This is a genomic window from Marinobacter sediminicola (genome assembly GCF_031157525.1).
GTDB lineage: Bacteria > Pseudomonadota > Gammaproteobacteria > Pseudomonadales > Oleiphilaceae > Marinobacter > Marinobacter sediminicola.
In genome coordinates this window covers 287,322-344,992 of record NZ_JAVIXR010000004.1, presented here as the reverse complement: position 1 = coordinate 344,992, position 57,671 = coordinate 287,322, and the positions used below count along the sequence as shown (strand labels likewise).

At 52.8% G+C, this 57,671-nt stretch carries 50 protein-coding genes (2 of these 50 cut by a window edge); 16 read left to right on the top strand and 34 right to left on the bottom strand.

Features of this window, described 5'->3' with window-relative positions; genetic code table 11:
• The 3 genes from RG807_RS08425 to RG807_RS08415 form a co-directional block, all read left to right on the top strand.
• Positions 1 to 1,447 carry the 3' portion of a TonB-dependent receptor plug domain-containing protein gene (locus RG807_RS08425; RefSeq protein ID WP_309044494.1) on the top strand. Its footprint begins 671 nt before the window's first position, so only the last 1,447 of its 2,118 coding nucleotides appear in the window; the start codon falls outside the window, past its left edge; it ends in the stop codon at positions 1,445 to 1,447.
• A gap of 71 nt (positions 1,448 to 1,518) precedes the next feature.
• Positions 1,519 to 2,469, top strand: coding sequence for an ABC transporter substrate-binding protein (locus RG807_RS08420; RefSeq protein ID WP_309044493.1), 951 nt, complete (start codon positions 1,519 to 1,521; stop codon positions 2,467 to 2,469).
• Positions 2,462 to 4,405: an ATP-binding protein gene (locus RG807_RS08415; protein WP_309044492.1), complete on the top strand. Its 1,944-nt coding sequence runs from the start codon at positions 2,462 to 2,464 to the stop codon at positions 4,403 to 4,405. The genes RG807_RS08420 and RG807_RS08415 overlap by 8 nt, the downstream gene beginning before the upstream one ends.
• 54 nt (positions 4,406 to 4,459) lie before the next feature.
• Here the strand turns inward: RG807_RS08415 and gorA are convergent, their stop codons facing one another.
• Genes gorA through gspE form a run of 11 tightly spaced genes read right to left on the bottom strand, consistent with a single transcriptional unit; the run spans position 4,460 to position 14,306 of the window.
• The gene (gorA, locus tag RG807_RS08410; RefSeq protein WP_309044491.1) at positions 4,460 to 5,821 is read right to left on the bottom strand and encodes a glutathione-disulfide reductase; all 1,362 of its coding nucleotides are present in this window, start codon (positions 5,819 to 5,821) and stop codon (positions 4,460 to 4,462) included.
• 26 nt (positions 5,822 to 5,847) lie between these two features.
• Positions 5,848 to 6,510, bottom strand: coding sequence for a GNAT family N-acetyltransferase (locus RG807_RS08405; protein ID WP_309044490.1), 663 nt, complete (start codon positions 6,508 to 6,510; stop codon positions 5,848 to 5,850).
• Positions 6,511 to 6,565: 55 nt separating this feature from the next.
• A complete protein-coding gene (locus tag RG807_RS08400; protein WP_309044489.1) occupies positions 6,566 to 7,096 on the bottom strand; it encodes a type II secretion system protein M in 531 nt (176 codons plus the stop codon).
• Positions 7,097 to 7,100: 4 nt separating this feature from the next.
• Complete coding sequence (gene gspL / locus RG807_RS08395; RefSeq protein WP_309044488.1) at positions 7,101 to 8,405, bottom strand: type II secretion system protein GspL; 1,305 nt, start codon at positions 8,403 to 8,405, stop codon at positions 7,101 to 7,103.
• Between the two features lie 2 nt (positions 8,406 to 8,407).
• On the bottom strand, positions 8,408 to 9,418 hold the full coding sequence (gspK, locus tag RG807_RS08390) for a type II secretion system minor pseudopilin GspK (RefSeq protein WP_309044487.1): 1,011 nt from the start codon (positions 9,416 to 9,418) through the stop codon (positions 8,408 to 8,410).
• Between the two features lie 6 nt (positions 9,419 to 9,424).
• Positions 9,425 to 10,150 carry a type II secretion system minor pseudopilin GspJ gene (gene gspJ, locus RG807_RS08385; protein ID WP_309044486.1) on the bottom strand — a complete coding sequence of 242 codons (726 nt, stop codon included), beginning with the start codon at positions 10,148 to 10,150 and terminating at the stop codon, positions 9,425 to 9,427.
• The gene (gspI, locus tag RG807_RS08380; protein WP_309044485.1) at positions 10,147 to 10,548 is read right to left on the bottom strand and encodes a type II secretion system minor pseudopilin GspI; all 402 of its coding nucleotides are present in this window, start codon (positions 10,546 to 10,548) and stop codon (positions 10,147 to 10,149) included. The genes gspJ and gspI overlap by 4 nt, the downstream gene beginning before the upstream one ends.
• Positions 10,548 to 11,084, bottom strand: coding sequence for a type II secretion system minor pseudopilin GspH (gspH, locus tag RG807_RS08375; RefSeq protein ID WP_309044484.1), 537 nt, complete (start codon positions 11,082 to 11,084; stop codon positions 10,548 to 10,550). Before gspH ends, gspI begins: the two co-directional genes overlap by 1 nt.
• A gap of 3 nt (positions 11,085 to 11,087) precedes the next feature.
• Positions 11,088 to 11,534, bottom strand: a complete 447-nt coding sequence (gene gspG / locus RG807_RS08370) for a type II secretion system major pseudopilin GspG (protein WP_298447057.1) — start codon at positions 11,532 to 11,534, stop codon at positions 11,088 to 11,090.
• A 48-nt stretch (positions 11,535 to 11,582) separates the two neighbouring features.
• Entirely contained in the window at positions 11,583 to 12,794 is a 1,212-nt protein-coding gene (gene gspF / locus RG807_RS08365; protein WP_309044483.1) for a type II secretion system inner membrane protein GspF, read from the bottom strand.
• 3 nt (positions 12,795 to 12,797) lie between these two features.
• Positions 12,798 to 14,306 carry a type II secretion system ATPase GspE gene (gene gspE / locus RG807_RS08360; RefSeq protein ID WP_309044482.1) on the bottom strand — a complete coding sequence of 503 codons (1,509 nt, stop codon included), beginning with the start codon at positions 14,304 to 14,306 and terminating at the stop codon, positions 12,798 to 12,800.
• Positions 14,307 to 14,562: 256 nt separating this feature from the next.
• Between gspE and RG807_RS08355 the strand changes: the two genes are divergently transcribed.
• The 4 genes from RG807_RS08355 (at position 14,563) to RG807_RS08340 (ending at position 20,146) form a co-directional block, all read left to right on the top strand.
• Positions 14,563 to 15,216 carry a type II secretion system protein N gene (locus RG807_RS08355; protein ID WP_309044481.1) on the top strand — a complete coding sequence of 218 codons (654 nt, stop codon included), beginning with the start codon at positions 14,563 to 14,565 and terminating at the stop codon, positions 15,214 to 15,216.
• Positions 15,217 to 15,328: 112 nt separating this feature from the next.
• The gene (locus RG807_RS08350) at positions 15,329 to 16,945 is read left to right on the top strand and encodes an FAD-binding oxidoreductase (protein ID WP_309044480.1); all 1,617 of its coding nucleotides are present in this window, start codon (positions 15,329 to 15,331) and stop codon (positions 16,943 to 16,945) included.
• Between the two features lie 14 nt (positions 16,946 to 16,959).
• Entirely contained in the window at positions 16,960 to 18,597 is a 1,638-nt protein-coding gene (locus tag RG807_RS08345; RefSeq protein ID WP_309044479.1) for a glycerol-3-phosphate dehydrogenase/oxidase, read from the top strand.
• Complete coding sequence (locus RG807_RS08340; protein ID WP_309044478.1) at positions 18,587 to 20,146, top strand: FGGY-family carbohydrate kinase; 1,560 nt, start codon at positions 18,587 to 18,589, stop codon at positions 20,144 to 20,146. The genes RG807_RS08345 and RG807_RS08340 overlap by 11 nt, the downstream gene beginning before the upstream one ends.
• Before the next feature lie 53 nt (positions 20,147 to 20,199).
• Here RG807_RS08340 and RG807_RS08335 read toward each other — a convergent pair whose 3' ends face one another.
• Positions 20,200 to 21,759, bottom strand: a complete 1,560-nt coding sequence (locus RG807_RS08335) for a DUF4139 domain-containing protein (RefSeq protein WP_309044477.1) — start codon at positions 21,757 to 21,759, stop codon at positions 20,200 to 20,202.
• A 282-nt stretch (positions 21,760 to 22,041) separates the two neighbouring features.
• On the opposite strand from RG807_RS08335, the gene RG807_RS08330 reads away from it, so the two are divergent.
• Positions 22,042 to 23,664, top strand: coding sequence for a M28 family metallopeptidase (locus tag RG807_RS08330; protein ID WP_309044476.1), 1,623 nt, complete (start codon positions 22,042 to 22,044; stop codon positions 23,662 to 23,664).
• A 236-nt stretch (positions 23,665 to 23,900) separates the two neighbouring features.
• On the opposite strand, the gene RG807_RS08325 is transcribed toward RG807_RS08330, so the two are convergent.
• The 16 genes from RG807_RS08325 to pedF all read right to left on the bottom strand — a co-directional run bounded on the left by RG807_RS08325 (position 23,901) and on the right by pedF (position 40,049).
• Positions 23,901 to 24,713: a thioesterase family protein gene (locus RG807_RS08325; RefSeq protein WP_309044475.1), complete on the bottom strand. Its 813-nt coding sequence runs from the start codon at positions 24,711 to 24,713 to the stop codon at positions 23,901 to 23,903.
• 45 nt (positions 24,714 to 24,758) lie between these two features.
• A complete protein-coding gene (locus RG807_RS08320) occupies positions 24,759 to 25,652 on the bottom strand; it encodes a DMT family transporter (protein ID WP_309044474.1) in 894 nt (297 codons plus the stop codon).
• A 59-nt stretch (positions 25,653 to 25,711) separates the two neighbouring features.
• Positions 25,712 to 26,314 carry an outer membrane beta-barrel protein gene (locus RG807_RS08315; protein WP_309044473.1) on the bottom strand — a complete coding sequence of 201 codons (603 nt, stop codon included), beginning with the start codon at positions 26,312 to 26,314 and terminating at the stop codon, positions 25,712 to 25,714.
• 274 nt (positions 26,315 to 26,588) lie between these two features.
• Positions 26,589 to 27,485 carry a hypothetical protein gene (locus tag RG807_RS08310; RefSeq protein WP_309044472.1) on the bottom strand — a complete coding sequence of 299 codons (897 nt, stop codon included), beginning with the start codon at positions 27,483 to 27,485 and terminating at the stop codon, positions 26,589 to 26,591.
• Positions 27,486 to 27,824: 339 nt separating this feature from the next.
• A complete protein-coding gene (locus tag RG807_RS08305) occupies positions 27,825 to 29,582 on the bottom strand; it encodes a PAS domain-containing hybrid sensor histidine kinase/response regulator (RefSeq protein ID WP_309044471.1) in 1,758 nt (585 codons plus the stop codon).
• The gene (gene ercA / locus RG807_RS08300) at positions 29,566 to 30,729 is read right to left on the bottom strand and encodes an alcohol dehydrogenase-like regulatory protein ErcA (protein WP_309044470.1); all 1,164 of its coding nucleotides are present in this window, start codon (positions 30,727 to 30,729) and stop codon (positions 29,566 to 29,568) included. The genes RG807_RS08305 and ercA overlap by 17 nt, the downstream gene beginning before the upstream one ends.
• 52 nt (positions 30,730 to 30,781) lie before the next feature.
• A complete protein-coding gene (locus RG807_RS08295) occupies positions 30,782 to 32,524 on the bottom strand; it encodes an alpha/beta hydrolase family protein (protein WP_309044469.1) in 1,743 nt (580 codons plus the stop codon).
• A gap of 144 nt (positions 32,525 to 32,668) precedes the next feature.
• A complete protein-coding gene (gene pqqE / locus RG807_RS08290; RefSeq protein WP_435404662.1) occupies positions 32,669 to 33,823 on the bottom strand; it encodes a pyrroloquinoline quinone biosynthesis protein PqqE in 1,155 nt (384 codons plus the stop codon).
• Entirely contained in the window at positions 33,823 to 34,098 is a 276-nt protein-coding gene (gene pqqD, locus RG807_RS08285; RefSeq protein WP_309044467.1) for a pyrroloquinoline quinone biosynthesis peptide chaperone PqqD, read from the bottom strand. The genes pqqE and pqqD overlap by 1 nt, the downstream gene beginning before the upstream one ends.
• Complete coding sequence (gene pqqC, locus RG807_RS08280) at positions 34,098 to 34,829, bottom strand: pyrroloquinoline-quinone synthase PqqC (protein ID WP_309044466.1); 732 nt, start codon at positions 34,827 to 34,829, stop codon at positions 34,098 to 34,100. Before pqqC ends, pqqD begins: the two co-directional genes overlap by 1 nt.
• On the bottom strand, positions 34,826 to 35,755 hold the full coding sequence (gene pqqB, locus RG807_RS08275) for a pyrroloquinoline quinone biosynthesis protein PqqB (protein WP_309044465.1): 930 nt from the start codon (positions 35,753 to 35,755) through the stop codon (positions 34,826 to 34,828). The genes pqqC and pqqB overlap by 4 nt, the downstream gene beginning before the upstream one ends.
• A 56-nt stretch (positions 35,756 to 35,811) precedes the next feature.
• Positions 35,812 to 35,883: a pyrroloquinoline quinone precursor peptide PqqA gene (gene pqqA / locus RG807_RS08270; RefSeq protein ID WP_007153157.1), complete on the bottom strand. Its 72-nt coding sequence runs from the start codon at positions 35,881 to 35,883 to the stop codon at positions 35,812 to 35,814.
• 323 nt (positions 35,884 to 36,206) lie between these two features.
• Positions 36,207 to 37,727 (bottom strand): acetaldehyde dehydrogenase ExaC, encoded by a 1,521-nt coding sequence (gene exaC / locus RG807_RS08265; protein ID WP_309044464.1) that lies wholly within the window; start codon positions 37,725 to 37,727, stop codon positions 36,207 to 36,209.
• Between the two features lie 122 nt (positions 37,728 to 37,849).
• Positions 37,850 to 38,812 (bottom strand): quinoprotein relay system zinc metallohydrolase 1, encoded by a 963-nt coding sequence (locus RG807_RS08260; protein WP_309044463.1) that lies wholly within the window; start codon positions 38,810 to 38,812, stop codon positions 37,850 to 37,852.
• Positions 38,809 to 39,579, bottom strand: coding sequence for a quinoprotein dehydrogenase-associated SoxYZ-like carrier (locus RG807_RS08255; protein ID WP_309044462.1), 771 nt, complete (start codon positions 39,577 to 39,579; stop codon positions 38,809 to 38,811). Before RG807_RS08255 ends, RG807_RS08260 begins: the two co-directional genes overlap by 4 nt.
• Positions 39,580 to 39,623: 44 nt before the next feature.
• Positions 39,624 to 40,049 (bottom strand): cytochrome c-550 PedF, encoded by a 426-nt coding sequence (pedF, locus tag RG807_RS08250; protein ID WP_216008052.1) that lies wholly within the window; start codon positions 40,047 to 40,049, stop codon positions 39,624 to 39,626.
• A gap of 369 nt (positions 40,050 to 40,418) precedes the next feature.
• Here pedF and RG807_RS08245 point away from each other — a divergent pair, with 369 nt between their 5' ends.
• Positions 40,419 to 42,269, top strand: a complete 1,851-nt coding sequence (locus RG807_RS08245; protein WP_309044461.1) for a methanol/ethanol family PQQ-dependent dehydrogenase — start codon at positions 40,419 to 40,421, stop codon at positions 42,267 to 42,269.
• Between the two features lie 72 nt (positions 42,270 to 42,341).
• A complete protein-coding gene (locus RG807_RS08240) occupies positions 42,342 to 42,992 on the top strand; it encodes a pentapeptide repeat-containing protein (protein WP_309044460.1) in 651 nt (216 codons plus the stop codon).
• Positions 42,993 to 43,038: 46 nt separating this feature from the next.
• On the opposite strand, the gene RG807_RS08235 is transcribed toward RG807_RS08240, so the two are convergent.
• The gene (locus tag RG807_RS08235; RefSeq protein WP_309044459.1) at positions 43,039 to 43,722 is read right to left on the bottom strand and encodes a response regulator transcription factor; all 684 of its coding nucleotides are present in this window, start codon (positions 43,720 to 43,722) and stop codon (positions 43,039 to 43,041) included.
• A 204-nt stretch (positions 43,723 to 43,926) separates the two neighbouring features.
• On the opposite strand from RG807_RS08235, the gene RG807_RS08230 reads away from it, so the two are divergent.
• Positions 43,927 to 44,457: a rhodanese-like domain-containing protein gene (locus tag RG807_RS08230; RefSeq protein ID WP_309044458.1), complete on the top strand. Its 531-nt coding sequence runs from the start codon at positions 43,927 to 43,929 to the stop codon at positions 44,455 to 44,457.
• A 223-nt stretch (positions 44,458 to 44,680) separates the two neighbouring features.
• Positions 44,681 to 45,361, top strand: coding sequence for a response regulator (locus tag RG807_RS08225; RefSeq protein ID WP_309044580.1), 681 nt, complete (start codon positions 44,681 to 44,683; stop codon positions 45,359 to 45,361).
• A gap of 16 nt (positions 45,362 to 45,377) precedes the next feature.
• Here the strand turns inward: RG807_RS08225 and RG807_RS08220 are convergent, their stop codons facing one another.
• The 3 genes from RG807_RS08220 to RG807_RS08210 all read right to left on the bottom strand — a co-directional run bounded on the left by RG807_RS08220 (position 45,378) and on the right by RG807_RS08210 (position 50,126).
• Entirely contained in the window at positions 45,378 to 47,573 is a 2,196-nt protein-coding gene (locus RG807_RS08220) for a PAS domain-containing hybrid sensor histidine kinase/response regulator (protein WP_309044579.1), read from the bottom strand.
• Between the two features lie 43 nt (positions 47,574 to 47,616).
• The gene (gene nosP / locus RG807_RS08215; protein WP_309044457.1) at positions 47,617 to 48,771 is read right to left on the bottom strand and encodes a nitric oxide-sensing protein NosP; all 1,155 of its coding nucleotides are present in this window, start codon (positions 48,769 to 48,771) and stop codon (positions 47,617 to 47,619) included.
• A 254-nt stretch (positions 48,772 to 49,025) separates the two neighbouring features.
• Positions 49,026 to 50,126, bottom strand: a complete 1,101-nt coding sequence (locus tag RG807_RS08210) for a porin (protein WP_309044456.1) — start codon at positions 50,124 to 50,126, stop codon at positions 49,026 to 49,028.
• A gap of 297 nt (positions 50,127 to 50,423) precedes the next feature.
• Here RG807_RS08210 and RG807_RS08205 point away from each other — a divergent pair, with 297 nt between their 5' ends.
• On the top strand, positions 50,424 to 52,466 hold the full coding sequence (locus RG807_RS08205) for a TonB-dependent receptor family protein (RefSeq protein WP_309044455.1): 2,043 nt from the start codon (positions 50,424 to 50,426) through the stop codon (positions 52,464 to 52,466).
• Between the two features lie 28 nt (positions 52,467 to 52,494).
• Here the strand turns inward: RG807_RS08205 and RG807_RS08200 are convergent, their stop codons facing one another.
• Positions 52,495 to 53,445 carry an ROK family protein gene (locus RG807_RS08200; RefSeq protein WP_309044454.1) on the bottom strand — a complete coding sequence of 317 codons (951 nt, stop codon included), beginning with the start codon at positions 53,443 to 53,445 and terminating at the stop codon, positions 52,495 to 52,497.
• Positions 53,446 to 53,478: 33 nt separating this feature from the next.
• On the bottom strand, positions 53,479 to 54,702 hold the full coding sequence (sstT, locus tag RG807_RS08195) for a serine/threonine transporter SstT (protein ID WP_309044578.1): 1,224 nt from the start codon (positions 54,700 to 54,702) through the stop codon (positions 53,479 to 53,481).
• Between the two features lie 164 nt (positions 54,703 to 54,866).
• On the opposite strand from sstT, the gene RG807_RS08190 reads away from it, so the two are divergent.
• The 3 genes from RG807_RS08190 to RG807_RS08180 all read left to right on the top strand — a co-directional run.
• A complete protein-coding gene (locus RG807_RS08190) occupies positions 54,867 to 55,754 on the top strand; it encodes a LysR family transcriptional regulator (RefSeq protein ID WP_309044453.1) in 888 nt (295 codons plus the stop codon).
• Positions 55,755 to 55,874: 120 nt separating this feature from the next.
• Positions 55,875 to 57,104 (top strand): CaiB/BaiF CoA transferase family protein, encoded by a 1,230-nt coding sequence (locus RG807_RS08185; protein WP_309044452.1) that lies wholly within the window; start codon positions 55,875 to 55,877, stop codon positions 57,102 to 57,104.
• 11 nt (positions 57,105 to 57,115) lie between these two features.
• Positions 57,116 to 57,671, top strand: the 5' portion of a protein-coding gene (locus RG807_RS08180) for a hydroxymethylglutaryl-CoA lyase (RefSeq protein WP_309044577.1). It continues 392 nt past the right edge of the window; 556 of the gene's 948 nt are visible here — the first part of the coding sequence; it begins with the start codon at positions 57,116 to 57,118; its stop codon lies beyond the right edge, outside the window.

The window sequence follows — 57,671 nt, the reverse complement described above, 5'->3', positions numbered from 1 at the left end:
TAATATCAATTCATTCGATTATTCCTCCCGCCTGAAGGTTAACTCCGGGTTCAACGCCGATATCCGAATGGGTGTTGTGGACGGTATAAACCAACAAGACAAAGATAGAAGCGGAGAGCTGGAAGCCGTTGGTCACCCAGACATCGATCTCAGGGATTATTACCTGCAAACCCAGCTAAATTTCATCCCTTCAGAACAACACTTCTTCCACATTCAAGTGAGTTTTGAAAACTTTGATCGCAGGCAAAGATGGCCTATTGAGATACCAGAAGCAGCAGTGAATTGCCTGGCAAATGGAACACTGCTTCATTTGAACAAAAGCGTGTGTTTTGCCGGTGGAGGAACTCCGCTGACCGCTGATGTTAACGCAGATTCGGAAGACTCCAGGCTTGAGTTAGAGCTTCAGGATACGATTTTGTTCAATGACGATCTGAAGCTGGTCACAGGCGTTGGCTTCCGCGAAGACACCTATCGCTCAGAAACCTATTTCAACGGTAGAGGTAACAATCACCAATCCCGTGTGTTCGGGAACCTTGAGTACACGCCTATTTCCTGGCTCACTTTGAATGGTGGTGGCAACTGGGAACGCACAACAACAACAGATGAGGGCTATTTTTCACCCCGTGTTGCGGCGAACTTTACTCTGGGGAATAACCATGCGCTCCGGTTTGTGTACTCGAAGGCCGTCCGCACCCCTGATGGATTTGAGCAAAATCCGGATTATGGATATACACTGAAGAATGTTGAGCCTGCACAGTATGCCGGCTATGAAGGGTATCGGATTGAGAGTCCTGCTGTTTGGAGGCACTTATCTTATGTAACTCTTGGGGAAACGCTCAAGGAAGAAACCATTACCTCAAGGGAAATCAGTTACTTCGGTCTGTTTCCTATGGATACAGGTCAACTGTCTCTGGAGGTTCGATTATTCAAGGATGAGCTTCGGGACATGATCAGCGGCGTTATTCAGTTCAAGGACTGGACCATAGATAACAACGTTGCGCTCGACCAGGAGGGCCTTGAGATTGAGGCCTCCGTTGAGTTCCCGGGGACCACGTTCAGAGCTAGCTATGGCTATCTGGAACAGCATGGTCGGTACACTGGGTCACCCATACTTGATGAAAATGGTAACTCTGACCCCGGCCGGGAGGAGTACACGGTTGATTTGCTTGGTCGCATGTCGACACGACATTCAGGTAGCCTGGCACTCATCCAGGACCTTCCATTTGGCATCAGGGGTTCTACGGCATACTACTGGGCAGACAAATTTCGGAACTCACGGTTTGAGCGCATCGACTTCCGTCTCGCAAAACGAATCTTTCAGCCACGCTATTCAGCTGAACTTGCGCTCACCATGCAGCACTACATAAACGATGAGCCGGATATGAGCCGGTCAAATATTATTGCAGATCAAAATCAACTCTTCGTAGAAGCGGGCATCCGTTTCTGATCGTAAATCAGGGATTGTTTCAGGCCTGGGATGGTATGAAAAACAAGGGGTGCTTGATAAGGCGAGAAGCGATGCAGGCGGTAAAATCCCTGGCTGCAGCCGCATTGCTTCGAACTTTGTTGGCGTTCGCTATTCTGGCTGTATCCCCTGCTTCCCTGGCGCAGGACACCAACTATCCACCTGTGTATCTGGCCGGCTCCGGAAATCTCGCTCTGGATCACCATATTCAAAGTCTCCTTGAGCGCGCACTCGAAGGACAGAATAATCTCGTTCTTATCTCCGACGTACAAGCAGTCCAGGCGAATGACGGCCCCATCGTCACTCTGGGCCCGGGTGCGTTTTCACGGATAAGGCAAATCAATCGGGAAGCACCGGTACTAGCGCTACTGGTAGAGCCGGATTTCCTTGAGGGTTTCGCCAGCCGGTCATCAGGGCATATTTCGGGTATCTACCACGGTGCCACACTTCTCAGGCAAGCCTTGATTGGAAAGGCCATCCTTCCGCAAGCAACACGAATCGCCTTGATGGCCACCTCAGGCACTGCAGAAGTCTACGATGAGCTTATTGACCAACTTCAAGCCTACCAGCTCGAAGCCCAGCTTTTTGTAGTGGACGGTGACAAACAGCTCATCCCGACACTCAACAGAGCACTGAGCTACGGCGACTTCTTACTGGCCGCACCAGATAACACCATTTACAACCCCAGAACCATTAAACACGTTCTTCTCACGGCTTATCGCAGAAACAGAATTGTGATAGGCCCTAGCCAGGCTTATGTAAAAGCAGGCTCCCTTGCTTCGGGCTACGCCCCCTTTCCCGCCATGGTTGAGATGGCACAGGACTACCTGCAGTCGTTCTTTGAAAGTGGCGAGTTTCCGCACCCGGGTTATCCGCCCCAGTTCCGAGTTGAAATCAACGAACAGGTTGCTCGTTCATTGAATATACCGTTGGCGACTCCGGAGCAGATCATCCGAAACGTCGAGCTGCGCCTAAAAGAACATGGAGGACAAGTCGATGAATGAGCAGTCCACCAACACGCCTTTGGCTCGCAAGCTATTACTGCTCGGTGCGCTCCCTTCAGTCGTGATGTTCATTACGCTCATGGGGTTCTTTACCTCTGCGCGCCTGGATGATGCCAGGCGCGACCTCGCCGACAACAACCAGCTACTGGCTGACACCTTGGCTCCTTCTTTGGAGTACGCCGTTGTATCCGGCAACACTCTGGCGCTGCAGGAAATACTTTCCCAGTCCATTCGGCACAGCAGAGCAGACTGGATTCGTGTAGAGGACGTTACCGGCGAAGAGATTGGTGCGGCCTACGCTAGCGATAGCCTCGTCACAGAAGCGGAGGCTGAATTTGCGATTTTTCAGGCAGAGATACTGCAGAAGCCCCTGGAGTTTGAAACAGATCGCCAAAGCCTGTGGTTCGAGCCTGAGTTTGGTCTCAGTTCCGGAGCGCTGAGGGTCGGTACCGTTATGGTCGGTGTGAGTGACAAGGCGCTCACTGAACGGCGAAACGATATTCTCTGGTCCTCTTTAACCATAGGGCTATCGTTACTGCTATTCACCATTTTGATTATCAAGCACTCGTTGAATACGATTCTCTCCCCGATTACTGAGCTTTCAGGGCGCATCAACCGCCTTATCGAGGGCGATTATCGGGTGAGCAAAGTGAACAAACGTAAAAACTCCCGGGAATTGGTTGCGATTGAACAGCAATTGAACCAACTGGCTGACCACCTTGAGTCACTTAAAGCTTCGAGAGATCAGACACTGGCTATTTCCGAGCATGCGCGGGAAAAGGCCGAAATGGCAAGCCACGCCAAATCAGAATTTTTGGCAACCATGAGCCACGAACTTCGTACTCCGCTAAATGGAGTCCTCGGTATGATTGATCTGGTCCAGGAAGAGAATTTGAGTCCGAGGCAGCGCGATTATTTAAAGACCGCACGCCAGTCAACGGACGACCTCTTGACCGTTATCAGCGATATTCTGGATTACTCCTACATGGACAGCGGCAGTATCATGTTGGACCATCAGCCTTTCAATTTGCACTCGCTTATTACGAACTGCGTTGCGTCGTATCGCCATATGGCAGAGGAACAGGGGCTAGCTCTGACCCTTAACTTTTACGGTGATTGGCCCACAACGCCAATGGTAAAAGGGGATGCGCCCCGGATCCGCCAGATTCTCGCCTGCCTGCTTGATAACGCGATCAAATTCACTAATGACGGGTTTGTTAACGTACAGGTTGGATGCTTTGGGGTAGAAGACGGCTGCATCATTATTAACTGCTCCGTCAGCGATTCTGGCAGCGGCATCCCCCCCCACCGGGTGACCGATATATTCAGCACCTTTCAACAAATCGAGGGTGGCGATGCCCGAAGCTTCGGCGGTGCCGGTATCGGGCTGTCTCTGGTTCAAAGACTGGTGGAGCTTCTCGGAGGCCATATTCAGGTGGATTCACTACATGGAGAAGGTTCATCGTTCCGCTTTGAATTACCCCTGGAGCTCGCCTCCACTGCTATCTTGCCTGATGAATCTGAATCCTCTCTCCTTGTTGAGGTGCCTCTCTCCAAACGTGCACTGGTCATTGAGGACAATTTGGTAAACCAGAGGGTTGCAGTGGCACTGCTAAACCGCCTTGGATTTCACACTGAAGCTGTCACTAATGGGCAGGAAGCTTTGGAAAAAGTTCGTGCCAGTCATCAAGGCTTTGATGTCATCCTCATGGATTGCCAGATGCCCGTAATGGATGGCTACGAAACAACACGTTATATCCGGGAGTGGGAAACAGCCAATGGTGTGGATAGAACCCCCGTGATTGCACTGACCGCAGATGTATTGCCCGGTACGGAGCAAAACTGTCATGAAAGTGGCATGGACGACTACCTGTCCAAACCTGTGCGAAAGGAAAATCTTCGGGAAGTCCTGGAGCGTTGGGTAACACTCTCGTGAGTAGAGCGAGAAGATGTTCTGGATTTGAGCCCGTCCCTGGACTCGGGGTATTTTTCAGGCCACAGGCTCCCGCATGGTGACGAATTCTTCTGCTGAGGTTGGGTGTATGCCAATTGTCGCATCAAACTGCGCTTTGGTTGCTCCGGCTTTGATGGCTACGGCAAGCCCCTGAGTGATTTCACCAGCATCTGCCCCCACCATGTGGGCACCCAGAACCCGATCTGTAGCGTCATCAACTACGAGCTTCATCAGGCAGCGTTCATCGCGACCACTGAGTGTGTATTTCATGGGCCTGAACTCAGAGCGGTAGATTCTCAGGGTATGCCCTGCTTCGCGCGCCTCTTCCTCTGTTAAGCCCACCGTGCCAATATTTGGCTGGCAGAAAACTGCGGTAGGAATCGCGGTGTAGTCCATTTCACCTTCGCCATCCCCAAACATCCTTCGCGACAGCACCATAGCCTGTGCAAGCGCTACCGGCGTTAACTGTGGCGTGCCGATCACATCCCCCAGGGCGGTTATTGAGGGCACTGAGGTTTGAAAATAATCGTCTACCACCACATGCCCTGAGGCATTGAGTTCGATGCCGAGCTCGGTCAAGCCCAAACCATCAACCAGCGCCCTTCTGCCCGTTGCGGCCATCACAAGCCCTGTCTCCATGATCTCGCCATTACTGAGTTTAACCCGGTAATGGGAGTTTTCGGGTTCAACAGTCTCAATAGTTACGCCAAACTCGAGCCGAATACCTTTTTTGCGCATTTCTTGCTCGGTAAATTTGCGCACATCGCTGTCGAAGCCGCGAAGGAACAAATCTCCCCGATACAGCAGCGTTGTTTCCACACCAAGACCCGCAAGAATACCTGCGAATTCAACGGCAATGTAACCGCCGCCCCAAACAACAGCCTGTTTGGGTAATTGCGGCAAATAGAACATGTCATTCGATGTAAGAATACTTTCCTTGCCAGGAATATCGGGCACAATTGGCCAGCTGCCCGTCGCAACGGTTATGTGCCTGGTTGTATATTCCTTTTCACCTACCACAATCGTATTCGGATCCTTAATGGATGCCGTGCCTTCAATAATGGTAACGCCAGCGTTCTCAAGCAGGCGGCCATAAATACCGTTAAGCCTTTCTATTTCAGCATTCTTGTTGGCAACAAGTGTCGGCCAGTCAAAACTGACACCGTCCATGGGTATGTCCCAGCCATAACCTGCTGCGTCTTCCAGCTCGTCGTGAACGTGAGCCCCGTAAACAAACAGCTTTTTAGGTACACAACCGACGTTAACGCAGGTGCCTCCAAGATAGCGGGATTCAACTACGGCAACCCGCGCGCCACGCCCGGCAGACATACGCGCAAGACGCACGCCGCCGGAACCGGCACCAATCACAATCAGATCATAATCCAAGCTGTCAGACACGGTGTCTCCTGTTGCTTGTTACAGCGTTAATTTTGGTTGGCGGCCGCCTTGGCTTCCGGGTGAATCTCGCGGAACAGTATGTGATCCTCAAAACCACCAACACGAATTTTCCCAAGGCTGCGAAAGCCTTCAGATTCATAAAATGGCAGGTAACGGCTATTTCCCGTGTCGAGGACCAGGCCTGTCACACGAGGGTTCTCTGCGCAAAGCCGTTGAACAGCTTGTAGCAAAAGCCGCCCGTAACCACGATTCTGGTACTTTGGATTTACACCCATTAATGGCAACTGATGCGCCAGTGGCTGTGGCAAAATCGCACGTATCCGTTCGTGATAGTGCAGGTATCGGCGAGTGGAGGCAAAACCTGCTGTCAGCACCATGCGAATTCTCCAGCTGAACTGATTCGCAAGGTTCAACCGCAAATCCGGGTCGCCAATAAACGCCACGGCCACCAGCGTATCATTAACCATCACGCCTACGGATTCCTGATTGAGATCAAAATACAAATCAACCAACTCCCGTACGGTTGCCCGAACCCGTTGCTTATAACCCGGTTTGCGATGGTTAAACAGGTACTGAAATGTGGGCTCGTCCCGGTAGGCATCATACAAAATCGATCTGGCTTCATTCAAAGCACTGACATCCAACCGAACAATAACCGGATCCGACTCGTTTTTATTATCGTTACTCATGTTTTCGCTCCTGTCTCTGTCCGGCGAGACCGCCCCGGAACCCTGTTGGTCAGAATCAGATTGCCAATGTCAGGCGAACAGACACCCTGCCTGGTTCGTCACCACGATCCAACGCAGCCTGGTCAATCACAACTCCATGCTTACCATTCAGCATTTCAAGCCATGCTGCAACGTCTGAATAACGAGCGGATTCCAGCCAAACACGGATGGCACTGTCACCGCTAGGTTCGAAGCGTTGCAACGTGAGGCCGGAGTCCCTTGCGGAACGGGTAACCAAACCCATCAGCGCCCGTCCATCGGCTGGGCGATCTGCTGATGTAGTTGCTGGCCCACTACCTCTGCTGCCCATGCGGCGGATGACAGGCTCATTTGCCTGTATCCAGGCTACCAACTCTGACGCATTTTCTTTACTGGCTTCAGCCTTATCATGAAAACCCGTGATCGGGCTCCAAACTGCAAAATAGAGAATACCCAAAAACACTGCTATCGCCAGAACCACAAGTGCCTGCTGATCGCGCTTGGGAAGCTGGTCATATTGCGCAATTAACTTCCCGACTGCAGGCTGTTCTTTCAGCTTCGTCAGCATAGCCTTAACCTCCAGATACTGTCAGGCGGCCACGGGCGCCGCTGGATTCGTTAACCACTGAGCCGATTTTGGCATCAAGTCCCTGATCAGCAAGGCCGTTTCGTAGAGCGCTAAGACGGTCGTAGCTATCTGCCCGAACATCCACCACCAATTCCCCGCGAGACTGGCTGTAATTAATGGAATTAAACGTTACTGTGCCGGTGCCTGCAACATTCGAATATTGCTGTCCCGTGTATTTCATCAGGGTTACAAAATCTGCATCAGGGCCATCTGAACCCGCCATGCGAAGCTGTCCTTCAATGACCCGCTTTACATTGCCTGCATGGGTTCTTCGATCCTGAGGAAATGCACTCCGATAGACCGACATAGCCTGCTGTCGCATATCCTCCGCTTGTTTCTGATAATAGAAGCCCATTCCGGCTTCCAACGCCAACTGCACAACAAACCATACCGCCGCGACCGCGATCAGCGGTTTCCAGGGCTTCAACGGGCTTGCCTTACCACCTTTTACCGAGAAGTCTCGTTGGCATAGATTGATGGGGCGGCACAAGTGATGGTGGTGAGCGTGGGCCAACAACTCCAGTGGCATCAGTTCCAGTGATTCCCGGCGCACAGTCAGTCGTCCAGGGGCCATTAGCTCGCCAAGCACAGCCTGCTGTTCGTCAAACTCGGTTTCCGTGCCGTAGATGACCACTGGGACTTCAGCAACCACATCCTCGGAGGGTGGCAGCGCCAGGGTGTGTGCAAACATCCCAAGGTTGGCGGACTGCATGCTCAACCACTCGCCCCGGAAGCTGGCCATCATCGCAGACTCACCATCAAGGCAAATAGACCACCCTTCTTCAGTAACCGGGAGTAATGCGGCATCCGGGTAGATGGCGTCAAGCCTGGTATGCAGCCAGCCTCGGTACAGTTCCAGCCATTGTGCCATTCTATCCCGATCAATCGCCGCAACCCTGTACCCTTCGTGCGTGTGCAAGCCAAGAGCCAGATGGACACTGTCGATATCCTGGGCTATCTGTTCTTCAACCGCATAAGGTAGCGCCTGGTTGATGAACCGGCTTTGCTTGGCAGGAATGTCAGCTACGCAGAACAGGGCTTCATCACCTGGAATAAGACCGATAAGCAAGACATCATCAAGCCCGTTCTGACTCAGTGTTTGTTCGATGGTATTACGAACATCACCGCTACCCTGTGCTTGGGCATCGCCACCGGCATCGTAAAGCACCCAGTTGAAGAGCCGCTCGTCCGGGTTTTGGCTGGAATCCTCAAAGGGCGTCAGTGGTCGCACGTAAAGGCGGTAAGACATGGTTATCCTTCCGAGATGGTAAAGGGTTCTTTAGTAATTCGATTTTTTTGTCCGGTATCCCTGTGAACCGCCCGAACGTCACCTTCCTGATTACGGAAAACTGTACTTACCATATTTACAACACGGTTATCGTAGGTAATCCGTGAAACAACTTCAAAAAAGCGGGTTTGCAACCCCAGGCCTACGGGCTTCAGGCCAGATGCAGCAAGCTCAGGGAGTGCCAGAAAATCCTGAAGATTTTCGAACCGCTTTTCCTCTCGCTTTTCAACAATAGACGCAGCTTGCGCCGACGACAATTCATCATACAGCGACATCAATACTTCAGCCGTTGCTGTGTTCACATTGATACCCAACCCGCTCACCGGCAAGGCGGTAACGTGGGGGCGCAATGCGACATAAATTTCTTCAGTCATACCTTCTATCAGCCGGAGTTCAGACACGCTCACAAAAGGCTGATTCGCAGCCCGGTAACCAGGTTCTGCCATAAGGTACTGGCCGTCTTCTGCGCCGTAGGCGCTGATTGTCTGATCGTCTGAATCTACCCAATCAACCAAGGTATCAACCGAGATTCCTGTAATGCCGAGAGCAACCAACAAACGGGTAAGGCGATCTTTTGTTATCGGATCCACCTGTCCTTTGCCAATGACCAGATCGTTCAGGTTGATGCGCCCGCCCAAATCGTCTATCTGTACTTCAGCAACTCCGTTGTTGTCCAAGGGCAGAATGGCGGCGTTTTTAGCCCAGAACTCATCCAGGCTGTCGACCATCAGATTGTCTTCTTTATCCTGCTCAAAATCCCTTACCAGAATCTGGCTGGCAAAGGCTTCTGTGCCCAAGGCAATACTCTGGCCTTGTTGCTGAGCTAAATAATGGCCCGCTTTGAATACCCGTACGTTTTGTTGTTGGCTCATACCGGAAGCGAGCATGACCACCAGAGCCATGGCGAGCAAAACCATAATCAGCGCGACACCCTGCTGCTTATTCGGGCCATGATCATGGGAGTGTAGAGTCATGTCATCTTACCCCCCCTGCCCCGATGCACCAGAGCCTTCCTCTTCAGCCGCTTTGTTGCTTGCTTGCTTCAGCTGGTCTAGCAGGCCTTGAGCACCTTCGAGATCAAAGTCGGGTAGTACAAAGGTTCGTACGATTTCACCAAAGCGTTCATGCTCGAGCGTAATTTCTATCGCCAGAGGAAAGGCTATTTCAGGACGTGTACCGGGGCTCAACGAAGCCATGGCTTGTTCCGGCGGCCATTCCGGTTGCCAACTGTTCTGATCGTTCATAAACCGCAAATCAAAGGCGGTAACACCATCCAGAAGCATGAGGTCCTGGCTGTTGTCCTCCTGACCCTGGTCCACAGTTGGCCAGTAACGCCGCCGCAGTTCACTACCTGTATATTCCCAGCCAACCCGCTGCAAACTACTGCGCCTTATCCCGAGGGGATTGCGCCAGCCTTGCCGGGTTAACATTAGAGAAAAATCATCTTCACGGCTCGTTAATGCCGGCTTGAAATCACCATAGATGTCCCGTGCGGATCGATTAACAATCTGCGTGATATCCCGTTCCATAAGAAGCATCGCCCGCTGCAGCCCATCAAAGCTTTCGGCAAGCTCATCAACCCGGTCTCTGGAGGCGATCACATTATTTAAAACTTGCCAAACGCCGATACCGATAACCGCAGTGATACTTATGGCGACCATCACTTCAAGAAGCGTAAATCCCCGCTGGCCCTTAATCTCCCTCATTTTTGACCTACGAAGGCAGAGAGCGTGTGTACTGGGTAAGATTTTGAGCTGCCGTCCCGGTAGCGAGCTACTTCAACTTCTACACGGCGCATTTTAGGTTCGGCGGTCGCAATGACTTTCGTAGTCACTTGCCAACGGTGAGGGCCGTAATCTTTGTCTTTAGAGTTCTCGGATATGCCTGGCAGGTTTTTATCCAACCGAATTTCATTCATACGATTGTCAGCAAGCCATCCCGCAAAGGTTTTGTCCCGGATACGTTCATAACTGGAGATGTACTGACTGGCCACCTCTGCTGAGGCGGTTGCGATAAGGCCAAACACCAACAACGCTATCATCACTTCAATAAGTGTGAAGCCTTTTCCGGATTTAGCGAATCTTGCCGGATTCTTGGGCCTCATCAGCCGCCTGCCTCATCGCCGGGTTTGCGCCAATTAATGGGCGAGATGCCATCAGATGCCAAAATATGGGTGTAATCTGTCTGGCTGCCAATCGTGAACTCAAGCTCAAAAGGTGTGGTTTCGCCACTGGAGAAAAACACCAGATCAGGCCTTAATTTATCTTCAACGGACGCAAGCCTCGGCGTGTCACTCTCAATGAACTGGGTCGCAACCAACCAGTCCGGGAAATCCCTGGCCCTGAATATACGTTCTCCGGTGGCTTTCCAGTCCCCGGAATCATCCTGAAACGCAACAAACTGATACCCGTTCTCTTCAAAGAGCAAGCCCAGCTCCAGATTATTCAGCACAGCCTGCTCTGATGCAGTCTGCATTAGCAGATACAGTTCCCGCACTTCATTCTTAAGCTCGCGCTGCTGGGAGTTACCACCCATGGTAAAGACAGCGAGAGCCGCAAGCAGGCCCACCAGAACCAGGACAACAAGTATTTCAATCAGCGTAAACCCGTTGCTGTTGTGTACTGGCTCTGCGCGCCTCATCAATTAATTGCCGATATTCGATACGCTGATGTCTGCAGCATCGCCGTCACCGCCATCCTGCCCATCAGAGCCCTTGGAATAGAGGTCGTAGGCGCCATCCCGGCCAGGGCTTACGTACTGAAATTCGTTGCCCCAAGGGTCGCTGGGAACACTTTTCATATAGCCATCAGGGTTCCAGTTTTTGGGTTCGGGGCTGCCGCTCGGGCGAGATACCAATGCATCCAGGCCCTGCTGTGTAGAGGGATAATGGCTGTTGTCCAACCGGTACATGTCCAACGCTCCGGCAAGGTTCTTCAGCTGGGTTTCCGCAATGGTTACTTTCGCCTGATCACTCCGGCCCATAATGTTCGGCGCCACAACGGCCACCAACAGGCCAAGAATAACCATGACGACCATGATCTCGATAAGGGTGAAGCCCCGGCTGGATTTCAGTTTATTCAGTTGTTTCATTGTATTTACATCACTCTTTGTTGGCTTTAAAAGTTGGCTTATATGGCGTTAACCCACCAGATTGCTCATGTTCAGTATGGGCAGCATGATAGCCATCACAATAATCAGAACAACCACCCCCATAATCAACAGCATCATGGGCTCAAAAAGCCCAACGATGGCGGCAATTTTAGATTGCAGTGCGTTTTCCTGCATATTGGCGGTGCGCTCCAACATGCTGTCTAACTCACCGCTTGCTTCCCCGCTTGCAATCATGTGCAGCATCATCGGCGGGAAATAGCCTGACTGATCCAGAGCCCGGTGCAAGGAGCCGCCCTCACTCACTTTACGCGCAGCCTCTTTAAGTTGTTGGCGCAAGTAGTCATTCGAAAGCACCTCGCCCGCAATTCTCATGGCATCTACCAGAGGCACACCGCTGGTTGTTAATATGCTAAGCGTGCTGGCATACCGGGCAGTATTTACGCCCCGCACCATTCCGGAAAACAACGGCAAGTGCAGCAGGCGCTTATGAAAGCGCATCCGGAACGCCGGTTTTGTCAGTGCAAAGCGGAATGCCATAAAGGCGATCACCAACAGAATAAAGACATAGACACCGTAACTGGTTAGAAATTCCGACATGGCCAACATCGCCTGAGTGAGTGCAGGCAGTTCTTGGCCCTGTTTGAGGAACACGTCGATGATATCCGGCACTACATACGTCAACAGGAACACCACAATGGCAATTGCAACGAAACTAAGAATAATTGGGTAGATGGCAGCCAACTGGATTTTCTGGCGTGCTTCCTGTCGGTTTTCGGTGTAATCCGCCAACCGGTTAAGAACCAGATCCAGGTGCCCTGCATGCTCTCCCGCGGCTACGGTAGAGCGATAGAGCCGCGGAAAGGCTTTCGGGAATTCTCCAAGGCTATCCGCCAGCGTGTAGCCTTCCATAACCTTGGCACGAATAGCGATGAGCATGCTGCGGATACGTGGTTTTGCCGTTTGCTGAGCCGTTGCAGACAGCGCCTGCTCAATAGGAATGCCGGACTGGATTAACGTTGCCAATTGGCGTGTGATCAATGCAAGATCGGCAGCCGCTAACGAGCCTCCAGCACTTAATGGGTTGCTGGGGGTGCGTTTCTGAACGGCTGGTTCAACGGCGAGTGGGGTTAGGCCTTTTTCTCTGAGTTTCTGACGCACGGCGCGAGGTGCATCCGCTTCGATAACACCTTGCTTCTGTTTTCCCCGAGTATCGAGGGCTTTGTATTCGTAGGCGGGCATGGCTTACTGGCCCCGGTGCGTTACACGGAGCACCTCTTCCACCGTGGTCACTCCCTCAAGTATCTTCCGGACACCATCTGAGTGGATACTCGGCCCTTTAATGCGGGCTACACGCTCCAGATCCAACTCACCTGCACGCTTGTGAATCAAAGCGCTGATCTCCTCGGTTACTTCTACCACTTCATATATACCAATCCGCCCGCGGTAACCCAAGTGGTTACACTCGTCACATCCCTTCGCCCGGTATATGGTTGGCGGCTTCAAAAAATCCTGCTGCAGAAAGGCACAATGTTCTTCGGTTGGTGTGTAAGCTTCGCGACACTCTTTACACAAGACTCTTACCAGGCGCTGAGCGACAATTCCAACCAGGCTCGATGAAATCAGGAACGGCTCAATGCCCATATCCATCAGGCGGGTAATGGCGCCCACCGCAGTATTCGTGTGCAGAGTAGACAATACAAGGTGGCCTGTGAGACTGGCCTGAACGGCAATTTCAGCGGTTTCAAGATCCCGTATTTCACCAATCATCACCACGTCAGGATCCTGACGCAGGATTGCACGCAAGCCCCGCGCAAAGGTCATCTCAACCTTCGGGTTGACCTGGGTTTGGCCTATGCCTGGAAGGTTGTACTCAATGGGGTCTTCGACCGTCAGGATATTGCGGCTACGGTCGTTTATTTCCTGCAATGAGGCATACAGGGTTGTCGATTTACCGGAGCCCGTCGGCCCTGTAACAAGCAATATGCCATATGGCCGGTGAATCAGCTTACGCAGGATTTTCAAATCGTCCGGGGCCATGCCCAGGGACTCAAGGTGTATGGCGCCTGCCTGCTTATCCAGCAGTCGCAACACAACCCGCTCACCACTGGATGAGGGCATCGTGGATACCCGAATATCCACTTCACGGCCCGCTACCCTTAGAGCAATTCGACCGTCTTGAGGTACACGCTTTTCCGCGATATCCAGCTTTGCCATAACTTTGATCCGGGAGACCAGCAAGGGTGCCAGCGCCCGTTTTGGTTGGACAACCTCCCGCAATACGCCATCTACACGAAACCGCACAACCAGGCGTTTTTCATAGGTTTCAATGTGCACATCCGAGGCGCTGGTTTTTACGGCTTCCGTCAGAATGGCGTTAATCAGACGAATGATCGGTGCGTCGTCTTCTTGCTCCAGAAGGTCTTCCGTTTCTGGAACCGAATCAGCAAGTGACGCCAAATCCATATCATCGCCAATCCCCTCTACCATTTGCATGGCTTCGGCAGAGTCGTTCTGATAGGCGGCGTTCAATGCATGATCAAAATGATTCGGATCGATAGTAGTGAACCGGGCGCGCCCGCCGCTGATGCGGTTTGCTTCTGCCAATGCTGAGTGAGGAGCACCAGGCCTGACCAGAATAACCGGGTTACCCTCTTCTGAACGAGTCAGAATCACGCCGTTGCGCTTGGCAAAGGTGAAAGGCAGACGACCCAGCGGAGCATCCTGCGGCTGAAGTTCGGTTTCTGTGGTCAAGGTTGTCCTCGTTGCTATCAGGCATTCAGGGTTTTGTGAGCATGCGCACACTCTGAAACCCTTTCTGTTTTATAGGATTAGAGAAGGCTACCACAGGATATAGGCCTGCTGAATAACCCTGTACACTATACTCCCAATAAAAGACGGTATTCTGATAACCTGTGGTACTTTCGTTATTTTCACAGCAGTGTTTATTAGCCAGTCTTTTCATGATCAACGATTTTGGCAGCTTGCGAACGTGCCTTCAGGACAATCAATGCTCTCTATAGATCCAAAGGTTCCCATCGCTCTGGCTATCGTCGCAGGATTGGCCATGTTCGGCGCTACTGCATGGCAGGGGTATGGTTTCTGGCAAACGCAAAGCCACCAACCCTCTCAGGACACGTCTGCTGCATCACAACCACTGCCAGAGAAGCGCGAGACGCCCAAGCTGCCGCTTGCCTCTTTGGAAATTTTTGGTACAGCCCAGGTCGGCGAAGCCTCAATTGAGGAAAACACAGAGGATTTACCAGAAACCAACCTCAGGATTTTTCTCCGCGGCGTACTGGCAGCCGACGGCGAGTTCCCCGGTAGCGCACTGATAGAAGACGACAAAAGCAAAACAGAGGTCTTTCTGGTAGGCGATGAACTGCCCGGCAATGCCAAGCTTCGCTCTGTACATCCGAACCGTGTGGTTCTTGATCGCGGCGGAAAGCTGGAAAACCTGTATTTTCCGGAACCGGATGATCGTTCAGGCATAACCTTCTCTGCCGGCGTAGATGACCTCGAGCAATCTGAGCCACCAAGCCGAACACCGAACATCACCAGTCAGCCTACTTCTGCAACACCCCCGGGAAATGACCAGCCTCGCCGTGAAGAAATCCGCAAACGCCTTGAGCAGCTACGGGAGCGCCTCCGCACTAACGGCTAGTATTAGCACTCATGTCGGCAAATGACACAACCAATGTCGCTATGGGACAGTGTGCGCGTTGGATAAATCGATAGAATGAACGTCATTCAATTGATAACCGGAGTGTATGTTGATGCGACGTTGGAACGGTTGGGGCGATGAGCAATTCAATCTGGAGCTTCCCGCACAGGGTCAGGGCTTTCTTTCGGAGCGCATAGGGGCGAGCAAACCTCTTAGCGAAGCCACCCTGGAATCTGTCTGCGCTAAGGTTCCGGGCTCACGCCTGCCGGCTGACACCACCGTTGATTCTCTGATCGACACTACCCCTGAAACCCGAGTGCGCTATTCCCGCGGCCAAAGCCTTGATGACTGGCTAGCCATGCGCAGTGGCGATTTCAAGGTTTTCCCCGATGGCGTTGCCCGCCCTGAAAGCAGTCTCGACGTACAGAAGCTGCTCGACTATGCACAAGCCAACAAAGTCGACGTTATCCCCTACGGTGGTGGTACGAGCGTTGCCGGACACATCAACCCGTTGGCTGGCGACAAGCCTGTACTCACGGTAGACATGGGCGGCATGAACCGCCTCATGGATCTTGATCGCGAAAGCCAGGTTGCAACCTTTGGCGCTGGCACTCCGGGCCCCCTGGTCGAATCCCAACTGCGTGCTCACGGCTACACTCTTGGTCACTTTCCTCAGTCGTTTGAACTTTCAACTGTAGGCGGTTGGGTGGCCACCCGCTCAAGCGGCCAGCAATCTCTCCGTTACGGCCGAATCGAACAACTATTTGCTGGTGCCAGAGTTGAAACGCTAAAAGGCACACTGGACATCCCCACCATACCGGCCTCGAGCGCTGGTCCTGACATTCGCGAGATGATTCTTGGCTCTGAGGGCCGGATTGGGCTGATCACCGAAGTGAAGGTTCGTGTGAGCCGTCTGGCGGAGAAGGAAAGCTTTCACGTTGTGTTCTTTCCAGATTGGGATAAAGCGCGCACCGCGTGCCGAAAACTGGTTCAAAATCGCATTCAGCTGTCCATGCTCCGCCTTAGCAACGCCATAGAAACCGAAACCCAACTGGCATTGGCCGGGCACCCACACCTTATTGGCATGTTAGAAAAGGTACTTTCCCTAAAGGGCTCCGCTGAAGGCAAATGCATGATGACCTTCGGGCTGACCGGCAGCAAACATCAGTGCGCCAGCGCCAAGCAGGAAGCAAAGCGCATCTGCTCCGAGTACAAAGGTGTTTACACCGGCACCCGGCTTGGTAAGAAATGGGCCGAAAAGCGCTTCACGATGCCCTACCTCCGCGAGGCCCTATGGCAGCTTGGCTATGCCGTAGACACCCTTGAAACCGCCACCGACTGGGATAATGTAGACAACCTGCTCGGCCTGATGGAAAACAACCTTCGCACCAGTTTGCAGACCCGCGAAGAAAGCAAAAACGAACAGGCTCATGTATTCACTCACCTGTCGCACTTTTATGGTCAAGGATGCAGCATTTACACAACCTATGTGTTCCGGGTTGCAGACAGCTACGATGAAACTCTGGCCCGTTGGAAACATCTGAAAAACACCACGTCTGATTTGATCGTGCGCAATCGCGGCACCATCAGCCATCAACACGGGGTTGGCAAAGACCACGCGCCCTTCCTGCCGATTGAAAAAGGCGAGCTTGGAATGCTGGCAATTCGGTCACTGTGCAACACCTTCGACCCCGAAGGTATGCTCAACCCGAAAACCTTGATCGAATGAGCGGAGCGCCCCCGATGAACCGTCGAGACGCCTTGCTAAGCAAACTTAAGAGTAGCCCCCAAGCCTTTGATGTTGTTGTGATTGGGGGCGGTATAACAGGCGCGGGCATAGCACGGGAAGCTGCCGGCAGTGGGCTGAAAACCCTGTTGGTTGAGCAAAAAGATTTTGCCTGGGGGACCTCCAGCCGATCCTCGAAAATGGTTCACGGTGGCCTGCGGTATCTTGGCAGCGGCCAATACGGCCTGACTCGCGATGCGGTAACCGAGCGCCAGCGGTTGATGACAGAAGCGCCGGGATTGATAGACCCGCTGCGCTTTATCATGCCCCACTTTCAGCGCCAGTTTCCCGGGCCCCGGCTGTTTCAGATTCTGCTCCGCGTTTACGATTGGATAGCCCGCTCCAAATCCCGTCAGTTGCTGACACCGGGCGAAACCATGCAATGGGTACCCGGCCTGAATATGCAAAAGCTGACCGGCGCCAGCGGCTTTACCGACGCAGTCACAGACGACGCCAGGCTTGTACAGCGAGTGATTTCAGAAGCCCGCCAGGACGGCGCCTGGTGCCTCAACTACGTTAAGGCCGTGCGGGTACTTCGCGCCGATGGAAAAGTCAGCGGGCTCGAACTGCAAGCAGAAGACGATGCAAATACCTTCACTGTTGATACGTCTTTAGTTATTAATGCCACCGGTGTTTGGGCTGATCGACTGCAGCAACCGGACAACGGCGAACAGCCGATGACGATTCGGCCCCTTCGCGGCAGCCATTTAGTACTCCCCTGGAGCACCCTACCCGTTTCCTGCACTGTTTCCCTGCTCCATCCGGATGACAAACGCCCTGTTTTTGTCTTCCCGTGGGCGGGCACTACCGTGCTCGGAACCACAGATCTCGACCACAAACAAAGCTTGGATAACGAACCGCGCATTGCAGCGAACGAAGTCGACTATCTGTTACGCATTTCAAACAGGCTTTTCCCGGGTGCGGCTGTCTCCGCAAATGACGTGCTCTCCACTTGGGCAGGCGTTAGGCCCGTGGTTACAGACACGCCTAAGGTGGCTGGCGCAAATGGGCCATCGAAAGCCCCTTCCAAAGAAAGTCGCGAGCACGAGTTCCGCGAAGATAAAGGCTTAATCAGTATCGCCGGCGGCAAGCTCACTACCTTTCGCCTCATAGCAAGAGAAGCTCTTACCCGGGGCTTGGGCAGCGACGAACCATTGCGCGCAGAGAAAGACCCGGTATTCAGGCCAACACTTGCACCGCCAAAGCCAGACAGCATTAGCCATCAGAATTGGCAGCGCCTTACCGGCTTTTACGGCGCGGATCTGGCCTCTGTGCTTCAGTGCGGCCCGCTTACGCCTGTTGGCAACAATAGTGGTTCTGCCTCAGTCCCAGGTGATCTGCTCTGGGCCGAGGTTACATGGGCGTGTTCGCAGGAAGACGTAAAACACCTGGATGATCTTATGCTGCGCCGCACCCGGCTTGGGCTGATCGTTCCCGAAGGTGGCAAGGCACTGCTACCCGCCCTGAAGCTACATTGCCAAAGCGCTCTTAACTGGGATGACGACCAGTGGCATGCCGAAGAAGCGAGATATCTTGCGCTTTGGGGTGAAGCCCACTCCCTTCCAGAGTGCTCGGAGCAAAAGCATGCAGTCTGACCCGTTAATTCTGGCCATTGATAACGGCACTCAAAGCGTTCGCGCACTGCTCTTCGACACCAAGGGCAATCTGATTGCCAAGGGCCGGCAAGAGATAGAGCCATACTTCTCCGAACAGCCTGGTTGGGCAGAGCAGCACCCTGAGTATTTCTGGCAAAGCCTGGGCAAAGCCTGCGTTGAGCTTTGGTCATCCACCGACGTATCCCCAGACAGAATTGTTGGGATTTCTGTCACCACACAGCGTGGCACGGTGATTAACCTGGATGAGCATGGCAAACCGCTACGCCCGGCGATTATCTGGTTGGATCAGCGCCATGCCAGGGTTGATGGCCCGATTAAAGGCCTCTGGGGATGGGTCTTTAAACTGGCGCGACTTGAAGACACAGTCAAACGCTTCCGCGAAAACACGCAGGCTAACTGGATATCCCAGAATCAACCGGAAGTCTGGAAAAAAACCCGGCACTTTCTTCTGTTGTCCGGTTACTTGAATTACCGCTTAACCGGCGAGTTTCGGGATTCTACTGGCAGCCAAGTGGGCTACCTGCCATTTGATTATAAAAAACACCAATGGGCTTCCAAGCGGGACTTTAAGTGGGGCACCATGCCCGTTAAAAGATCCATGCTACCAGACCTCGTAAGTCCCGGCGCTACCCTGGGCCATCTCACGTCAGAGGCAGCCGTCCATCTGGGTCTCCGGCAAGGCTTACCGGTGATTGCTGCAGCTTCCGATAAGGCCTGTGAGATTCTTGGCTCCGGTGGCCTGACTCCGGATATTGGCTGCATGAGCTACGGCACAACGGCCACCATCAATGCGACAAATAAGAGGTATGTGGAGCCGGTTAAACTGATGCCGCCCTATCCTTCTGCACGGCCTGGCCACTACTCCACAGAAGTCATGATATATCGTGGCTTCTGGATGGTGAGCTGGTTCAAACGGGAATTCGGTTTGCGGGAAAGGGAAATTGCTGAAAAGCGCGGCATAGAGCCTGAAGAACTGTTTGATGAGCTGGTTCAATCCGTACCTGCGGGTTCCATGGGATTGATGTTGCAGCCCTATTGGTCGCCTGGCGTCCGCCAGCCTGGGCCAGAAGCCAAAGGCTCTATTATCGGTTTTGGTGACGTACACACCCGCTCTCATATCTACAGGGCAATTCTGGAAGGCTTGGCATACGCGCTGAGGGAAGGCAAAGAGAAAATCGAAAAGCGCAGTGGCATCAAGATAACCAAGCTTCGAGTAGCGGGCGGCGGCTCCCAGAGCGACGCCGCCATGCAGCTTACGGCAGACGTATTCGGCCTACCCGCCGAGCGCCCTCACACCTATGAAACCTCAGGGTTGGGAGCGGCCATAGATGCAGCCGTTGGGCTTGGTTTACACCCGGATTTTGAAACTGCAGTTGCTGCCATGACCCGAGTTGGGGATGTGTTTCACCCCAACCCTGAAGCACGCGATCTCTACGAAAGGCTATATTCCGAGGTGTACCTGCGCATGTACCCGCAATTGCAGCCGTTGTATCAGAAGATTCGGGATATTACCGGTTACCCGAAGTAGATTTGATCCAGTATTCCAAGGGCGCGCTTGCACGCACCCTTGGAATTCAGAGTTTAGATCCGTGGCAGTTCGGTTCCCTCAGGTACACGAATCTCAAATCCGGATTTTACATTGACTGTCCCACCCGCTGGCACCTCACGATCCCATGCCAAAACACCTTTTTTATCCTCAACATCCCGCTGCACCGGCTCGCTTATTTCAAGGGGCTTAACGGTCAGAATGTCTTTTTGGGATACGGGCATCCGATCAAAAACACGGACTTTTACTGCCTTCGAGTGATGATTGGTAATCTCAAAACGATTTTGCCGACGCTGAACGTTTTCGCTCTTCCACACACCCTCTTCACCTGTGCGCTCAAGCTCATTCACCACCGCCACACGAATACCTTCATCCACACCGAACCCCAGGGTTAGTTCCTCGCCGTCAGTCAGTTCAGGTAGATGGCCTTCTCCTACGCTCTGACCATCCCGGTATAGAGTGACTCGCCCAGCCGGTATGGGAGCCTCGGACGTGAATATGCCGGTAGCGTGCAGGTAACCGGTTGGGTTCATAACCGGTGCAGTCCAGGTAGCAACGTCTGCAGGAATACGGTGTTCGGCGACCGTCAGGCGCTGACCAGAATTGCCACTGGGAATAGCTACCGGCTGGGGCAGGCGATAACTCTGGGTGAAGGTACTTTGGCGTTCCACAATAGCCGGGCTACCCATTACCATCTCAGCCTGCATATCAGCTGAGCGCGCTAAGGACTTCGTACTATATACCTCCGGTGGCTCTGGGCTGACAACCCAGGAATACAGTGGCGGCATCGCAGTTCCCCTGCGGGCATTGGCCGTGGCAAGGTTCAGCTCTACTCCTTCCCAATCGATGCCTGTTGATTGCTGCACTACTGCAAGATGTTCAAGGGCTACTTCGCCCCCCGCCTTCCCTTCCAGCTCGGATGTCAGGCGTGCACTGTATTCGCTGCGCCAGCTGGCCTCCGACGTTTGAAACTTCAGCTTTACCTGGAGCTCGCCAACCACGGGTGCCTGATAGTGCACACGCACCTTCTTGGTGGCCTTGGCGCCTTGTTTAATTTGTGCAAGATCCCGCATCAAACGATCTCTCAAAGCAATATCGCCGGTCATTTCCGACCGGATAGTCCGGATCTCTGTCAGTGCTTTCTGGGTTGTATCCTTCAGCGCAGCGGCCATGTCGTTCAATTCTGAAGCCTTCAACTCATGGGGCAGTTCTGCGGCTTTGCTGGCAAGGGTTACCTGTTGGTTCCAGGCTTTAATCAAATCCTCCTGGGCTTGAATTCGCGCGCTCACAACAGCCAGCTCATCCTGAAGCCTGCGGGTTTCTCCGGCCACAAACTCTGCCTGCTCCACCCTGCTGATCTGCACCTGCTGGATCTGCGCTCCAGTAATCCCTTCAAGCACTACCTGAAGGCTCTGATCCTGCAAACTGACCGGTAAGCCACCGACTTCAACAATGCCCACGCCAGCATTTACCTGATCGCTCTCCAGCCAGGTAAGTTCGGCGTGGGATGGATACAAAGTGGCCGCCGTGATGTCTGCCTGTGCACTTAGCGGCGTAAACGCAATGGCGAATGCAAGTAAGCTATGTTTTTTCATTAGAAGCCCTTCGAGGTAGCGTCTGGTCTATGTGGAAACCTTAACTGTGCTCACTAACGCACAGGATAAACACTCTTTTATCAGCGACATGTCTATCAAACAACGATGTTTTTTGTAATGTTTCTCATCTGGCGAGACACAATAGTCCGAACTAGGCTTATGGCTGGCATCGAAGGAAGCAGTAATGCCCAGGAGCCTGTTTGTTCACAACTCAGGCGCCCTGTCCTGATAGCCCGGTACCACCGGGCCAAACAAAAAACCTCCCGGGATTGGAGAACTCAAATGAACATCTACACTGTTAGCCGCACCCTGGCGATAGGATCTGTTTTATTTGCGACAACTGCTTTAGCCGGCCCAAGCAACAAATCCAACGCCGACCTATATAATGCTTTTTGGAGCCCAGGCCACCTGAGTCCCTTCGAGTGCCGATTTGGCATTCTCAACAGTACGCCACTCGGCCTGCCTCGTTGTATGCAAGCCAACAACATTCAGTATCATCTGGATATGCTCTATGGCATCGCTCAAGCCAACGATGGTAACCGCGCCGCCGGGCTGCCCGGATACAAGGCGTCGGTTGATTACATCAAAACCACACTGGAGAGCGCTGGGTACGAAGTCGAAATCCAACCCTTCCCATTCAACGCATACTACTCCGCCGGGGATGGAGTTTTACAAGCCACTGCACCCACTCCGGTGAATTATGTGTGGGACGAAGATTTCACCTACCTATCACAAACTGAACCCGGTGATGTATCAGGCACTGCGGTTCCTGTCGATGTTCAGCTCGGCCCCGACAACACATCAACAAGCGGCTGCGAAGCGGAGGATTTTACCGACTTTCCGGCGGGCTCGATTGCTGTTATCCAGCGTGGCGCCTGTGCTTTTGGACAGAAAGCCACTAATGCCGCCAATGCCGGTGCCCTTGGCGTGGTTATTTTTAACCAGGGCAATACCGACGACCGCAAAGGCTTGCTGAATGCCACTCTCGGCGACGATTACGCTGGAGGCATTCCCGTTGTATTTACAACCTACGATATAGGCGCAAGCTGGGCGGACCAACCAGGTTTGGCGTTACGAGTCGTCGCTAACGTAGTCAGAGAGCTAACAGAGACCTTCAACGTAATAACCCAAATTCGCCGCGGCAGTGCGGACAACGTAATAATGACCGGCGCGCACCTCGACTCCGTGTTTGAAGGCGCCGGTATAAACGACAACGGATCTGGCAGTGCGGCTTTACTCGAGCTGGCCCTGCAAATGAAGCGAGCTCACCCCCGCAACCAGGTTCGCTTCGCCTGGTGGGGCGCTGAAGAGGCCGGCCTCGTGGGGTCAACGTTTTACGTAAACAACCTGACTCAGGAAGAGCAGGATAAAATCAAGGTGTATCTGAACTACGACATGATTGGTTCGCCCAACTTCGGGAATTTTATCTACGATGGCGATGGCTCTGATTTCGAGCTTGCCGGTCCTGCAGGATCCGCTGCCACTGAGGCGCTTTTTGAAAAGTACTTCAATCTGCGGGGCATAGCATCAGAGGGTACTGAGATCAGCTTTCGTTCCGATTACGCTCAGTTCTTTGAGGTCGGCATAGCCTTTGGAGGACTGTTTACGGGTGCTGAGGGAATAAAAACCGAGGAACAGGCAGCCAAGTTTGGCGGCGAAGCAGGCATCTCATACGATCCTTGCTACCACGCAGCCTGTGACGACATCACCAACGTTGACGAATTGGCACTGGAAATCCATGGTGACGCAGCAGCGTTCGTTACCAGCTGGCTGTCACTTTCAACACGGGTGATTGACAGGGAAATTGCGCAAGCCGAAAACGCGCAACCTGCAGCAAACGCACGCTCACTGCAGGTGGAACAAAAGCACGACATTACCCATTGGGGTGATAAGTGGATCAAGTAGTGATTCCAGTATAAAAACCCAAAGGGAGGGCCGCTTGCAAGATTGGCCCTTCCTATTACACCCATTCGTAATTCAGTCTAGGGTACATCCTGCTTGCTGGCGTTTTCGTTTCGAGCAAGTTCCTGCGCCCGACTATCACCAACTCCGCATCCCGCTCCTCGATGAGAAAGCACACTTCAGACTCATGCAGGGGTAATCTGGAAAACACGTGCATGCCATACAAGTTGGCTAGCCCACTAGCCCTCAGCCCCTGGCATTCTCATGGGAAGGATAGTCTGCATGACTTTGCCCACCGGTCCCTGGCGATCGAACAACGTCGTTTCAACCAAGCCGACTGCTGTTTCTTGCATACGGCTGCGAGCATCCAGACCCAACCACTCACCCACAGGCATACGATGAAGATAAAGGGTTGCGTCGGCATTGATGCATCCCACACCACCACCCAAGCTCAGTTGGCCTACACCGTTACCAAAATCGCAAAGCGTTGCGGCCATAACACCAGGGCTGGTTTCGACACCCTCCACAACGGGTAACGGCAGTTTCATCCATGCAATACCCTGCCCCTTAGCGTGAACACCATCAATGAGCACGGCTTTTGCTTTGCTGTGCAGCCCCACTGGGCTGTATTGATTTGTCCAACCTGCTGCCTCCGAAATGTTTACGTCAACAGGCCCTGTGGGAGGTTCGTACTCTGCAGGCGAAAAGCGACCGTATTCCGGAACGACGGCCTCACTGTGCGCCATAAAAAGCGCACTTGCGCGCGCGACCTTTATATCGCCAGCCAGTAACGATGCCTCAAGTATTTGAAGTCGCGAGCCGCCGCGCACCAATCGAGTGGTCACCGCCAGGGGCGCATCCGGCGCAGGCCTTAACAGATCCACTGTAAGCCTCGCCAGGTTCAAACTGGCATTATCCGACGCATGTTCCATGGCATGCGCCATCAAACCCACCACAGGCCCACCATGCAGGTGCTGCGGGCTCCATGGGCCTCGGCTCGAAGGCGTTGGGATATATAAATCTCCTTCACGCCGAAACAGCGCCTCAATCATGATAGGTCCTTGTTGTTGTCAAAATAAGATGAGCGATAATACCTTTCAGCGCGTCTCCACCCTCAACTCAGATAGAGAGAAGCGAGAGGCTCTTTGCGACACGACTGCCTGTGCCACGCCCGAGACGATAATTAACGCGCAGCCAGACATCTGCAGCGGGTTCAGGCTCTGGCCAAACAGCACCCACCCGAGTGCAACAACAGTAATTGGCTCCAGATAGGCCAAGGTGCCATAAGTCGCCGTTGGGAGTGCTCGCAAGGCAACAACCGCTAACATAATGGCCAGGAACCCCGGAACAACACCTGCTGTAACCAACCACCCCCACTGCGCGCCAACAATACTGTCACCTTGCTGCAGCATAAAAGGCAGTATGCACAGAGCTCCGACCAGCATTTGGTAGCCGCTGCGTGTCAGTACATGCACCCGCTCGGGAATCAGCCGGTTTGTCACAATAAACGCGGCATAACAAAGCATGGCACACAGTGCGTAAAACAGGCCAACCGCCTCTTCCTTTCGCCCCGAGAGACTGAAGTTAAACTCCATCATCATCGCGAAGCCAAACAATGCCACCCCAATCAATGCTGTGCTGGAACCGGTTAGCCGCTCGCCCATAAAAAAGTGCGCAGTAATAGACGCGGTTACAGGTGCCAGGTAGAGCAACATCACAGCGTTGGCCATGCTCGTATAGCCCAGCGCCACAATATAAAAAACCACAAACCCTGCCAGAAACCCGCCCGTCACCAGAACCTGAATGCCGGGCCAACTAAGCATTTTATCTTTCTGGCCAGTAACCAGAAGAAAGCCACCCATCAAGACTGCACCGATAAACAGACGGTAAAATGTAACCGTTTCGGCACTGACATCGGCGTAGATGGAAATCGCCCCGATGGTGCCCATAGAAACGGCAGCCAGAATGGCTGCCAATATGTGTGAGTTCATTTGCTCAGGATCCCGCATTCATAATTTCAATCTTTTGTGGGAGCCAGTTGCCCCAACCATCAGAACCGGAATTCGGGTCCGATGCTGAAGACATTGATATCGGTCTGCCCTAGTTCATCTTCATCGCCGACATTAACCAGGTAGTCCCAGTCAGCCCGCAAACGAAGAGTGTCAGAGACCTCGTAGCTAACTCCCAACCCGGTTCTGAAGGCGACGCCGCTATCACTGTCGCTCTCTGACACCGTCATGAACCCATTACTGGCTGCTGCCTCATAGTTAAGGCGCCAGAACAGCAATCCGGCCTTTGTGAACAGTTTGAACGGGCCTTTTTCTGGCAAGCCAACCTGCAAAGTGGTATCCACAAAATGGCCGCTCACAGCTACCGCAACGCCCACTCCACCAAACACACCCGACGCCTCAACATCATCTGCATAGCGGTAGCCAAATTCAAGGTTCGCAAATCCATTTAGCTCTGTGCCTCCATAAATTCGAAGTGTAGGCGCACTGTCATCACATTTGGTTTCAGACCCATCACAAAAATCCTCTACGGTGGCCTGTCCCAGAGAGATACCTATATAGGCCGGACGAGCATCGGCGGCGAGTGCTGATGTATGTGCCGTAATAGCTAGTGCCAGCACCAATGCTGGTTTAACTAATTTCATTGAGGTGTTCCTTTAAGTAATAAATTTCCATAGCCGGCTTGGCGGCCAATCAGACAAGGATAATTGTTACAGGCTAACAGGTAGGCAGCTTCAATTGCTTAAAGAAACAATATTGCTTGATTCAACTCGATAATCCAAGGGTTTAGTCGGCATCATCACACTTTCGATTTTACCGCGCTGATTTTCGGGGATCAGGTACAGTTCTGGCAGAACCACGGAATTAAATACCTGCGCACACAACGGTTTAACCCGTGCGAACCTGCCTTCGACTAATTCATGCTCGCTCTCCAGCGCCCCGACAGAGCACTGAACAGAAACGGCCCTGTCCTTGTAAAAAAAAAGCGTATTGCCGCATCTGCTGAAACATCACCACACCCGCTCGTTCCGCAAGCAGGCCAAAATCTACAAAGTAGCCGGGCAAATCCTCTATGGACACCATTCCGTAGTCATAGAGAACGCCATCTTCCGGAACCAGCGCATCAACCTCACCTGGTTGCAGCATTCCAGCAACATCAGACCGGCTAATATGCGCACCACCCATTTCACGAACATGAAGGATGACCAGCTCCATGCCAGTCCCTGCCTCACTCTGCCATTTGCGAACAATGTGCGGGCGATTAGCTTTCTTTTCCTGCCATGATTTTGGCAGCTCAATGCGAAGGACTACACCACGAGACTTGCCGGTGCCGTCAGTTTGGTAGGTTTGCCGAAAACCGTTTGCATATTCACTTACAGGATTCTCTGAAAACCGGACTGCAAGAAGATATTCAAGAGTCGGGCTATAGATATCACCCTTTGCCCTGTTGCGTACTTCCTCCAGAAAGTTCTCGGCAAGAATCCGGTTAATCTCCTCACCCTGGGCCATATCCATTAACTGATTTTCGAGTTTGGCCCTGAATACTTTAAACACATCTTCGCCTAAAAACTCGACCAGTTTCGGCTCCAGATTTACGTGAATATCACCAAACGCTCTCTGAAACTTAAGTTTGGCCAGCAAAGCCTCTCGGGCAAGGTCAGGATAATCATCGGCAATTCGTTGCAACGTGAGGTTTTGCCCAAACACAAACCCATAGGCTTCACCAAGGCCTGAGGCGTTCCTGGAGCTTGGCTCGATAGCCTGGATCGGGGATGCACAAATCATCAACCCTATCAGCAGGAAAAAACCTCTCACAGGAAACCCTCTACAAATGCACAAACACTCACTCAGTAGCGAATCGTATGCAACAACACTGCTGACTTCCCTAAAACGTCCTGTCAAAAAACCGGTACACCCTCACAGAGCCCCTAAGACCGGTGATTTGCTATGCGTTCTAGCCCGGTTGTTAATGTAGCTCTAATTTCTTCTCGCAACCATGGCGGTTCCAGAATATCGCAATGAATGGCCCGTACTGCCAACTCAGTTGTTGTAATCGATTTTGGGATACCGGGGCACCATTCCGAGCATCGCGAGATAGCGCACGGCTGTACTGGACACTATAGAACTCTTTGTCTGACGGGGAAGGCTGTTGTATCAAACCGATGCGATCAAACTCGAGATTAATGCTCGCAACCGATTAGGCTTCACGGGCTTATTCAGAATAGGCAGGTTTTGGGAACGCATTTGCTGGCGTGTTTCAACGCTGTGATCGGCGGTTATTAAAGCTGCGGGTATCTGGTGCCCCAGCATCTTTCGAATAGCATGGATTGCATCGGAGCCTACGAGGTCATAGTCCAGATGATAGTCAGCCAAAATCGCCACGGGTTGCTCATTTGTCTGTTCAAGATATGCAATTGCAGCCTCGCCGCTGGGTGCGGTGATAACAGAACAATCCCAGCGCTCGAGTAGAAGTTTCATACTCTCGAGCACCGAAAGGTCATTATCGATAACCAGTATTTTTGCTCCCGCAAACCCTTTGGCGAAGATCTGTGCTGTATTAATTCCCGGTTTCGGCACTGTCGGCTCACTGCTCTTCTCCATAGGAAGTGTTAGCGCAAATCGAGAACCTCGCCCCGGGCGAGACACCACATCCATTTTGCATTGGAGCACTCGAACCATCCGATCCACTATGGCCAGCCCAAGCCCTGCGCCCTGCCGGCCACCGGTACCCTGCGGCAAAAGCTGATGAAATTCAGTGAAAATTTCTTCGAGCTTACTTTCGTCAATCCCCACTCCGGTATCCCAAACCTCAATCCGCAGGGCATTCGGTCTCGATCTCAGTGCGAGTAAGATCCGGCCTTGCGGGGTATACCGAAAGGCGTTGCTGAGCAGGTTTCTTATGACTCTGGTCAGCATTCTCTGATCGGTTTTAACCATGGCTGGTATCGAACGAATGCGGAAATCCAGCTCAGCATTCGCTGCAATTGCTTCGAACTCTTCCCCCAACCCTTCAACCAGGGCTGCTACATCCGTCATAACCCAGTCAGGCACCATGGCTTGCTGATCGAGTTTTGATATGTCCAGCAGGTCTGCCAGCAAGTCTTCCGCGCCTTCTAAGGCGCGGTGAACCTGTTGGACCATTCGACTTTCTTCGGAAGGCAACTGGCTTTCCTGTAGCGCTGAGATCATAAGGCGGGCAGCATTCAACGGCTGTAGCAAATCATGACTGGCCGCGGCCAGATACTTGTCTTTGCTACGGTTCGCATCCTGGGCAGCCTTTACCGCAACCACCAGTCCGCGCTCCGCCTTTTCCCGCTCCTCAATTTGATAGTGCAAGCCATCATTGGCCTGCTGCAGGGCTGCCGTGCGCTCATCCACTCTGCGTTCAAGGTCTGCATTCAACTGCACAAGTTTTTCGCGGGACTGTACTCGCTCACTGATGTCGGCAACAAAGGCTTCAACTACTTCCGGCCCCAAGTCAGGCCGCCTAAGCAAGGTAATTGCCACATGCACCGGGGTTGAATCTGCTCGCCGTAACCGGGTTTCCCGCGCACTCAGGCTGCCGTGGTCAAGCAACTCCTGCCGGAGGGTGTCGAACTCACTGGCGCTGCAGAAAAGCTGTTCCCTGAGGCGTATTACTCGCTGCTGCAGATCCTCCGGGTTTTCGTAACCACAAATCTTTGCCATCGCCGGATTACAGGCCAGGAACCCTGCCCGCAAGTTGCCTTGAAACACACCGTGCAAGGCGTTTTCAAATAACCACTTATACCGGTTTCGCTCCTGTTCAAGTTCTTCAATGCGATCCTGAAGCGCGGGGTAATAGTTCTTTCTGACGGATTGGCTGCCAAACCCCAGCAACTCCCCAATACCGTATCCGCCAGCTTGCGGTTGCTCGTCAGAGGGCTTCTTCATAAACAACCTGAACATCTCTCAACGATGACTTGCGGGGGTTGGTTAGTATGCAAGGGTCCTGTAGAGCAAATCCGGAAAGCTGTGGTATGTCAGATACGCTGACACCGAAATCAGCCAGGCTTTCATGCAGACCAACTTTGCGTTTGAGCTGGATAATGCGATTCATCAGCTGTTTCTGGATTTCCGGTTTGCCCATTCCTCGTGTATCAATATCCATGGCCTCGGCGACACGTTTGAATCTGTCTTCCGCAGATCGATAGTTGTAGGCCACCACGTGTTCAAGCAGCAGCGCATTGCAAAGACCGTGGGGCAAATCGAGAAAGCCGCCCAGGCTGTGAGACATGGCATGAACGGCGCCGAGTATCGCGTTGGAAAAAGCCAACCCTGCCTGCATAGATGCCAGCATAATCTGCTCACGCAGGAACGGATCTGCTGTGTTCTCAACCAAGGGCTCAAGGTTGCGGTTAATCAACCGGATAGCTTCCAATGCATGGGAGTCTGTAAGAGGGCCGCTACCCGTTGAGACAAATGCTTCAATCGCATGAACCAGTGCGTCCACACCTGTGCAGGCTGTCAGGTAGCCGTTCATGGTCTCAGTGACTTCCGGGTCAATCAATGACACGTCCGGCACCACGGCTTTGCTGATTATCGAAAATTTGAAGCGGCGGTTAGGGTCAGAAATGATGGCAAACTGAGATACATCAGCAGATGTGCCGGCAGTCGTCGGAATAAGGATTAGCGGCGGAGGCGGGTTAGAAATGGTGTCTACGCCCTCAAAATCGAGAATATGCCCACCGTTGCTGGCAATAATCCCGATTCCCTTGGCGCAATCCATAGGGCTGCCGCCGCCGATGGCAACGATGACATCACAGTCAGAAGATTTATAAAGCTCGGCACCGGCCATCACCTCGTCTACTCGAGGGTTGGCAGACACCCCGGTGAATACCGTTGTTCGCAAGCCTGCATCCGTTAATAAGGTGACAATTTCACCCACCCAGCCAACGCCCGCGACACCAGGATCTGAAACAAGAAATACGTGCTTTGCCCCAAGATTGCTCGCAAAGTTCGCAACAGACTTGCGTGCCCCTGCGCCGAACACAATTTCAGGCGAAACGAATTTTCTCAGAACAGATATGTCGTGACTCATAGGGCTCGCTCAACATTATGTTTTTTCTTATTGAAGTGAACGATAGTCTAACTCATGTTAACCAAGGGTTCACCGGATCCTGGCTATGCTTGAGGTAAAACGTATGCAGAGCCTCAAGCATTCTTACCTGGCTCTTTTCCTGAATAAATCCGTGGCCTTCTGTCTCAAACCAGTGCAACTCTGGTGACTGCCCATTTCCTCTCATGGCTTCAACCATGTTTCTGGTCTGCTCGGGGACAACCACCTTGTCCAAGCCTCCCTGAAAAAAGATAACCGGTGTGTTTATTGCTGTCGCCCGTAATCTTGGCGTTCGGTCTTTCCAGCGCTGCCCATGCCGGCCAGGATCGCCCAATAACCAGTCCAAGTACCCCGACTCGAATCGATGGGTCGCTTGCCGAAGCTGTAGCGGGTCGGTAACGCCATAAAGGCTAGCCCCTGCGGCGTAACGGTCGCTTTCTGAAAGGGCCATGAGCGCCGTATAGCCTCCTGAACTGCGCCCCTGGATAAACACTTTGTCTTTGTCGGCCATGCCAGCGGCAACGAGCCTCGCAGCCGCGCGGGACATATCATCGACATCGGCTTCTCCCCAGCAACCCGCCAACGAAAGCCTGAAATCTCGACCGAACCCCGTGCTACCCCGATAATTCACTTCCGCAACGGCAAAGCCGCGATGGCACCAAAACTGAATCTGCGGGTTGAAAACCGGGTAAGCCGCCGATGTTGGGCCTCCATGTGCTATCAAAATAAGTGGAGGCGCTTTGGCTGTATCACTTGTCGGTGGGTAGTAAAAACCCTGAGGAAACTGGGCGCTCCCATTAAGACCTGAAACCTCAAAGCTGCGTGGCAGGGAAACCTCATAGCCAGGAAGCGCCTTCTCGCCTCCGGCCAGAACCGAAACACACCCGGTAACCGGGTCTATTCTCAGTACTGCATCAAGATGCGAGGCAGATTTTGCAATGGCATACAAATAGCCTTGTGCGGTGCACAGTGAGCGGAAATCGCTGTAGGCCTCCGCTACCCTGATACACCCATGGTTACTACCTGAGAGCCAGAGTTCGCCTGTACCATTTCGATAGCACACACGAGCCCAGTGTGCGCCCGGCAGTGCACAGTGGTGAGACTCACTCAATTGCCATGGCGCGTTTGCATGATCCAGTTGCGGTGTTTCGCCCGCGGATGACCAACCTCCCCCACCCTGAGAGTAATCAACCTGCCAGGGTTGCCACCAGCCCTCGTGGTCAGATATCACCCAAAGGGACTGCCCCATAAAAACAGGCTGTTGGATAGAAGCCTCATGGGGGGCATCGTGGACCTGGCAATTGTCCAGGCGCCCGTCGCTTCCGATATCCGCAGTCCACAGTCTGGTTCTTACCCAAGGCATATCAGGTAACTGCCAACTGACCCAGGCAATGTTGCGGCCATCATCCGAGAGCGCTGGCGCACTGTAAAAATCTTCGCCACAGTGCAGAATCTCACGCTCACCGGTTAGTGTTACTGCAACCAGCGCTTGTTGGCTGGTGCTCACCCCAGAGTCAATATCTTTCCATTCCCGGACAGCAAGAACCCGGTTTCCTTTCCGATCAACGGTAAGTCCTCCATAAGCCGCCCTATCATCGGTCAGTGTGTAACACTGTCCGTCGCTGGTACGGATAAAATGGAGGGTCTGGTCTTCACTCACCACAAAAACGCCTGCAGATGAAGCCGCAATGGCACCTCCACCATAGCCGTTCACCCGGCTGCGGATGCCGAGGTCGCCATTATAAAGTTGAGCCGTGGCATTGCTCTGATGGCTCATATGCCATAACCGATTGATGCCTGTGTGAGGCTCATTCTGCAGCCAGAAGATCCCGGTTTCACAAACCACGAGATTGCTACGGTGCGTGAGACTTCTACACACCTCACTAGCGGCTGGAGGGGGCGCATCGTTAGCCACTTTTCGTCAGCTCTTAAAAAACAGTCTTGAATTGTCTGAGTTGCGGTAAACCAAATCCGCTATGCCAATTGCAGAATGGTCGGCGGATTTGCGCGCTGCCAGAATACGGTCATGGTAAGAAGACTTACTGCAAACCGGGTCGGCGTTATCTGCGCTGCCCGTTAGCAGGTAGGCCTGGCAGCGACAGCCGCCAAAATCTTTTCCCTTTTCATCGCAGGATCGGCAAGGCTCCGGCATCCATGCATCACCACGGTAGTGATTGAAACCGGGGCTGTCATACCAGACCGATTTCAGGGCTGTGTCCTTTACGTTCGGAAAATCAATCGGTAATAGTCGTGCACTGTGGCAGGGTAACGCCGTGCCATCCGGGGCCACTGTCAGAAAAAGGCTTCCCCAGCCATTCATGCAGGCCTTCGGGCGTTCCTCGTAGTAATCCGGCGTTACGAAAATCAACTTCATGGCAGAACCCGATGCTTCAAGCTCTGCACGGTAATCGTTTACTTCATGCTCGGCTTTTACCAGCTGGGCTTTGGACGGCATTAGCCCTTCACGGTTTTCAAGCGCCCAACCGTAATACTGACAGGTCGCCAACTCTACAAAATCTGCATCCAGGCCTTTGCACAGCGCCATGATGTCTTTCATTTGATGAATGTTGTGGCGATGAATGACAAAGTTCAGCACCATGGGGTATCCCGCCTGCTTGATCGCAGTCGCCATTTTCAACTTCTGGTCAAAGGCTTTGCGTGAGCCCGCTATGGCGTTGTTCAGTTCCGGGTCTGATGCCTGAAAGCTCACCTGTATATGATCCAGACCTGCCTGGGCAAACGCGTTCACTTTGGCTTCTGTGAGGCCAAGGCCAGAGGTGATGAGGTTGGTGTAATAGCCCAACGATCGAGCCTCTCCAATCAACTCTTCCAGATCTGTGCGCACCAAGGGTTCACCACCAGAGAAGCCTAGCTGCGCAGCGCCCATCTCACGCCCCTGCCGCAATACCCGAATCCATTCGTCGGTGGTAAGTTCCTTTTCTGTCTGTGCGAAATCAAGTGGGTTGGAGCAGTATGGGCATTGCAGGGGGCAGCGATAGGTAAGTTCAGCCAGCAACCACAAGGGCGGACCAACATTCAAATGAGCGTTGTGCTTCTTAGCAGGGTTAGGCGACATCATGAGACCTCCAACCAATGCTGATTACAGGCATGCTCCAGAAACTGGCAGACATCGTTTGCCAGCGCACCAGCTTCCGGGAACGTTTGTTCCAGTGCCGCAACGATATCTTTCACGCTGCGCTTACCGTCCACCTCTCCAAGGATGGCTCCGGCACTTTCGTTCAGCTTCACCATGCCTTCAGGATAAAGAAGCACGTGGCACTGTTGCGCAGGCTCCCATTGGAACCTGAACCCGCGCCGAAGGCGAAGTACGTTATCTGTGGAAATATCCATTACAGCCCCCTGTGCCAGATTTGCTTATCCGTTACGGTATGAAACGGTGGCGTGTTATGGCTATAGGCCATGGTGAGAGCGTCGAGCATGGTCCAGAGGATATCCAGTTTGAACTGAAGGATATCCAGTGCCCTTGCCTGCTGCTCTGGCGATGTAAAATGATCCAGGGTAATGCACAGCCCGTGTTCAACATCACGCCGCGCCTCAGACAGGCGCTTGCGGAAATAACTGTAGCCACCCTCATCTATCCAGGGGTAGTGCTGCGGCCAACTATCAAGCCGGGACTGGTGGATTTCCGGCGCAAACAGTTCGGTTAGGGAGGAGCACGCCGCCTCCTGCCAAGTCGCCCGCCTGGCAAAGTTAAGATAGGCATCTACTGAAAACCTGACTCCCGGTAACACGTGCCGCTCGTCAATCACCTCTTTCCGGCTCAGGCCTACGGCCTCCGCCAGGCATAACCAGGCTTCAATACCACCACAATCTCCGTCGTGGCCATCGTGATCTAGAATCCGCTGCATCCATTGCTGGCGAACGCCGGCATCCGGGCAGTTGGCCATAATGGCCGCATCTTTTCGCGGAATCATTATCTGGTAATAGTATCGGTTGGCGACCCAACCCCGAATCTGTTCAGGTGTGCACTGCCCGCTGTACATGGCCTTATGATAGGGGTGGTGAATATGATAAAACCGGCCTTTATCCCGCAGCGACAGTTCGAAATCTGATCTGTTCATGGCGCACCCTTCCACTCAATCTCCATACCATCCCACGCCACTTCGATGCCGTGACTTGTTAGCTCTGCACGCTCTGTGGAATCTTCATCGAGGATAGGATTGGTATTATTTATGTGGATCAGAATCTTGCGTTTGGCTGGCATGGTATCCAGGACCTCTATCATGCCACCGGGGCCACTCTGTGCCAGGTGCCCCATATCCTGACCTGTTTTAGTGCCCACTGCCTGGCGAATCATTTCATCGTCGTGCCACACAGTTCCGTCAACCATCAGCAAATCAGCTTTTCGCATCCACGACAGAATGCGGGAATCCATACGCCCCAAACCCGGCGCGTACAACATGCGCTGCCCGGTGCGAGTGTCCTCAATAAAAATACCGATATTGTCACCGGGATGAGGGTTACCCCGGCGCGGGGAATAGGGTGGCGCGTTGCTTAACAAAGGAATGGCGGTCAGGTTTAATGAAGGCGCACAGGGGATAGTAAACACAGAAGATTCGTTAGCGGGCACTTCACGCCAGTTCATTCCACCGTTCCAGTGTTCCAGCATCGGGAACAACGGGAACCCGGTGCTCAAATCCCCTTTAACCTGAGCCGTGCACCATACGTCTAACGGAAGCCCTTCTCTCAAGGTCAACAGCCCCGTAGTGTGATCAAGCTGGCTATCAATCAGCACAATCGCGTTGATGCCGGTATCCCGGAGTGTTCGAGCTGGCTGTGAGGCATCCCAAGAGCCTAATTGCGCACGAATGTCAGGTGATGCATTGAACAGAATCCATCGTTCACCGTCTTCGCTGACTGCAATGGATGACTGGGTTCTTGCAGTGGCATTAAGGGTGCCTTTGCGGAACCCGTGGCAGTTAGCGCAGTTGCAATTCCACTGCGGGAATCCCCCACCAGCGGCTGATCCAAGAACGTGAATATACATAAGCAGAAGCTCCGTACGTAAAACGGCCAGAGGTAATGCTCTGGCCGTTTTATACCTCAGCGGTTGGCGAAGTACATGGTCACTTCGAAACCGATACGCAGATCTTCATAGGCAGGTTTGGTCCACATAATGCTCACCTCTTTTGTCATGATTGTTTGTGCATTAAGGGTGGATCAGCAGTATTGCCAACACCCTGAAACCAATCCTAAAGTGAGATTCAGAACGCCTATATGGTACTTTCGAACTGTTTTGGTAAGGCCATAAGTTGTATGAAAGGTATGGGTATAATCAGGTTTCCGGAAACGGTGGACTGCTTTGGGAAATGCCGCAAAAAAAGGGCCCTATAAAGGGCCAAAAGAGCAGGACACAACAGTGAACATCTTCAGAGAAAACATAGGAGCAAACGCTGCCGCCCCTCGCACCAGCAAGGGGCGACTCATTCACTTACACGTTAAAAAAAGCCCAACGGGTTAGCGTCGTAGCTGGTCAGCATGCACTTGGTTTGCTGGTAGTGATCCAGAGCCAGCTTATGAGTTTCACGGCCAATACCGGATTTCTTGTAGCCACCAAAAGCAGCATGGGCAGGGTAAGCGTGGTAGCAGTTCATCCACACCCGACCGGCTTGAATGCTGCGGCCCATGCGGTAGGCCCGGTTAGTATCCCGTGTCCAAACGCCGGCACCCAGGCCAAATTCTGTGTCGTTGGCAATCGCCAAGGCTTCTTCTTCGGTTTTGAAGGTTGTAACACCCACAACCGGGCCAAAGATTTCTTCCTGGAACACCCGCATGCTGTTATCACCCTTGAAAAGAGTGGGCTGAATGTAGAATCCGTTATTGAACTCGCCTTCCATGTTCTCACGATCACCGCCTGTGAGAACGACAGCGCCTTCCTGCTTGCCTATCTCAAGGTAAGACATGATTTTGTCGAACTGCTCTTTACTTGCTTGCGCACCAACCTGCACGTCAGTATCCAGAGGGTTACCGCGCTTGATCGCCTTGGTCCGCTCCACAACCTTCTGCATGAACTCTTCATACATGTCTTCCTGAACCAGAGCACGCGATGGACAGGTGCAGATTTCACCCTGGTTGAAGAAAGCCAGAACCAGACCTTCAACACACTTGTCGACAAACTCAGGCTCCGCATTCATTACATCCGAGAAGTAGATGTTGGGAGACTTACCGCCAAGCTCAACCGTTGAGGGAATGATGTTCTCGGCAGCACACTTCAGAATGTGGGAGCCAACCGGAGTTGATCCGGTGAACGCTATCTTGGCAATGCGCGTGCTGGTAGCCAGAGCCTGCCCGGCCTCAATACCGTAGCCATTAACGATATTTAGCACACCCGGTGGCAACAGATCGCCGATGATTTCCATCAGCACCAGGATGCTCGCTGGCGTTTGCTCTGCTGGCTTGAGCACGGTGCAGTTGCCTGCAGCAAGACAAGGTCCTAACTTCCAGGCTGCCATCAAAATCGGGAAGTTCCAGGGAATGATCTGGCCCACAACACCCAGAGGCTCATGAAAATGATAAGCCACGGTATTATGGTCGATTTCACCCATGTGCCCTTCTTGAGCCCGGATGCAGCCGGCAAAATAACGGAAGTGGTCAGCCGCCAGTGGAATATCCGCATTCATGGTTTCACGAACGGCTTTGCCGTTATCCCAGGTTTCCGCAACTGCCAGTTTTTCGAGATTGGCTTCAATGCGATCTGCAATTTTCAAAAGAATATTAGAGCGCTCTGCTGCAGAGGTTTTACCCCAAGCTGGTGCAGCTTTGTGGGCAGCATCAAGCGCCAGATCAATATCTTCGGCAGTTGAGCGCGGAACTTCGCAAATCACATCGCCAGTAACCGGCGTAGTGTTCTCAAAATACTGCCCTTTAACCGGGGCAACCCACTCACCGCCAATATAATTTCCGTAGCGTGATTTAAAAGAAACAACGGAGCCTTCTTGTCCTGGTTGTGCGTAGATCATGGTTTGAACCTCTTGTTGTGTTTTTTCTGAACAACGCTGTTTTTGCGCTTACGTATCTAATCTAAGTTCCCAGAAGGGCTAACAAAATGAGTCGTTCGGGGCGAATAACTACTCCCTTAGTACTAATGCCTGTTCAGAGCACGCTTTTCGTAATCTGCATACAGGTGGCTTACGGTACGAACCAGCTCGTATCTCGCGCCTTCGACTTCTGAAAAGCGCTCAGGAATCGCGGTATCAATCACCTCTGAAGCGCTTAAACCCCGCGCAGCAGATCCAGCCAGAACATCATCCAGCCAGGTCAAATAATCAATCATTTGGAGAAATGCCCGGTCATCTCGAATCACCGGCCCGTGACCTGGCACCACAAGGGAGAACGGCAGCTGCGCAAGCTGACGTATTTCGGAGCGCCATAAGGCTACCCCTGGTGTTTGAGGTGTGGTTAATGCCCTGTTGAAAAACACCATGTCTGAAGCAAACAGCGCCCCGGAGGTTTCATCCAGCACAACCAGATCTGCGCCGGTATGCCCCTGCATCGCTATCAAACGTAGCTGCCGATTCCCCAGACTGAGCAAGCCTGGCTGCACTCTGTTCATAGGCACAGTTACCTCAGTGCCACGCATCCAGTCGCCGATCATGCGATACATGTTGTCTGAAAAAGCTTCACCGTCCTGCTCAAGCAGGCTGGCCGATTCATCAAGCATGTAAAGTGTGTTCGGCTCAAAGGCCTGGCTGCCAAAGGCGTGATCCGGGTGATGATGGGTGATCAGCACTTTCACGATTGGCTCACTGGTGTGACTCTCAATCAATGCACGGAACTCTTCCCCATACCTGCGGGAAGGCCCCGTATCGATAACAACAACGCCCTCACCTGTTTCAATAAAGCCGGTATTTAGAATGTTGCCGCCATTGGCTTTCGAGAAGTTGTCTGTACTTCCGACAACCACCCAAACACCTTCCGCAACGGGAGTTGCTTCCAGGCTATAGGACTTACCACTTGCACCGGTGCCCGACGAAAAGGCCAACGCCCAAAACAGAACTGCAACCAGCCAGGCGATATTTCTATGGTGGGATCGGAGGCGGCTCATGGCGATGCCTCCCCAATGGCACCTTCAAATTGGTAGCCGTTGTTATCCTTCATGTGGATAGACAGGTGAGGAATTCCGCCTTCGAATTCAAAAACAAACATCGGGTTTTCAGCGGCAGACTCGGCCAGGGTCATTGTCAGCAGCAGGTTATCCGAGGACTCATTCCGAACTTCAACATCGCCTACAAAAAAGGCCGGTACATTCCCGACCATTCCGGAGTCCATGGGATGCAACAGACTGGCCTTGATGCGCGTATTCCCGCGATCAGAGAACAAGCCGGATTTCAGGGTGCCGAACTCACTCTCCCAGTCTGAATTGCTTAATACTTCCCGGGGTGCCGTACAGCCGCCGCCAGCTGCATCCACATAGCCGCTGTCAATGTGCCAAACACCCTGTTCATCCAGCACAGCTGCTCGAACACTGCTGGCCTGCTGCACCCGAAAGTTAAGGGACACCAGCTTGAGCTGACCGTCTGTACTATTAGCCGTGAACAGGTGGGGAACGGGATTCATATCCACCCATGTCACTACCTTATTCACCTTGTGTGGAAACTCACGCAAGTTCACGGCCAATGGAACCTGCGTACTGTCTTCAGCGAAATCAGGAACTGACAAGCCCACTCGCTCGTCCACTACAACCGTTACCTCTTGCCCGAGGTATCGCTCAATGTTGTAGGCCCATAACGGCGAGCCCAACGGGTCAGACGGAAGATCTGCCCAGGAAGCGCTCGCAAACAGAGTAAAAGCACATAGCCAATATCGCCTCATACCTCACCTCCAGGTCAGGATCTCGAGTACTTATGCGAAAGCTGTTACTGCCCGGATACCGATTCCACATAGGTCCGTATGGACCAAATGGCTGTTTGCCCGAGATTGCTTTTAAACGACGGCATGCCCCGGTCGGTTCCGTTCATTACCCGCCCGATAAAGTACTCATCGTCCCATTCTGTGAGCTCACGCAAATCCGGGGTTAAACCACCGGATTGGGCCTCAATGCCGTGACAGCCGGCGCAATTTCCGGCGTAAGCACTCATACCAACTTCAACGGCTTCTGCATTCAATTTGCTTAGCTCATTTCCGTCGCGAAACGGGTTTTCGTTCAGAGCTTCACGGCCCAGATCCGGCAGGTCACCCGTATCAACTGGCTGTGGCGTCACGTTACCGTGCCCGGTAGCGGCTGCAGCCCATACCAAGGCTCCAGCGCAAAGAATCTTTTGAATCGACTTGGAGTACGACATAGCCTCATACCTCTTTTTGTTTTGTCTGCCATTGTTTTCCCAAGTAGCCGTGCGGCGTATCGGGCTGTCTCCAAGTCTAAGAAATGCCTTACTTGCCGGTGTACTCCACTTTGGCTGCTGCGCCTTAGATCTTTGGTAGTAGACCTATCGACCAGAGGCCAAAGCACGAGCCCCCTGCCCCGGGAAACGGAAAAACTGAACAATCAGCGTGTTGCACATCTGTCAGGAAAATTTCCCGGATTGCAGTACCCCGTATCCCGATCACCTCATGGTTTTCTCCGTCGCCTGATTGAGCACTCCATGCCAATACTCATGGCGTCAACGCAACCAACGAATGCGTTTGTCACAACAACAATTAAGGGGAAAGTCATGAAAACACTGTTTACCAAGCGCCCCCTGATGCGCGGTATCAGCCTGGCGCTATCCATAGGCGCAGCTGGGTTAGCGACTCAGGCACATGCAGTAGGAGTTACATGGGATGACATCGTTAACGATGCTGAAACCACCCAGGACGTTCTCGGATACGGAATTGGTCCTAAGGCTCAACGCTACAGCCCAATGACCATGATCAACAAAGACAACGTTGAACGAATGGTTCCAGCCTGGTCGTTCTCGTTCGGGGATGAAAAGCAGCGAGGCCAAGAGTCTCAAGCCCTGGTACACGACGGCATCATCTATGTAACCGGTTCCTACTCTCGTCTGTACGCCCTTGATGCAAAAAGTGGTAAGCGGCTTTGGGAATACAGCCATCGTTTGCCAGAAGGCATTCGCCCCTGCTGCGATGTTGTAAACCGGGGCGCAGCGATTTTCGGCGACAAGGTTTTCTTCGGCACCCTCGACGCGGGCATTGTTGCTCTCAACAAAAAAACCGGAAAAGTCGCCTGGCGCGTGAAGTTTGGTGATCACGAAGCGGGCTACACCATGACCGGCGCCCCAACACTGATCAAGGATCAGAAAACCGGAAAGGTTATGCTCATTCACGGCTCATCGGGTGATGAGTTCGGCGTTGTCGGCAAACTCTACGCTCGGGATCCCGAGACAGGTAAAGAGATCTGGATGCGCCCATTTGTTGAAGGACACTATGGTCGTTTGAATGGCGAGAAGAGCACACCCTCTGGCGACCCACGTGCTCCCAGTTGGCCAGATGACCCTAATACCGAGACTGGGAAAGTGGAAGCCTGGAGCCAAGGTGGCGGAGCGCCCTGGCAAAGCGCGAGCTTTGATGTCGAAACCAACACCATCATTGTTGGCGCAGGCAACCCTGCCCCCTGGAATACATGGAAGCGCACAGCTCCCGGTGGTGACCCGGCAGACTACGACAACCTGTATACCTCTGGACAGGTAGCGGTGGACCCCACCACCGGTGAGGTGAAATGGTTCTATCAGCACACGCCAAACGATGCCTGGGATTTCTCCGGCAACAATGAACTAGTGCTTTTTGAATACACCAAAGACGGCAAAAATGTAAAAGCGACCGCACACGCAGACAGAAATGGCTATTTCTATCTGGTTGATCGCACCAATGGTGAGTTCCAGAATGCCTTCCCATTCGTGGATAACATCACCTGGGCGACTAGTATTGGCTCAGACGGCCGCCCCGTGGAAGGCAAAGGTCAGCGCCCACCACCCGTTCCCGAAGGTGAAACTCGCGGTGAATCCATCGAAGTATCTCCACCCTTTCTCGGCGGTAAGAACTGGAACCCTATGGCTTACAGCCAGGACACCGGTTTGTTCTACATACCAGCCAACCACTGGAAAGAAGATTACTGGACAGAAGAAGTCACCTACAAAAAAGGTGCTGCCTACCTTGGCCAGGGCTTCCGTATCAAGCGCATGTACGACGACCACGTTGGCATACTGCGGGCGATGGACCCACTAAGTGGCGAGGTTAAATGGGAGCATAAAGAGCCCATGCCTCTATGGGCCGGCGTGCTGGCCACCAAGGGCGGCCTGGTATTCACCGGTACAGGCGATGGCTACTTCAAGGCATTCGATGCAGATACTGGCGAAGAGCTTTGGAAGTTCCAGACAGGCTCGGGAATCATCTCCCCACCCATCACCTGGGAAATGGATGGCGAACAGTACGTAGGTGTTACCTCAGGCTATGGCGGGGCCGTGCCTCTCTGGGGTGGCGATATGGCTGAACTGACCAAGCCTATTTCGCAAGGTGGGTCTTTCTGGGTGTTCAAAATCCCCTCTTGGGCAACGGCGGCCAAGTGATCCATTAACCTAGTCCATCAACAAAGGGAGCCGCCAATAAACGGCGGCTCCTGACTTGTTCCGGAGTACACCATGAAGACAATAATAAAGCTGGCTCTACTCACCTTCATCACGCCTGCTTTAGCAGAGGACTATCTGGCGGATGTGCGCCCACCGGAGTTTAATGGCTGCATACTGGAGCAACACTCTGTGTGCTCTGGCGCTGACCTTCGGGGTGCAGATATGTCGAACCTGGATTTGAAGTCTGTTGACTTCAGCGGCGCCGATCTTACCGGAGCTATTCTGAATCACACCAGTTTGAGGGGCGCCAACCTCAAAGGCGCCAAGTTGGACAAGATAACCGCCTATCGCGTCAACTTGTATAGAGCCGATGTGCGCGGGGCAAGCATTCGCGAGGCAGAACTGCAGGGCGCTAGCGGCCAATACCTGTTCGCCCAGGGTGCGGATTTCACTGGCTCCAATATGGCTGGGGCTAACTTCGATTTTGCAAGGTTCTCTGGCGCTACGCTTATAGAAACCGACCTGACCTTCGCAAGCCTTGAAATAGCCTGGCTACCAAAAGTCGACCTGGCTGATGCCAACCTGTTTGGGGCCAACCTGCAAGAAGCCAAGTTCGGAAGTGCCAATCTGGCCGGCGCAGATCTACGAAACACCCGCATCCACTACGCAACGTTTGTAGGTACCTTTATGGACGAGTGTGCAGGTTGCCCGGTAGATTGGTAAATTTGATTGTGCTTTATGCGTAAAGGGAAAGAATGCCCTGCAGGAATCAGTTAAAACAGGCAGGGCTTTCGCTGCCCGCAGCTCCAAACTGGACCAGCCCGGAATCCACGGCAAAGTGTAACAGACCAAGCGAGGATGAAATTTCCAGCTTGTTTTTGAGTACAGACAGGTGGTTGGCAACGGTCTTCACACTGATATTCAAGCGCTCGGCAATGGTTTTATTGGACACCCCGCGCGCAGTAAGAATCAGTACCTCCAGTTCGCGTTGTGTCATCTCAGTTAATCTATTACCAACAGTGTTTTTAAGACAGTTACGTCCCGACTGCACCATGGCCATCTGGGTGGCCAAATCATGTTCAAGGTACACTTCCCCACCCGCAGCTTTTTCAATGGCTCTTGTTAGTTCCGTAGAGCTGCAGTTTTTCGATATGTAGCCTTGGGCCCCGAGCCCAAGCGCTTGCTTAACAAGGCCTGCGTCGTCCATGGAGGATAAAAACAGAACGTTGGCTCTGCGCCATCTCTGGCGGATGCGCCTGCAGAGCTCCAGCCCGGAATAGTCGGGAAGCAATGTCTCCGTAATAAGAACATCCGGAGCATGATCAGCGTACTCATTGACTGCTTGCGCGCCACTATCCGCAGTCATAACAATAATGCCCGGCATGGTACTCCTGAGCAGGCAGGCTGTTGCATCCCTTACTAACCGTTGACCATCTGCAAGTACGACCTTCATGGTGCATTACCTCAGAACGCCCGGCCTGATTAAGGCCCGGCTAAAGAAAAGATGCATTTATCCTACCCCGCTCCCATTCTGGCTAAATGGTTCTTTAGTACTGTCTACTTAGTACTGCTCTTTTACGACTTTTCGAATATTTACCCACTTTTGAGGCTCACGTAGTTTGGTTGTTACACTTCATGAAGCTACTGGAACACCATGATGAAAGCTCTGTGTTTACTCATGCTTGTTTTTGCCCTGCCTGTGCTGGCATCCACCTCTCTTTTTTCTTCGGATGGCTATCGGATCGACCGTTACCGAAGCCCCACGCCTGACACTGTTCCAGGCGCCGAAACAGTCACGACGAGAGAGCTTCAGGCGCTACTGCAAACAAGCCCTCGCCCCGTAGTCATTGACGTAATCAACTCTGAATACAGAGCATCGTTATTCATTGAGACAAAGCCTCATACCTCGGTGCCCGGCGCCTTCTGGCTGCCCAATACCGGGCGCGGCGAGCTAAACCAACCCTGGCAGGACTATCTTGTTAAAAATGCACTCAAGCTTACGACAAACAACCAGGACCACCCTGTTGTGGTGATGTGCAAATCCGACTGCTGGCTCTCCTGGAACGCTACACGTCGCCTACACCAGGCTGGATTCACCAACCTGTACTGGTATAAAGACGGTATAGATTCCTGGGAGAATTCTGATCTTCCAGTACAGGTAATTACCCCTGTCCCGCCGGAATTTTGAAGATTCAGCCCTGACAAAAGTCAAAAATAGTACTTTAGTCTCTAATTTTTGATGCAATAGTCGCATTCAACTCCTGGCGACAGTGGCGTGTAATGGCACAACTACAACAAAAATCAGGGGCCTCGCCATGCTTAACCAAGCCAGCACCGTATTTGCAGATGAAACCAGTTATCATAATCCGGAAACCACTTCCGCCACTGACGACCAACGGGCAGGCACGTTAATGGAGCCGACTTATAAAATTCTGATCGCTGACGACCACCCTCTTTTCCGCGAGGCTATTAGCAGCGTTATTGTGTCTGGTGTTGAAGGTAGCGAGGTTCTGCAAACCGATGATCTGGACAGCGCCCTTTCAGTGACTCGCGAGAACGATGATCTCGACCTGATTCTTCTGGATTTGAACATGCCAGGAATGAACGGACTGAACGGGTTAATGACTTTGCGAAACGAAGCCCCAACCATTCCAGTGGTTATTGTCTCTGCAGAAGAAGATAAGCAGGTGGTTTTGCAGGCCATCACTTACGGCGCGGTAGGCTTTATTACCAAGTCTTCGCCCCGGCAGGAGATGACCAAAGCGATTCAACAGATTCTCAACGGGAATGTCTATTTACCGTCAGATATCATTCGCACAGGTAAAGAAAGCAACAACAGCCGGCGCAGCCGAAGTGACGACAACCCGGTTTCTGCCGAAATGCTGAATTCCCTCACCCGTCGCCAGCTACTGGTGCTGGAGCGTATGGCGAAAGGCGAATCCAACAAGCAAATTGCCTACAACCTCAATATTGCCGAAACCACTGTTAAAGCCCATGTGTCTGCAATACTGAGAAAGCTCGGCGTTCACAACCGAGTGCAGGCCATTCTTTCGGCAGGCGATGTCGATTTCAGCCACTACCTGAAGCGCTAGTGGCTGTCCTCACAACTCAGCCGTTTCGGAGTATGTGATTCAAAGCACTGCGAAGCTTGAGTGGCTTGACGGGCTTATTCATCAACACATAACCCAACTCGCGGATATGCTGCTTCAGTTCATTGGTGTAGTTAGCGGTGATCATCACAACCGGCACCGGCGTGCACCGGCTCCCGTTGATAGCGGCCACTGTATCAACACCATTCTCATCGTTATCCAAATGATAGTCTGCCAGTATTACATCCACTGGCTCTTCTGATGGGTCCAGTTGGCGCTTCAGATCTGCCATCGATACTGCCGTAATCACCTCGCAACCCCAGGTTTCCAGCACCACCTTCATGCCGTGGCAAATGGCAGAATCATTATCGACAACCCATAGTCTGCATCCATCCAACTCCTGACCAATATGGGTTATGGCGTCCCGCTTCACGAGTGCTGGATTGGGTTTGTGCGTGGCTAGAGGTACACGAACACTGAACACGGAGCCCTTACCTTCTACCGAAGACACACTGACCTCATGGTTCAGTATTCGAGAAATCTTATCGACTATCGCCAAGCCCAACCCAAGCCCTTTATCCGTCTGGGAATTCGTTGGATGCACACGTTTAAATTCCTGGAATATCTCAGCCAGCTTATTCTGCGGAATGCCCGGGCCTGTATCCCAAACCTGCAACACTACAGAACCGGCTTCCCGGCGACAGCCGAGCAGCACACGGCCTTTGCCTGTGTAGCGGATCGCATTAGTAAGAAAATTACGAAGAATCCGTGCCAATAACTGGGAATCCGAATCAACTATCGCGGAGCATCCCACAAAGTCGAACTGCAGCCCCTCTGCATTCGCCAGCTGCCGAAATTCCCGTGCGATATTAATGAGAAGATCCCGCAGATCAAACGCAGTCACATCCGGCTTGATAACTCCCGCGTCCAGCTTTGATATGTCGACCAGGGTGCCTAGCAAGCCCTCTACATCATCCAGCGATGCACTAACCGAGTGAACCAGATCTTCAGCTCTTGGGCCGAAGGAGTGTGCCTGCAAAGCGCTGGTGAATAGCCTTGCAGCATTCAGCGGCTGTAACAGATCGTGGCTGACCGCAGCCAGAAACTTTGTCTTGGAAAGGTTGGCACGTTCAGCCTCCAGTTTCGCATCCCGCAAACGCGCTTCTGCTGCATTGCGCTCAGCAATCTCTTGGCGTAACTGGGTGTTTACGTCTGTCAGCGCCAAGGTGCGTTCTGTTACCCGACATTCCAGTTCATCATAAGCCCGCTCAAGGGCCTCGGCAGCTTTCCGTCGATCGCTTATATCCCTGATGAGAACAAAAAAGCCGACAATCTCACCTTGCTCGCCAAAATTAGGCACGTATGAGCGAAGCATATAACGTTCTTGGCCCTGCTCGCCGAACTCTTCAAACTCAAAAGTGACACTGTTTCCAGACATCACACTTTCTATGTACGGTTGCAACCGCTCATACAGCTCCGGATGATGGATATCGCTTAAGAGTTTCCCCAAAGGCGATTCGCCAGCGCGCCCGTACCAAGCGGCATAAACCTGGTTGCAAAACTGAATGCTCTTGTCTGCCCCCACATAGGCGATGAGTGCCGGCACATGGTCGGTCACAACCCGAATCCAGCGCTCGCTTTCCTCCAGTGCACTCAGGCGGCGCGCCATTTCGCTGTTCTTCACGTCGGTAATGTCCGAATAAAGTACAACCAAGCCGCCCTCACGGGTGGGACGTTCGGTCATTTGTACCCAGCGCTCATTGCTGAGCAAAAACACCTCACCCTCAGAGCCTGGCTCACTATGTTCCTCGAGGATCATTCCGGAATTCATGGCAAGTGCGCGAACATCATTGATATGGGTGCCGGGCGAAGGCATGGCCACTCCTGCCTGACGCCAATAACTTCGAAAACGGCTGTTGCTTTGGATCAAACGGTGGTCATGATCAAAAAGCACAAAGCCATCGGCAATACTCTCTATGGCATCACTCAGGCGCTGACGAGTGGTTTCCGCCTCTTCGCGGGCACGACTCAGGGCTTCGGTACGTTCACGCACCTGTTCCGCCAGCACCACAGAATGCTCAAACGCCGCGTAGGGTTCAGGCTTGTATACAGATCCCGATTCCACCCGAACGATCAACGCGTCCCGAATTTTTCGCAAACGCTCATTTTCCGTTTCTAAGCGGGCAACTCGTTGTTGCAGAGTTTCAGCCGCTATAAGGTTGCTCTTGTTTGAGTCGCCAAACCGGTGTTCGTTGGCACTAGCTATCGGGTTGACCAATGACCACCCCCGTAAATGTCTGGTTGATGTGCATTCCGTTGTACTGCTCGCCGTAGGTGTTAAATCCAACCACGTTATGGCGGCGTAAAAAGCCTGAAACTGCCTCTGACTCACCAGTCAGCTCTGCTTCCAATCTGCGCAAAAAACAATCACACCCGATAGTCACCAAGGGTTTACCGACAACACGCTCGGAGTCTTCTAACTGATCCCGCACGGCTCCAAGCAGCGAGCCTTGCCCCATGGCCGTCATCACTATTCCCGTTTCCACCGCGCAATAGAAGGTCAGACTTTTATCGGGGTTAACCCGTTGGATTGAGCGAACAAAGTAATTACTGCCAATCTTTACTCCCAAAGGCTGTAGTGCAAAAACCTCCCGGCTCAACGCCTCGACTGATACTCCAACCGCACGGGCATAAGCTTCTGCGGCGGGCTCGGCGTTGAGTTCGTATACAGTGCGGGTATCTGCACTCGCATGGGTTACAACAAGCTTTTCGTTGCCTTCAACCAAGTGATGGGTAGTAAACACCCGAAAATTCAAAGGCGTATTAATCAACAAAACGGTTGCAGCTCCGGCATGAAAGCGCCCTTGGTGGAACACATAGGTGTCTGCGAGGTGTTCATCATCACCCGCTGAGCCGCCAAATTGAGGAATGCTGCCAAGCACTGAGTTCAAGGCTGCCAGCACCAACTCCTCACGGCTTGAGAGCCCATCCAGGAGCGTTAGTGCAAAGGTGTTTCCCTTTATTGGGGCAAGCTTCGCGTCCCGGCATCCAGAAAGCAGGTCATCAACGACACTCTGGGCATCCCTCAAGGTAAATCGATCCATTTCCCCGATCAGTGCACTCTCAATCGCAAAATATCGGCGATCAAAGCCGATGGCTGTGATGCAGCCCCGGTCATATCCCTGAGGGGTGATCTCACCTGCTGACGTACATCCTGAAAGCCCAACGCCTGCAAACTCTCGCTCAAGAGCCAGGCCGAGTTGGTTAAGGTCATACTCCGCAGAGCAAAAGAACAACACATGGCCCAAGTGTTCGTGTAGCAGTTGGCTCGCTAGATCCCTAGCGGCTGAGCCCGGGGCTCGGATACCGGAGCTTGCAACTTGCACCGCAGGCAGGATTGATACTGACGTCATAGGGGGTGATTCCACGGGAAATAGCTATGCGTTAATTTTACGGAATCCAGGTAACGCGCCAATGCGACTTCAGTGCTTTTGATTGGCTTACAGCATTCACTATAACCTTATGTTTAATATAGCTTTACTCTGAATCCCCCAAGATTCGGCGGCCGGGCATGGACAAAAGGCAGTACTTTGGTATTAGCAGCCTTGATAATCGGGCGGCACACGCGCTGTTTCACCACCCGTTATCTCAATCTGAATCAGCACACTTAAAAATTGACGATAGCGCCAAGTGCGATCGTGTCTGTCTCAGTGCTGACTATGCTGGATGTCCGGTTTTTGTCCCTGTACATGTTGTACTCAGCCACCAACTTGAAGTTGCTGTTCACGTCGTGGAAGAAGCCAAACGTGTTGCTTTCAGTTTTCAAATCCAGAATTTCTGCGTCAGTTTTTCCATGGGACAACACTACCTTATTCGGGCCGAACGCATAGGACGCCTGAACTAAATAGCCGTCGGCGCTTTCTTCCGTTAATGCTTCATTTACCACCAGTACCGGGCTATTACCTTTCGAATCGAAACCCGATGCAGAAAATGTAAATCCGGCGACAGAGCCTTTAATGCCATACCCCACGCCGGAACTATCAATAGTGGTGGTTCCGTTGGTTGACGACTGATACCGACCATTCAGCCAACCAGTGACCACTACACCATCGAGATCAATCTTATAGGTAATCTCTGATTCCATCCGGGGTGCTGAGTTCTCATCACCTGCTCCAGTTACCGTGTCAGCTGGGTCTAGAGCACCGACGGCAACCTGCAGTCCATTGAAGTCTGGCGAGCGATAAGTTATCTGGGCTGAAGGCGTTGGGTACGGGTAGCCTGCACGAATATTGCCAAAGGACACGCCACCTGCGGCTCCCGGAGAGCCAAAACCCATCAGGATTTCATCAAGGAAGATATTCGAACGAGCGAAAAGGCCGAAATCTTTACCAATCAGCACTTGGCCAAATATGCCATCCACCGTCGCGTAAAATTGGCGAACATCGATCGCTGTATCGGTTGGTGAATCAAGGCTATCGTTGATGCTGGTCCAGAATGACGATCGACCACCCAACACCAGGTCGCCCACCTCTTTGCTGAAGTTAAAACCAATAGTATTTGGCAGGAAGCCCATTTTGATTCGGGTGTCCCGTGTGTCTGGAACTTCATCCTCACGGGTTACGTAAAATGCGTTGAAGTAGCCATCTACAGAAAAGGACGTACCATCTTCGTTATACAACTCAACTGAAGCACTGGCCCCCATGCAGGTGCCCAGAGCAGACGTAATTGCCAAAACCATGACTGACTTTTTCAAGTTGTTATTGTTCATAAATCCCCCAGTCCATTTGAATTTCCTGCACGATTGGTTAGCAGGTGCAACCTCATGCTGCGGCATCGGGGAAATATGAGAAATCAGCCAAGGGCTCTGATTTAGTGCTCATTTAGAAGGCAAGGCAAACAGAACTTTGGGACTAAGACCTACTTTGGCTGTACTTCTTTGGTCGCGTTTTTTCGACGACTTGCAACCAGAAAGACCCATTGAGGTCGAAGGGTGATCACTGAAAGACTGCATTCCAGCACTACTACATCAGTTGATGCGGGTTAACGACTCCTTGAGGCCAGCGTAATGAAAAACAATAACTCAGCCATCGTCTGCCTGATTGGGCTTACAGTCATCTCCTTTACGGCTCATGCCGAAACCAGTGCAGTCATAACCGTTACAGCACCTGTATTAGAGCGAGAGCTATACGAAACGCCCGTATCCATGTCGGTTATAAGGCCTGAAGCCATTAAAAATGGCCAACCCATGTTGAAACTCGATGAAACCTTGAGTCAGGTGCCAGGTATTTATCTGCAGAATCAGGAAAACTATGCTCAGGGAGAGCGAGTAGCAATACGGGGCTTTGGTTCCCGCGCACCTTTTGGCGTTCGGGGTGTAATGATTGTAGTAGATGGGATTCCCTACACCTTGCCTGACGGGCAGGCACAGTTAGACGCTATCGATCTGGACAGCGCTGAGCGCATAGAGGTTATTCGAGGCCCAGCTTCGGTTTTGTACGGAAATGCTGCAGGTGGTGTTATCAGTGTGGCCACGGCAGACGGGCAAAGTAACCCGGATCAGACCTCGGTTCGAGCTACGGGTGGAAGCAACAGCTTCGGCAAACTTTCCCTCAGCAACAGTGGCAGCAATGGCAACTGGTCACACAATGTGAACCTCTCGGCCTTGAACTACGAAGGCTACCGCGATCAGGCAGAAGTCGAAAAATACCTGTTCAATTCCAAACTACGCTGGCAAATGGACAGCGAGCGTTCGATTACCGCCATCATCAACTTGCTTGATAACCCACGCTCACAAGATCCGGGAGCCCTCACCGCAGAACAGGTCGCTGAAGACAGAACTCAAGCTGGACGTTTCACCGAAGAATATGACACAGGGCAAACCGTAGACCAGCAAGTAATTGGCCTGCAGTATCAGGATCTCTCAGCGGGTGCAGGGGAGCTGCGTGGGAAGATTTATTATCTGCGACGCAACTTCGAACAGCAGCTTCCTTTTCCTGGCCCCAGCCGTATTGACTACAACAGAGACTACTTCGGGGCGAGCACAGACTATCGCCAGTCATTCAAGGTTGCAGGGTTACCATTTCGATATGTAGCGGGAGTGGAAGCTCGGGAACAACGGGACGACCGCATTCGAACACAAATGAGTTTCGATGGTGATTTACAGGGACTAACCGCTGATGAGCTTCAAACTGCCACATCCTTAAGCACCTTTGCTCAGGGCGACTTGAACTTAACGGACCAGCTGATTTTATCCATTGGCGGTCGATTCGACCGAATCCAGATGGACGTTTCCGATGAATTTCTTGCGGATGGAGACCAAAGTGGGGGTCGCACCTTCAGGGAATGGAGTGGCTCTGCAGGGTTGAGCTATCGCTACCTGCCTAACCACCAATTTTTCACCAATATCAGTACCGTCTTTGAGACCCCAACCTTCTCGGAATTTGCCAATCCATCCGGCGTAGGCGGGCTAAACCCTGATACTCAACCACAAAAATCCCTCAACCATGAACTGGGACTTCGGGGTGCCTTTGATTACGGAATGGATTACGACCTCACACTGTTTTGGGTGGATGTTCGCGATGAGCTAATTCCCTACCAGCTACCCGGGCCTGATGACAGAACCTTCTACCGCAATGCCGGAGACACAACGAGAAAAGGCATAGAAGCCACTGCGGGCTGGCTGCTTAACCAAAGTTGGCGGTTTGAAACTGCCCTCACCTTGGCGGACTACACATTTGATGAGTACAGCTCAGGTGGCAACAATTATGATGGTAACCGGCTGCCCGGTTTACCAGAACAACTCTGGTCCAACCGACTACAGTGGCAGGGCTTGGGTGGCACCTTTGCTACGCTGGAAACCCGCTATGTCGGAAGTATGTTTGCAGATGATGCGAACAATGTGAAAGTCGACGACTATTGGATGGCCAACATACGTGGCGGAGATACGTTTTACATAGGAAGGAATCTTCTCCTCAAGGGTTTTGCGGGAGTTCGAAACCTGACGGACAGAGACCATTTCGCCAATGTTCGTATAAACGCCAGCAACGATCGCTACTATGAACCTGCCTCAGGACGCACATGGTATGCGGGGCTGGAGTTGAGGTTCTAGGATGGAATCATCTCGGGGCGGCGATACTTCAGGCCTTTGACAACCAAGCTGCCCCCCTAACCCCACTGGAATCTCCATGGGCAGCTCGAACTATCGGTGTTCCGCACTCCCCACCAAATACGTGCTCTGGCAATCGCCAGGGCAGTTCCTGGTAGATCTGTTCGACGTTACTCATGCCACCACCCAGTACGATAATGTCTGGGTCCAGCAGGTTAATAACTGCTCCAAAACCACGAGCCAGGTGCTCCAGATAGTGGTTGAGGGAATCGGCTGCCGCCCTATCCCCTTGGTTGGCATTTCCCACAATATCCTTTGCAGGCAGGGCTTTGCTGGTCAGTAGCTTGTGGGTTAAAGACAATCCGGTACCAGAGAGGAATGTTTCATTGCATCCATTGCGACCGCAGAAACAAGGGCGCTCTTCAAGCTCTTCCTGAGCAGTCCAGGCTAGTGGGTTATGGCCCCATTCACCTGCAACACCGTTTGGACCGCTAAGAACCCGACCATTTACACTTATGCCTGAACCGCAGCCTGTGCCGAGTATGGCGGCAAACACTACGTCATAGTCTTTACCCGCACCATCTGTTGCCTCAGACAACGCCAGACAGTTGGCATCGTTGGAGAGAGTTACAGGCCTTTGCAACAGTGTCCGCAAGTCATCCTGCATAGGCTGCCCGTTAAGCCAGGTGGAGTTACCGTTCTTGATTCTACCGGTGATGCCAGAAACACTGCCGGGAATACCAATGCCCACAGACAAACCGCTGGCCCCTGCCTGCGATTCAGCCTCCAGTATCAATGAATGTATGGTCTGAAGCGTAGCGTGATAATCCCCCTGGGGAGTGGGCACACGCTTTCTGAAATGCTCGCGATTATCAAACCGGCCGCCACCCTGTTGGTCTATCAGGATAACTTCCGTTTTGGTGCCGCCCAGATCGATACCAACCAGCCAACCGCTGTTCACAATCGTCCGCCCGATTTCCATTGGACATCACTTTCAACATTTTCCACTGGGAGATTAACCCCGCTTTGCTTCCGCGCGACGACAAGCCGCAGCCGTGAACAATACGTCGGTAGAGGAATTCAGCGCTGTCTCGGCTGAATCCTGAACCACGCTGATAACAAAGCCAATCGCAACTGCCTGCATGGCCACTTCCGCTGGAATTCCAAACAGGCTGGTTGCCAAGGGAATCAACAGAAGCGATCCGCCAGCTACGCCAGACACACCACAAGCTGCCAAGGCCGACACCACGCAGAGCAAGAGCGCCGTTCCAAAATCAACCGGGATTCCCAGCGTGTGGGCAGTAGCGAGGGTAATCACAGAAATAGTAATAGCAGCGCCCGCCATGTTTACCGTAGCGCCAAGAGGGATAGAAATTGTATAGGTGTCGGGGTCGAGCTTCAGGCGCTCAGACAGCTCAAGGTTAACAGGAATATTAGCGGCGGAACTGCGCGTAAAAAATGCAGTAATCGCACTACCACGCAAGCACTCAAACACCAAAGGATAGGGGTTGCTTCGAATCTGCCAGAACACGATAAGTGGATTCGTAACCAGTGCCACAAACAACATACAGCCAACAATAACAGCCAATAGTTGACCGTAACCCAGCAAAGCACTGATGCCAGACTCTGCAAGTGTGTTGGCAACCAACCCGAAAATACCCAAAGGCGCAAGGCGGATCACGCCACGCACAATCCCCGAGATTGCCTCAGACAAGTCCTCGAGCCCCCGGCGAGTGGTATCGCTCGCAGTGCGCAGCATAAAGCCTAGTCCAACCGCCCAAACAAGTATGGCAATGAAATTGGATTCCATCAGCGCTCTGACAGGGTTGTTGACTGCGCTTAGCACAAGGTTCTTCAGAATTTGGCCGATGTTTGAAGGCGGGTTACCGCTGACCCCACTCAAGTCCAGCGACAGCTGAGTTGGAATCAAAAAGCTGGCGACCACAGCAACCACTGCTGCAACAAGCGTCCCTATTATATAAAGCAACAACACACCACGTATGTGGGTCGGTTGCCCCTGCGTGTGGCCGGCAATGGCCGCAGCCACCAAAACAAACACCAACACCGGAGCTACGGCTTTCAAGGCCTTCACGAACAGTTGGCCAAGTATAGCCACTGAACTGGCAGCGTCAGGCGATATGATCACCAGTAACACGCCTGCGACAATACCAAGCGCAATTTGAGCAACCAGCCCCAAACGCATTAAAGGTCGAAATAAGTTGCTCAGTGCAGAAAACATGTAAACCTCACGCTGCTCTTTCAAAGGAATGGATGCTTGGTGGGTGCACATAGTACCGCATAGAGAGCCCGCTCGTTAATGCGGGGAGGCGTTAGATCCGCCCCGCACTTTCTTTTTCAGCCCAAACCCATAGAATCAACGGCGAACCCTCCCGGAGCCTGTGTATGCATTTGGACCCCACCTCATTGCGGCTGTTTGTGCGCGTTTTGGAAACCGGCACAATTGCTGCGGTGGCCGAGCAAGAATTCATTGCTGCCTCAGCCATCAGTAAGCGCATCAGTGAGCTCGAAACCAGCCTCAACACTCAGTTGCTGGTTCGCACCAACAGAGGCGTTGGGGGCACTCAGGCGGGAAAGGCTCTCGCACAGCTATCAAGAGGAGTGCTGCATCAGCTAGAAGAGGTTCATGCACGTATGCATGAATACTCCCAAGGTATTCGGGGAGAAGTTCGAATCGTCGCTAATATTTCAGCGATCACGCAATTCTTACCCGGCCAGTTAAAGGCGTTTCTGGACCAGCATCCTTTTATCCAGATTCAATTGGAAGAACGCATCAGTTCTGAAATCATTGAAACGGTAGCGCAAAACCAGGCAGACATTGGCATTTTTACCGAGGTATTTGGCAACACGGAAAACCTGAACATTTACCCTTACCAGTCCGACCGGTTAGCCTTGATTACCGCCAACCAGCACCCCCTCAGCCACGCCGAGAGCCTGAGCTTCATCGAAACCCTGCAATATGATTATGTAGGCTTGCACACTGGCAGCGCCATCAACAATAAGTTGTTGCAAGCCGCAGCTGCCGCTGAGAAGGCCTTCCGCATGCGCATTCAGGTCACAAGTTACGAAGCGTTGCTGCGCATGGTTGAACAGGATCTCGGGATTGGCATCATGCCTCAGGACATCGCGCAACCTTATGCGACCACCCACCGTGTTAAGGTCATCCCACTGAATGACAGCTGGGCAAGCCGAAAACTTAAACTATGCACCAGCAACCAACACCCCTTATCCCATGCAACATTGCGTTTGCTGGAACACCTGACGCCCAGCTAATACTCTCGCCATCGTATTTCGAGATGGCAGGCTCACATTTAACCATTTTGTTATTTCTCCCTCCCGGCTCATTATTTTGTAAAACAACACGATAACAATGCCATTCAAGGTGAGATGAACATGACCAAGGAATCTTCCTGCCCAGGGGATCAGGAGAAAACACCACAGCCCCTGGAAGGCGTTCGCGTGCTTGAACTGGGGTCACTGATTGCCGGCCCCTATGCCGCCAGCATCCTTGCCCAGTTCGGTGCAGATGTTATAAAGGTAGAGCCACCGGGTACCGGCGACCCTCTGCGGCGTTGGCGCAAAATGCACAACGACACCTCGCTTTGGTGGTACTCCCAGAGCCGAAACAAAAAATCTCTTACGCTCAACCTCAAGGATCCCGAAGCTCAGGCCGTGATTCACAAGCTGGTCGAAGAGTGCGATATCGTTATCGAAAACTTTCGCCCCGGCACACTGGAAAAGTGGAATCTCGGATGGGAGCAGTTGTCGGCTATTAATCCTGCACTGATCATGATTCGCGTATCTGGCTATGGCCAGGACGGCCCCTATGCAGCACGCCCCGGCTTTGCAGCGATCGCCGAATCAATTGGTGGTATGCGTCATCTTGCGGGCTATCCGGACCGCCCACCGGTTCGTGCCGGCATCAGCATTGGCGACACTCTGGCCTCCCTGTATGGCGTGATCGGCGCAATGATGGCAATGCATCACCTGAAGGTTAACGGTGGTAAGGGGCAGTTCGTTGACGTGGCTCTGTATGAGGCGGTTTTCGGCGTTATGGAAAGCCTGATCCCGGAATACGGCATGTTTGGGTTTGTTCGGGAGCGCACCGGTGCCAGCATGCCCGGTATTGCACCCTCCAGCACGTATCGCAGCCGGGACAACCGATACATCGTCATTGCCGCCAACAGCGACAGCATTTTCAAACGACTGATGAACGCTATTGATCGGCCGGACCTGGCGGATGATCCCGAGCTGACCCATAACGATGGCCGAGCGAAGCGCAGTGATGAGCTGGACGAAGCCATAGAAGCCTGGACCTCCCAGCATAACCTTGCAGACGCCCTGGCCGTACTGGAAGGCGCGGCTGTTCCCTCCAGCGGAATCAACACCGCCGCCGAGATTTTTGAAGACCCTCATTTCCGCGCCAGAGAAATGATTATCGAGCGCCCCCTACCCGGTGGCGGCGAGATTTCGTTGCCGGGCATAGTGCCAAAACTGAGCGGCACACCCGGAGCAACCCGCTGGGTGGGCCCAAGCCTTGGCGAACATAACAGCGAAATACTGGCCAGCCTGGGCTATTCCGATGACGATATTCAGGCCCTCAAAAACAAGGAGGTGATCTGATGTCTGCGGACCTGCCCAAACGAATATTCGTTAACGAAGTGGTCACTCGGGACGGATTCCAGAGCGAACCGGCGTTCGTACCAACAGACACAAAAATTGAACTCATCAACGCCCTGGCCAATCTGGGGCTGAACAAGATTGAAGTCAGCTCGTTTGTATCGCCCCGCGCGGTGCCCAATCTCAGCGATGCCGCGGAGGTTTTTCAGGGCATCCGGAAGGATACTCCAACCCGCTACGTCGCCCTGGTACCCAATCAAAAAGGCTGCGCCCGAGCACTGGAGCTTGGCGTGGACGAAATCAACCTGGTCATGTCGGTCAGCGAAAGCCATAACCTGGCAAATATGCGCATGACCTGTGACCAGTCGTTGCAACAGTTCAAAGACATTGCGGAGATGGCATCGGGCACCCCCATGCGGCTGAACGGCTCTTTGGCAACTACCTTCGGTTGCCCGTTTGAAGGCCAGCAGTCACAGGAACGCATACTGCGTTTTGTTGATGCCTATCTGGAGCGCGGCCTCCATAGCCTGACCCTCGCCGACACCACTGGCATGGCGGTACCCAATCAGG

Excerpts from the sequence above, each read along its gene's own strand:
- gspI (WP_309044485.1), bottom strand. The coding sequence starts at position 10,548 with ATGAGGCCCAAGAATCCGGCAAGATTCGCTAAATCCGGAAAAGGCTTC.
- RG807_RS08415 (WP_309044492.1), top strand. The coding sequence starts at position 2,462 with ATGAATGAGCAGTCCACCAACACGCCTTTGGCTCGCAAGCTATTACTG.
- gspK (WP_309044487.1), bottom strand. The coding sequence starts at position 9,418 with ATGACTCTACACTCCCATGATCATGGCCCGAATAAGCAGCAGGGTGTC.
- RG807_RS08355 (WP_309044481.1), top strand. The coding sequence starts at position 14,563 with ATGCTCTCTATAGATCCAAAGGTTCCCATCGCTCTGGCTATCGTCGCA.
- RG807_RS08350 (WP_309044480.1), top strand. The coding sequence starts at position 15,329 with ATGCGACGTTGGAACGGTTGGGGCGATGAGCAATTCAATCTGGAGCTT.
- RG807_RS08345 (WP_309044479.1), top strand. The coding sequence starts at position 16,960 with ATGAACCGTCGAGACGCCTTGCTAAGCAAACTTAAGAGTAGCCCCCAA.
- RG807_RS08205 (WP_309044455.1), top strand. The coding sequence starts at position 50,424 with ATGAAAAACAATAACTCAGCCATCGTCTGCCTGATTGGGCTTACAGTC.
- nosP (WP_309044457.1), bottom strand. The coding sequence starts at position 48,771 with ATGACGTCAGTATCAATCCTGCCTGCGGTGCAAGTTGCAAGCTCCGGT.
- RG807_RS08305 (WP_309044471.1), bottom strand. The coding sequence starts at position 29,582 with ATGAAGAAGCCCTCTGACGAGCAACCGCAAGCTGGCGGATACGGTATT.
- gspH (WP_309044484.1), bottom strand. The coding sequence starts at position 11,084 with ATGAGGCGCGCAGAGCCAGTACACAACAGCAACGGGTTTACGCTGATT.
- RG807_RS08260 (WP_309044463.1), bottom strand. The coding sequence starts at position 38,812 with ATGAGCCGCCTCCGATCCCACCATAGAAATATCGCCTGGCTGGTTGCA.
- RG807_RS08210 (WP_309044456.1), bottom strand. The coding sequence starts at position 50,126 with ATGAACAATAACAACTTGAAAAAGTCAGTCATGGTTTTGGCAATTACG.
- RG807_RS08230 (WP_309044458.1), top strand. The coding sequence starts at position 43,927 with ATGAAAGCTCTGTGTTTACTCATGCTTGTTTTTGCCCTGCCTGTGCTG.
- pqqB (WP_309044465.1), bottom strand. The coding sequence starts at position 35,755 with ATGTATATTCACGTTCTTGGATCAGCCGCTGGTGGGGGATTCCCGCAG.
- RG807_RS08340 (WP_309044478.1), top strand. The coding sequence starts at position 18,587 with ATGCAGTCTGACCCGTTAATTCTGGCCATTGATAACGGCACTCAAAGC.
- RG807_RS08330 (WP_309044476.1), top strand. The coding sequence starts at position 22,042 with ATGAACATCTACACTGTTAGCCGCACCCTGGCGATAGGATCTGTTTTA.
- RG807_RS08185 (WP_309044452.1), top strand. The coding sequence starts at position 55,875 with ATGACCAAGGAATCTTCCTGCCCAGGGGATCAGGAGAAAACACCACAG.
- pqqD (WP_309044467.1), bottom strand. The coding sequence starts at position 34,098 with ATGGATATTTCCACAGATAACGTACTTCGCCTTCGGCGCGGGTTCAGG.
- pqqE (WP_435404662.1), bottom strand. The coding sequence starts at position 33,823 with ATGTCGCCTAACCCTGCTAAGAAGCACAACGCTCATTTGAATGTTGGT.
- RG807_RS08320 (WP_309044474.1), bottom strand. The coding sequence starts at position 25,652 with ATGAACTCACACATATTGGCAGCCATTCTGGCTGCCGTTTCTATGGGC.
- RG807_RS08325 (WP_309044475.1), bottom strand. The coding sequence starts at position 24,713 with ATGATTGAGGCGCTGTTTCGGCGTGAAGGAGATTTATATATCCCAACG.
- RG807_RS08225 (WP_309044580.1), top strand. The coding sequence starts at position 44,681 with ATGGAGCCGACTTATAAAATTCTGATCGCTGACGACCACCCTCTTTTC.
- exaC (WP_309044464.1), bottom strand. The coding sequence starts at position 37,727 with ATGATCTACGCACAACCAGGACAAGAAGGCTCCGTTGTTTCTTTTAAA.
- pedF (WP_216008052.1), bottom strand. The coding sequence starts at position 40,049 with ATGTCGTACTCCAAGTCGATTCAAAAGATTCTTTGCGCTGGAGCCTTG.
- RG807_RS08295 (WP_309044469.1), bottom strand. The coding sequence starts at position 32,524 with ATGAGCCATCAGAGCAATGCCACGGCTCAACTTTATAATGGCGACCTC.
- RG807_RS08400 (WP_309044489.1), bottom strand. The coding sequence starts at position 7,096 with ATGCTGACGAAGCTGAAAGAACAGCCTGCAGTCGGGAAGTTAATTGCG.
- RG807_RS08245 (WP_309044461.1), top strand. The coding sequence starts at position 40,419 with ATGAAAACACTGTTTACCAAGCGCCCCCTGATGCGCGGTATCAGCCTG.
- RG807_RS08200 (WP_309044454.1), bottom strand. The coding sequence starts at position 53,445 with ATGGAAATCGGGCGGACGATTGTGAACAGCGGTTGGCTGGTTGGTATC.
- pqqC (WP_309044466.1), bottom strand. The coding sequence starts at position 34,829 with ATGAACAGATCAGATTTCGAACTGTCGCTGCGGGATAAAGGCCGGTTT.
- RG807_RS08335 (WP_309044477.1), bottom strand. The coding sequence starts at position 21,759 with ATGAAAAAACATAGCTTACTTGCATTCGCCATTGCGTTTACGCCGCTA.
- RG807_RS08420 (WP_309044493.1), top strand. The coding sequence starts at position 1,519 with ATGCAGGCGGTAAAATCCCTGGCTGCAGCCGCATTGCTTCGAACTTTG.
- gspG (WP_298447057.1), bottom strand. The coding sequence starts at position 11,534 with ATGAAACAACTGAATAAACTGAAATCCAGCCGGGGCTTCACCCTTATC.
- gspL (WP_309044488.1), bottom strand. The coding sequence starts at position 8,405 with ATGTCTTACCGCCTTTACGTGCGACCACTGACGCCCTTTGAGGATTCC.
- gspJ (WP_309044486.1), bottom strand. The coding sequence starts at position 10,150 with ATGAGGGAGATTAAGGGCCAGCGGGGATTTACGCTTCTTGAAGTGATG.
- ercA (WP_309044470.1), bottom strand. The coding sequence starts at position 30,729 with ATGAGTCACGACATATCTGTTCTGAGAAAATTCGTTTCGCCTGAAATT.
- sstT (WP_309044578.1), bottom strand. The coding sequence starts at position 54,702 with ATGTTTTCTGCACTGAGCAACTTATTTCGACCTTTAATGCGTTTGGGG.
- gspF (WP_309044483.1), bottom strand. The coding sequence starts at position 12,794 with ATGCCCGCCTACGAATACAAAGCCCTCGATACTCGGGGAAAACAGAAG.
- RG807_RS08240 (WP_309044460.1), top strand. The coding sequence starts at position 42,342 with ATGAAGACAATAATAAAGCTGGCTCTACTCACCTTCATCACGCCTGCT.
- RG807_RS08255 (WP_309044462.1), bottom strand. The coding sequence starts at position 39,579 with ATGAGGCGATATTGGCTATGTGCTTTTACTCTGTTTGCGAGCGCTTCC.
- RG807_RS08315 (WP_309044473.1), bottom strand. The coding sequence starts at position 26,314 with ATGAAATTAGTTAAACCAGCATTGGTGCTGGCACTAGCTATTACGGCA.
- RG807_RS08235 (WP_309044459.1), bottom strand. The coding sequence starts at position 43,722 with ATGAAGGTCGTACTTGCAGATGGTCAACGGTTAGTAAGGGATGCAACA.
- RG807_RS08190 (WP_309044453.1), top strand. The coding sequence starts at position 54,867 with ATGCATTTGGACCCCACCTCATTGCGGCTGTTTGTGCGCGTTTTGGAA.
- RG807_RS08405 (WP_309044490.1), bottom strand. The coding sequence starts at position 6,510 with ATGAGTAACGATAATAAAAACGAGTCGGATCCGGTTATTGTTCGGTTG.